Genomic DNA, 57,671 nt, shown 5'->3' on the forward strand with positions numbered 1-57,671 from the left:
GCAAGGGCTGTGTGCATCGACGCACACCATCGGCTGGCCGTCGTCACCGCTGCCGACAAAGAATGGCTGGCGGGCGATATTCAGCGGCGTATACAGTGAGTCCCAACGGCCGTCCTGCCAGTACAGATTTTCCCCGTCGGCGAACCCGAATAGCGCAACGCAGACAAACTGGCCGGTTTCGGCATTTTTGGTTAGCACGATCGGATAGTCGATCGCCAGTTTCAGAAATTCCCCCGGCATCACCGGGACCATGCGGAGATTTGCACCCTGCCGCTCTATTTTGCCGGTGTCGATACGGAGTTCTCGGTGGTGCTCACTGTTCAGCGCTACCAGTCTTGTCATATTCGATACCTCGAAATTCTTGTTGTTATCGCAATCAAGTCAGATGGCCTGCAGGCCGTACTGGTGAATTTTTTCCAGCAGTTCGCGGTGTTTCGGCAGCGCAGCCAGCGCGCGGGCGGTGGCTTTCTGGTTACTGACAAAATGTTCCGCCGCCGCACTCTCGTCGCGCAGTGTATGGGCCAGGCTGCCGATCTCCGTCTCGAAGCCCATGCCGTAGAGCACATACTGGTAACTGGCCGCGGGAAACACCTCGTTGTTGCTGGTGAAATCGAAGTCCGCCGGTGGGCGGTGGCGCCACAGGGCCAGCAGCTCGCTGAGACTGTCCGGCACCGTGGCGGGATCGCGGTTGTCGCGCCAGAACTCCTCCTCGCGACGGCTCAGGAGGTAGTGCAGCTTGAGGAAATCCACGATGCGATCCCATCGGTAGCGGAAGGTTTCGTTGAAGCGACGCGCGGTGATATCCATAACATCGCGTCGCGCCGGCAGCTGTTCGGCGATCATCTCCGCGGACAGCTCCACCAGCACCAGTGCCGACGCCTCAAGCGGCTCCAGGAAGCCCGCCGACAGGCCCACCGCTACGCAGTTGTTGATCCAGAACTTTTCCCGGTGGCCGCAGTGAATGGGTATCTCGCGCACCGACAGTTTCTCGATCGCCGGGCCCACGTTAGCTCCACCTAAATAGTCGCGCAACCGCTGCTGCGCGGCTTCGTCGGAAGTGTGATTACTGGAGTACACATAGCCGACGCCGCGGCGACAGGTCAGACCAATGTCCCAGATCCAGCCGGCATCCTGGGCGGTAGAAATGGTGTGGCAGGCGATGGGGTCGTCTTCATGTTCGTAGGGCACCTGCACCGCCAGTGCGCGGTCGATAAACAGCACATCGCTGCGGTCGATAAATGGCACCCGATAATGGCCACCTAACAAGCGCGAGGAAAAGCCGGTGCAGTCGACAAATAAATCGCCGGCCAGCACACCGGAGTTGCGCGTGTTCAGGGATTCGATATCGCCATTCGCCAAGGTGTTGACCGACAGCACCTCGTCGCGCAGGTGCCTGACGCCCAGTTTTTGCGTGCTATGACGCTCCAGCAGTTGTGCGAACTTACCCGCATCCAGGTGGTACGCGTAATTGGCGACCGAGGCGAACTCCGGCGTGGTCATCTGCTTTGGTGCCAGGCCGCGCTCGCACAACTGTTCCTGGTAGCAGACCGCATTGGAAAAGGACTGACCCTGCGCTTTCAGGTCGCGCTGCCAGTAGGGAGCCAGGTGCATTTTGGTAAAGCCCTGAGGCAGCACCAGCGGGTGATAGTAGAAATCGTCGTCATCACCGCTGACCCAGCGCGCGAACTTGGCGCCCTGTTTGAAGGTGGCGCCACACTCGCGCAGGAATTCACTCTCGGCGATGCCCAGCTTGCGCAGTGTGTTACGCATGGTCGGCCAGGTACCCTCGCCGACGCCAACAGCGGGAATATTCGGAGCCTCGACGAGCGTGACCTGCACACCCTCATCGCCTCCATGCAGGGCGGCAAGGCGCCCGGCGACGATCCAGCCGGCGGTACCGCCGCCGACCACCACCACGGATTTTATCGGTTTGTCTGTCGGTTCTGTCATGGCCGATCTCGTTATTGAACGAATCTGTGTCGTTAGCAAAAAGGGCCGCGACCCGTACCGGGCGGCGGCCAATGGGAGTGGCGTTAACGCCTGTATTCGGGACTCCCTATCCCGCAGATCCACAAAGATTATGCGCGCGTTACCCCACCCGCTAGGGGAAGGCCGCGACGGAAACAGCTCCGCCGCGGCACGGGGAAAGCGCGGATTTCCCCGTTAGAAGGTCGCTCTCAAACCAAGCGCAAAGCGCCGGCCGCTGTCTTCTGCCAGCAGGAAATGGTTGCTGTAACGACCGTGCTTGAGCAGCGTCTCTTCAGTCAGGTTCAACCCTTCAAAGAACACGGTGATGCTATCGCTGACGTCGTAGCTGGCACTCAGATCCCACTGCTGGTATTCATCAACGAAGGTCGGCTCGCCACTGACATTCTGCACCAGGGACTGCAGGAACTCGTCGCGCCAGTTCCACGCCAGACGCGCCTGGAAGGGGCCATTCTCGTAGTAGCCAACCAGGTTGACGGAGTCGCTGAGACCGGTCAGCGCGAAGGTCTGAGTCACATCGTCGACATCCAGCTCCGCATCGCTATTTACCAGGGTGGCGTTCGCGATAACCCCAAAACCGGTGTCGGCAAAGCTGTGCTGTATCGCCAGTTCCAGGCCATCCACCGCAGCACTTTCACCGTTGCTGGGTTTGGTCAGGGTAAACATCGCCACGCCATCGTTGGCATCCACCGCATTCTGCGGATCCTCGCCCGGGGCAATACCGGTGATATCACCGGTAGAGGGATCGGTCACCAGCTCACCCGCGCTGTTGGTGAAGGTCTGGCCTTCGGTGCTGCTGATGATGAAGTTCTCCACATCCTTGCGGAAGTAACCCACGGACACATAGCTGCTGTCGCCGTAATAGTACTCGAGGGAAAGATCCAGGTTGTCGGAGGCGAAGGGCTCCAGAGCCTGGTTACCGGAGCTGGAACGCAGGTTGCCGCCCTGGCGGGTGGTATTGATCACCGTGACCGGCGACAACTGGTCCAGAGTCGGACGTGTAAGGCTGCGCGAGGCCGCGAAGCGGACCACCAATTCATCGGTGATGTCCAGTTTCACATCCATATTCGGCAGCACCGCATTGTAGCTGGAATCGGCACTGAGGGATTCGGCCTCGCCCATCACCGCTTGCAACTCGGTCAGGTCGAGAATATCCAGGCGCTCCAACGGCGACTCGGTGCCCTCGACGGTGACATCAGTGCTCTCTACGCGCACACCGGTGTGCGCGGTCAGCGGCATGCTCGCCAGCTCGCCGGCAAATTCCAGTTCCAGGTAACCAGCGAGGATATTTTCCTCCACCTCGTAAGAATTATTGCGACGCACCGCGTCGTAGCTGATACCGGCAATATCCTCAAGATAGGCAAACAGTTGCTCGCCGTCGTGTCCCAACCACTGGGTGGTCAGGTTTTCGCTACCGCTGATATCACCGAGGAAATCGGAGCCGGCGTCGAACACGGTCATGTATTCGTCGGGAATATCAATACCTTCCGGGTAGCCGCAGAAGGTGCAGTGCACACCGTTGGCCTCGTCGGTAAGGCGCACATTTTCCTTGGTCTGTTGTGAGTAGAGCACACCGAATTTGGCCATGGTGAGGCCGCTGGAACTGCCCTCGTCCCAGGTGCCGTCAAAGCGGAACTGGTTTACCCGGTCTTCGGTGGCCCAACCGCGACGCAACATCACGTGCGCGCGGCCGTTGCTCGGATCCAGATAATCGGCCACCCCTGCCTGTACGCCGTCGGCGTTGTAAATCGTGCTGTCGGCAGACTGGAATTCGCTGGAGTACGGCAGTATTTGCCCATCGATCAGCTGCAGGCGCGAACGGTTCAGGTAGCCGATCAGCGACAGCTGGTTCTCGCCGCCGTTGTTGCCGGCGCGCTCGGCACGGGAACTGGAGGCATCGAAGCGGAGATTCAGGTTTTCGCTCGCTGCCCAGTCGACATTGACCCCGAATTGGGAGGTCTCGGTCAGGCGATCGAATTTTTTCGCGTGGAAGTCGGTTGCATGCCCCACCTCCTGGAACATATCGATGGCGGTGCCGTTCTCGTCGAGCACGATATTTTCCAGGTTGTCGGCGGTGAACCAGTGGCCGAAGGAGGTGGCGTCGGTCTCGATATCGAAGTCCGAGTAGATGCCATCAACGGTCACCTGCAGCTCGTCGGTGGGCGCAAACTGCAGCACCAGGTTGCCGTTGGTGCGGGTGCGCTCTTCGAAAGTCACCTTGGTATCAAAGTTCTGCGGGATAAAGGTGTTCTGCGAGCGGCTGGCGGAAGCGTCAATCTCGCTCGGGTCCACATTGCCCAGCACATTGGTGAGCCAGCCATCGGTCTGCGCCTGGTTCAGGCGGGTGCTGCGTTCCTGGTGGGACAGGGACAACAGCACACCAAACTTGCCATCGGCAAAGGTGTTGCTGACCAGGCCGGAAACCTGCGGTGACGACTCGCCACTGTTTTCGTCGTACAGGCTCTTGGCACTACCGGCGACCTTCAGTCCGTTGAAGTCGAACGGGCGCGCAGTAGTAACATTGACCGTGGCGCCGACGCCGCCGGACTGGTGGCTGGCAGTGGAGGTTTTGTGTACCGCGATGCCTTTCACCATCTCAGACGCGAGGGTATCAAAGCTGAATTCCCGGCCCTGGTTCTCGGTGGCTATCTGACGACCATTGATCAACACGGTGTTGAACTGCGGACCGAAGCCGCGCACGGTGATCAGCTGGCCCTCGCCGCCTGAGCGGTCGATGGAAACCCCGGTGATACGCTGCAGAGATTCCGCCACATTGGTATCGGGGAACTTGCCGATGTCTTCAGCGGAGATGGCATCTACTACGCCGCTGCCGTCACGCTTGACATCCACTGCTCGCTGCAGGCTGGCGCGGATGCCGGTAACCGCAACTTCCTCAATAGTATTGTTCGCTTGAGATGCATCATCGCTCTGTGCCTGGGCGCCGGCGCCGGTCATGGCTGCCAAAACCGAGAGAATGGCGCTGGACAACTGTTTCTTCTTATACACTGTGCTCGACCCTCCAATGGGATGTCCCGCTGTTATTGTCAGCTGGCCACCGTCGCCCACCGTCGCCCTGAGGCCGGTACCCTTAAGCAGTATCGCAACCGCCTCCTCAATCGGGTAAGTCCCCACCAGCCGCTGCGCCTCGATTTCCCGCACCTCATCAAAGGGGAAGATCAGAGTCACATCGGCCTGTTCGGCAAATTCGGTGAGCGCGATGTCCGCTCTCTGCCGGGGAATGTTGAAGGGAGATGTTTCGTGTCGGCGAGCGCTATCCGCCAGCAATGATGAGGAACTCATCATCAGCAGGCTGAACGTCAAACACTGAAATAAAGCCCTGTCGTCTTTCCCCGTCGCCGCCGCTGTTGTTGGTGTAGCGGCGGCGTGGTTAGAAGACGACTCGGCTGAAAATTTCCGCCATTGGGTCACAGGTTTTTATGCATCTAGTTATTATTTTTTTCTGTTTTTCTCTCGCGCAAAGCTGGAAAAGAGTTCGCTGACTCTCCTCCCCATTCGGGTCGAACAGCGGAACAGTTTCCACCGCGGACACACCCGGTAAATAGTACCAGTTCCGCGGCGGCGCCGATTCAATTGTCCGCACGGATATTGTGTAGCAGTGCCGGGCGAACCGCCTCCCCCTCTACAGGGGCTTGCTCAACGCGCCCGCAACACTACCGTCTGCGCATCGATGCGCTCACTGGCGATATCGAAGTTGCTGTCCAGGGTACCGAGCAGCCCCTTGACGTCACCGGTGCGGAACAGCCCGGCCACGCGCACGTCTTTCAACTGTTCGTCCTCGATTCTGAACTGCACCGAGGTATAGCGGCTGATTTCGGCCATCGCCTGTTCCAGCGGCTCACCGCGGAACACCAGGTTGCCGCTGCGCCATGACAGCTTCGCATCCATATCCGCCGGCTCAATCTTTTCCACCTGTGACCGCTGCGGCCGCCGCGCGCTCATCAGCAGCCGCTCGCCCCGGGATACCGCGGTAGCGGTTTCAGGCAGCGGCTGCGGCTCCCGCCGCACCCGCTTGGGATCTTCGTCCTCGCGATCGGCGACCCGCACTTTGCCCTCGGTAACGATCAGTTCCACGCGCTGGTCCCGCAGCAGCTGCACGTTGAAGGCAGTACCCACCGCCTGCACCACGCGACCGGCGGCCAGCACACTAAGCGGGCGCTGCTTGTCGTGGGCCACCTGCACGTTCAGCTCACCCCGCTCCAGCTCGATCAGGCGGCTGGCCGCACTGTAGCGCACACGCACCAGGCTGTCGGTGTTGAGCACCAGCACCGAGCCGTCCGGCAGGTTGACCGTGGAGTGCTCGCCGATCGCCGTCTCGTATAGCTTGTCGACATTGGAGGCAAGCCGGGTATCGGGCAGCGACAACGCACCCGGCAGGGCGCCGGACTGCCACAGAACCGCGCCCACCAGCAGCAATACCGAGGCAGCCGCCGCCAGCCAGCCGCTGACCAGTGACCCGGGAGCGGAGCGCGATTTTTTCTCTGCCGCCGGCGGAAACAGATCGGCGAGCCTGGACAACGCGTCCATCTTGTCCCAAAGCTCCGCCACCTGCATAAACGTGTCGTGGTTCTCGCGACTGGCCGCGAGCCAGCGCTGGAATTCAAGGGTTTCCGCTTCGCTCAGAGTGCGGTCGAATTTTGCCAGCCATTCACTGGCCTCATCCAGGCAGCGCTCAGGGTCGGGCAGTTGATAGACGTTGCTCATGGCTGCCCCCCAGCCTTGGAGGCACCGGCAGTCGAGTTATTGTTGCGCTGCTGCAGCATAAACAGGGTGCAGCGCTTGATCCCTGTGGCGATATGTTTTTCCACCGTACTCTCGCTGATATTCAGCTCGCGGGCGATTTCCCGCTGCGAATAGCCGTAGACCTTTTTCAACACAAAGGCGCGGCGGCACTGGATTGGCAGCTGCCGTACCGCCTCGCAGAAGTGCGCGAACTCCTCGTTACTGGCCACCGCCTCGAAGGTGCGATCACGTGCGTGACTCACGTCGATCCCGAGGTCGAGCTCTTCGTCCATACTCACCGTCAGCCGCGACTCGGCGCGCTTCACGTAATCGAGCGCCAGATTGCGCGCGGTGCGCAGCATAAACGAGCGCGGCTGCTCAATCTTGCCCCGCTTCGCCGCCTGGCAGACCCGCACATAGGTCTCCTGGACGATATCCTCGATCTCCTTCGGCGGCGCAATACTGGAAACCAGCCGCGCCAGGCTGCCGCGAACACCGAGGAAGATGTTCACCAGCGTGTCATCATTCGCCATAAAACCGCTCGATTTTATTGAAATTATTCTATCTCCACGCGAATAGACGACTCAGGAAAAATTTTCCCCCAGTACCCGCGAGAAATTTTTAAAAATAACCGCCACACCGCTGTTTGCCCTTTTTTCCGTCGCAGAAATCGGTTTAGATTCGGCCGGAACGCCGAGCGAACTCGCTCCGCGGCCCCCCTTCGGGTAAAACAATAATGAGATTATTCCCCCACAGGAGTCCCCCCATGTCTGCGGAAAACCTGCACCAGATACGCCTGCTTACCCTGGTCGCCTGTCTTGGCGGCCTGCTGTTCGGCTACGACACCGCGGTCATCTCCGGCGCCGTAGGCTCACTGAAAAGCCAGTTTATCCTGCCGCTGGCGCTGGGCGAGGCCCAGGCCAACTCGCTGCTGGGGTTTGTGGTGTCCAGCGCGCTGATCGGCTGCATTCTCGGTGGTGTGATCGGCGGTTACCTCAGTCACCGCTTCGGTCGTCGCAAGCTTCTGCTGCTGAGCGCGGCGCTGTTTAGCCTGTCGGCGCTGGGCTCGGCCTTTCCGGAGCTGGGCTTCGCCGCGATCGGCAGCAACTATATCGCGCTGGAACAGTTTGTCTTCTACCGCATCATCGGCGGCATTGGCGTCGGTATGGCCTCGATGCTGTCGCCGATGTATATCGCCGAGATAGCACCGGCCAATGCCCGCGGGCGCCTGGTGTCTTACAACCAGATGGCCATCGTCAGCGGCATCGTCGGTGTCTACTTCGTCAACTACAGTATCGCTTTACAGGGCGACACGGCCTGGAATCAGGCTTGGGGCTGGCGCTGGATGTTCGCTTCCGAGCTGCTGCCGGCACTGCTGTTTTTCACCCTGCTGCTACGGGTGCCGGAGAGCCCGCGCTGGCTGGCGCTGAATGGCCACAGCGAGCAGGCGCTGGCGACCCTGACCCGGCTGCAAGGCGCGGATGCCGCGGCCGCCTCCATGCGTGAGATCCTGAGCTCCAGCAAACAGGTCAGCGGCAAGTTGCTGTCGTTCGGTGCCGGCCTGCTGCTGATTGGCATCATGCTGTCCGCGTTCCAGCAGTTCGTGGGTATCAATGTGGTGCTCTACTATGCCCCGGAAATCTTCAAGAGCATGGGATCCGGCACCAACGCGGCGATGCTGCAAACGGTGGTGGTGGGCACCATCAACGTGCTGTTCACCCTGGTAGCGATCAAAACCGTCGACCGCTTCGGGCGCAAGCCGCTGATGATCTCCGGCGCCCTGGGCATGGCGGTGGCCATGCTGGCCTTGGGTACCAGCTTCGCCCTTCAGGCCACCGGCACCGCCGCGCTGTTGTTCATGCTGCTCTACGTGGCCTGCTTCGCCTACTCCTGGGGCCCGGTGTGCTGGGTGCTGCTGGCGGAGATCTTCCCTAACAGCATCCGTAGCAAGGCGCTCGCCGTAGCGGTGGCCGCGCAGTGGATCGCCAATTACCTGGTGTCCTGGACCTTCCCGATGATGGATGGCAACACCGCCCTGATCGAACGCTTCCACCACGGCTTTGCTTATTGGCTCTACGGCCTGATGGCACTGATAGCCGCAGGCCTGGTGTGGAAACTGCTACCGGAAACCAAGGGCAAGACGCTCGAGGAGATGGAGGAGTTGTGGCGCCCACAGCCGGCCAATCCCGGCAACCGTGAGCCGCAGCCGCAGCACTGAGCGTCACCGCAAAATTCGCTAACCGAAAGTCGTGGCCGCTTCAGGAAAAGGCACTGCATTGCAGTGCCTTTATTGATCATTGTATCGACAGGTTTGCGTACCTGATAGTGGCTAATTCACTCCCATCCACTGCTACAGGTGACATCGCGGGCCGGGTAGATTTTTCACCTGTCTCGCTATTTGTTCAATAACAAGACCCGTCCCCACTTCTCGCTCACCGACACCTTTAGCTCCCCCGATCTGGGCTCAAAGCGCTCACCAGTCAGCAAGTCGACCGCGACCTCGTTAAGCGTAGAATCCTTTAACTGAATATTTTGTGCTTGTTCCCCGCTGTTCAATAGGACCCACAAATGTTGCCCATTGTGCTCGCGCTCAAAAACAAAAATCTGTTTTGCATCGTCCGCCATGATAGTCCTGTAATTGCCAATCCGAAGCGCCGCATGCTGATTTCGGATATTGATCATTTTTTTATAATGCGCGCGTAACTCCTCGTTCACCTCTACGCTATCCGGACTCCTTTTACTACCGTCTGGATTGAATACTTCGTCTGCGTACTCTATATCAGACCAGACCATCGGCTTGCGGTCATCCGGGTCATTTGCGCCCCACATTCCCACTTCATCGCCGTAGTAGATCATCGGTGCGCCGACATAGGTCATCTGGAAAATCGCAAATAGTTTTTGCAATTGGCGCTCGGCACGATTGGGCTTTCGCACCTGATAGCCGGTATTACCCGCCGCCTGGGACAAATTGAAATATGTACCCCAATCCCGGAAACTGCCAATACCTCGGTTCACAATATGTGACCCGATGCGATTGGAGTCGTGACTGCCAAACAGGTTCTGCGTCACATAGGCTACGCCTTTCGGATATAGATTGCGCAGCCGTGCCAGCTCATGATCAAACTCCGAGGCGCTGATACGCGACGCCTCCGGGTGAAAGAAGAACTCCGCGCTGGTAAACGCAAAGTTGTAATTCATTTCACCATCAAATTCGTCGCCCTGCAGATACGGCTTGACCTTATCCGGGGTGTCGACAATTTCTGCAGTGAGATAGGCCTCAGGGTTGATGGACTTTACGTGCTGACGCCATTGCTTCCAGAAGCGGTGCCCAACGCAAAATGCTACGTCCAGGCGCCAGCCATCTATCCCGTGTTCACTGCCCTGCCCCTTTGGATTCATCCAGCGCTCGGTCGCGGCGAACACATAATCCCGGGGACCTTCGGCAAGGCCATTGATATCTTCGGCAAACTCCGGCAGCGACTTGACCCCGAACCAGCCCTCGTAATCAAACTTGGTACCGGCTTCCTCGTCATCCCAGGAGGTAACGGTGAACCAGTCTTTGTAGGGCGATGCTTGCTGGTTTTTTTTCAGGTCCTGGAACGCGAAGCTGTTGATACCCATGTGATTGAACACACCGTCAAAGATAATCCGCATACCCCTGGCGTGGGCCTGGCGGATCAACCGCAGTGCCAGCTCATCGGCCTTTGTCCATACCCAGGTGGCGGGATCGAGCGGGTTCTCCTTTGCCATCAGGCGACGGTCGCCTTCCGGGTCAGGCCCGAAGGTAGGGTCGATATGGTGGTAGCTGGCGCCGTCGTATTTGTGTAGCGATGGCGAATCGAATACCGGATTCAGGTAAATCGCATTGATACCCAGGTCTTGCAGGTAGTCCAGCTGGTCGATGATACCTTGCAAATCGCCACCGTAACGGCGGCGCAGAAGGTGCTTCCACAGCTCCTTATCACCGTTCTTTTTTTCATAGTCCTGCAACTCATACCAATCGCTGCCCCAGGGATGGACTTGCCAGTGCGCAACGGGCTCTTGCGGATCGGACCCCTTGATATCAGTCACACGGGGATCGTTTTCCGGGTCACCATTGCGAAAGCGCTCGGGAAAGATCTGGTACCAGATGGCAGACTTGCCCCATTCCGGGACAAATTCGCCCCGCGCATTCAGCTGGATCGGCTCGAGCGGCGTCGCATCAGACTGCGCTGGACAAAGCGCGTTGGCGGTGGCCGATAGGGCCAAGGCGATGATTAACCCAGACTGGGCAACGGCATTGACGGGCCCGGACTGGCGAAAAAATGGCAAAATTCGTGCTGGGGGCATGGCAGAAGGTCGCTCTGATTATCTTGGTTTACACAGGCTAGCGGGTGCGGGCCCGTCGCCATGGAGATAATTTTCCCCCCGCAACCCCCATATCTGCCTCCCCCTCACGGGGGGCATACCGGCTTAGGCGAAACCTTAAGGAGTACTTTGCCTATGGAACTGCCGCAGCGAAGGCATTCAATTACATCATGCGCCTGCGCGAACGAAAATTCGTGACCGATATGGGGGGCTGGTATTTCCAGTGCCTCACAGCCACTCAATACCTGGTCGAAAAGGCCTTGCTCCTGCCACAACCAGATAAGATTGAAGGCCAGTATTGATTTGTTGCTACTGATCATGTCCATCACATCGTAGCGCGGGCGTTTCAGATATAACCAAGCGGCCTTCAGCCAGTTGGGTTTGTCCCCCGGGGTAAACTCCGCCGCGCATTTCGGACATACGCAAGAAGAGCAGGAAAAGCCCTATGCGTCCGGTAATGGTACCGTTTTCTTGGATCGCATCTCTTGGGCACTGAGTTACCTCAACATGGCCAGTCTGGTGGAAAAGCCGAGCCGTGGCGTCTACAAGGCCGCACCGTCAGCAGTGTCTTATCTTGAAGATGATATGGCGTTGCGCGCTTTTGTGCGCCAGAAGGCTGCGGAACATACCGCGCGAAAACAGCGTGAGCGGTAGCAAAGTGAAGCGACCGACGTAAGCCCCATACTTACTGAGTCGACCGAACACCTGACGCCACTGGATACACTCAACGCCGCCTTCGACGCGATCCGCACCGAAACGCTGGAAAACATTCTCGACACCATCCTCTCCAAGTCGCCCTATGAACTGGAGAAGCTGGTGGTGAAGTTACTCGGGCGCATGGGCTACGGCGGGCAAATCAAGGATTCCGGCCAAGTCACCCAGGCGAGTAACGATGGCGGAATCGACGGCATCATCAAAGAGGATGTGCTCGGCTTTGGCCGCTTGCATATCCAAGTGAAACGCTATGCACGTGAAAACAGCGTAGGCCGGGAGGACATTCAGGGCTTTGTCGGCGCACTGGCCGTGGCGCAATCCAATAAGGGCGTATTTATTACCACCTCCAGATTTACCAGTGGCGCCAAAGAATATGCTCGCAGCCTTAACGGCAGTACCCATGTAGTGCTGATCGACGGCATGGAACTCGCCCGTTATATGTACGATTACGGGCTTGGCATGCAGGTCGAGCAGGTGATCGAGCTAAAAAAGCTTGACGCGGATTTCTGGGATGAAATGAAAGACGCCTAACCGGGCGTCTTTATCTCGCTGAGCCGTTGCGATTATTAGGTGCCAACTCGGCCATCCTGATAGCGCTTAAAGTTCTCCGCCTGCTCGAAAATTTCCTTGTAGACCTCATCGCGATCCACCGGCGGATAGCCGTGTTTCGCCAGCACCAAAATCAGGCCCACTTTCAACTCCGCCTTGATGTCATCGCGCTGGCTCCAGTCGGTGTATTTGGCCTTGTCATCCACCACGTCTTTCACCGCTTTGGACAACTCCAACAGCTGGTCTTCCGGGTAGCTGAAATCGTATTTAACGGCCAGTTTTTTCAGGATGTCATAGAAGGCTTTTTCTTCCAGATCAATGCCGAGATCGGTGAAGGATTCTTTCTCCCGCTTCAGCGCCTGGATCAGGTCAATAATTTCATCGGAGAAGTCTTCCAGCACCTCACTCACCAGCACATCGTCTTCCTTGCGCTCGTTGTAGTGATCCACCAGCTTGCGGAATTTCTCCGAGAAATCCATGCCCTTGGTTTTGTTAATCTTCTTGAAATCCTCAATCGCTTGCGCCAACAGCTTCTGCAGCAGCTTGATCTTGGTATTCGGCAGTTTGATTTTTTCAATCTTGGCCAGGTAGTCACCTGCAAAGATATCCGTCTCGCCGGATTCGTCTTCGCCCAGCTTGAAGATCTCTTCCACTCCATCGGCCTTCAGCGCCTCGGTAATCATCTCGCGCACCCGCGCGTTCATCTGCGCGACGTCCGGGGCATTACCTTTAGTAAGCTTGAACACGATGGAACGGACGGCAAGGTAAAAGTGAATCAGGTCGCGCTCGGCCTGGCTGATACGGTCTGAGCCGCAGCAGATGTCATAGGCGGCCTTGAGGCGCTTCACCAGCGCCATAAAGCGCTTTTCGATCTTGTCGGTGAGCTGCACATATTCGGCGGCCATATTCAGGCAGTTGAGCTGCTCCAGCGGGCTGCCGGTGAAGTAGGGTTGGCTGTCGAATTGGTGAAAGATCTTGTTCAACAGATCCAGGTGATCCTTGACCACAATCACCGACTGGGCGATCTCTTCGATATTCTGCTGATCGGCCTTGTTGTAGTGGGCCAGGGCCATATTCATCTGCTTCTTGATGCCGATGTAGTCCACCACCAGCCCCTTGTCCTTGCCCTCGTACTTGCGGTTGACGCGGGAAATGGTCTGGATCAGGTTGTGGCGCTGGATCGGCTTGTCGATATAGATGGTATCCAGGAAGGGCACATCGAAGCCGGTGAGCCACATATCCACCACAATGGCGATCTTGAAGTTGGACTTGGGGTTCTTGAACTGGCGGTCCAGCTCCTTGCGGTGTTCCTTGGTACCCAGCATTTCGTAGAGCGCTTTGTCGTCGTCCTTGCCCCGCGTCATGATCATCTTGATCCGCTCCATGGGCTTAATCTCTTTGCGCTCCCTGTCAGAGAGCGCCGCGCCCTCTTCCGCTTCCAGTACCTCATTCCACTGCGGCCTCAGCGCGACGACTTCCTGCCAGAAACGGTAGGCGATCTCGCGACTGCTGCACACGAACATCGCCTTGCCCTTGATAGTGGCGCCTTCTGCCAGACGCTGTTCGTAGTGGTGCACGAAGTCGATCGCCAGCGCGCGGATACGATCCGGATCGCCGAGGATCGCGTTCATATTGGCACTGGCTTTCTTGCTCTCCTCGATCTGGTAGTCGCTGGTGCCGGCCTCCGCGCACTCGGCGTAGTAGTCCTCGATCTCCTTGAGCTTGTCGTTGTCCAGCATCACCTTGGCAGCGCGGCCTTCGTAGACAATACGCACGGTGATCTCGTCCTTTACCGACTCGGTCATGGTGTAGCTGTCCACCACATCGCCAAACACGTCCAAGGTGGCGTCGATGGGGGTACCGGTAAAGCCCACATAGGTGGCATTGGGCAGGGAGTCGTGCAGGTATTTTGCGAAACCGAATGTGCGCTTGACGCCCTTGTCGGTGACGCGCACTTTCTGGTCCAGGTTGATCTGGCTGCGGTGGGCCTCGTCACTGATACAGATGACGTTGGCGCGCTCGGTCAGCAGCTCGGTGTCTTCGGTGAACTTGTGGATGGTGGTCAGGAATACCCCGCCGCTATTGCGGCCCTTCAGCAGTTGTCGCAGGTGTTCGCGGCTCTCCACGCTCACCACATGCTGGTCGCCGATATAGCCCTTGGCATTGGTGAACTGGCCGGAGAGCTGGTCGTCGAGATCGGTGCGGTCGGTAATCAGCACGATGGTGGGGCTGGCGAACTCCACGCTCTTCATCAGCAGGCGCGTCAGGAACAGCATGGTAAAGCTCTTGCCGCAGCCGGTGGCGCCGAAGTAGGTGCCGCCCTTGCCGTCCCCTTCCGGCTTTCGGTGCCGCAGGATGTTCTGGTACAGCCTGGTGGCGGCGTAGAACTGCGGGTAGCGACAGACGATCTTGTCTTCGCGCTTGGACACATCGGGGAAGTAGACAAAGTGGCGGATCACCTCGCGCAGGCGCGCCTTGTCGAACAGTCCCTCGATCATGGTGTGCAGCGCGTTGATGCCGTCCTGCTCGATGGTTTCATCCCCGGTCACCTTGCGCCAGGTGTAGAAAAAATCGTAGGGGGCAAACAGCGAGCCCATACGCGAGTTGACGCCGTCGCTGATCACGCACAGGGCGTTGTACTTCATCAGCTCGGGAATATCGCGCGCGTAGCGGGTGGTGAGCTGTTTCCAGGCGTCATAAATGGTGGCGTTTTCGCGGATGGCGCTTTTGAACTCGAACACCACCAGCGGCAGGCCGTTGATATACAGAATGGCATCGGGGATACGCTTTTCTTTGCCCTCGATTTCCAGCTGGTCGACCACCCGGTAGATATTGCGCTCCAGGTAATCCGGCAGCTTCTGCGCCACCAGGGTTTCTATCTCGTCTTCGGTGGGAATGCGCTGCTCCGGCAGACCGGCGTAGTCGATCAGCTGGATATACAGGTCTTTCTTGCTGCGGTCTTCGCGTTTAAGCAAGAACCCGTCCGCCACGCGCTTGTGGATGGTTTTGTTGCTGTCGTACAGATCGGCGGCGTGCAGCCGCTCCAGATCGATGATCACCTCCTCGATTTCCGCCGGGGTGATCTTGTCGTCCGCGTACCGCTCGGCGAGAAAGCGGCGCAGGTCTTCCTTGATCAACACCTCGGTGGGCGCGCGCTGCAGCTGGCCCCCAGGGGTATTGGGAAACCCCTGCTGTTCCAGCAAGGCGATGATCGCCTTCTCCAAATTGGCCTCGGTAAAACTCATTCACACTCGCCTTATAATTAATTTTTGCGGAATTAATATGGATTCAGCGCATCTTCAAACCATCGGTCACTTCTGCCAGATCCCGCTTGATCAACCCCCAGAACAAACAGCAGATAGCAGACAGCAGGTGGCGACATAGACCAACAAGGTAGTAACACTGCCGGAATATCCACAGGCCTAAAAATACCGCAGGTCACCCTTTTGTACCATGCCTGTGGAAATAGCTCTTATGGACTACGACGTACACACGGAAGCCGGCAAAAACTCGCCAAAATCATGCACTTCCGATACTCGGCAGGGTCTATCTCTAGTGAAAAATCGCAGTAGTCGATCTACCTCGGCAACAACATCAAAGCGCTCTATGATTTGCTTTACGCCATGCATTTGTCGGATCACATTGTTATTCAAATGGGTATCCCGAAGGGAATCAATGGCCGCTTCCGTCGCCTCAAGGTCCACCGCATGAATACCGGATCCCTGGCTCCGCCACCAGTGATCCCCGGCCAATAATTCACTGATCTGCTGGACCAGCTGATCCGCGCGCAGGTGATTAATGGCAATCCTGTCGAGATATTCATTCACCAGCCCTGCAAACCGCTTGCGGAGTCCGGACCCTGTGGAGAATCGTCCATCACAATACTCGGCAAACACTCGGTAAAAACATAAACCAACAATGTCCTCAGCCAATTTCTCCGGGCTAATTTCACAGGGACTGTTCTGAACTCTTCTATGGTGCCGCAAGGGAAGAGATACCTCTTCCATTTTTACAGACTTGTTTTTGACCATATGAATTGCGGCAATAAAATCGCTTCGTCTGGCGTGCGTCAAAAAACCGCCTCTCTCGATCAATGGCGACAAGTTGGGAACGTCAACCAGTAAAGAGAGATTAAGATACAGCGCTATCCCACCCCGCCTAACACTGTTACCGCCCTCTGTAGCATTCCACGCGTGCGGTGATGCCAGCAGCGGCCGGGTAATATTGGCCTGCTGGCTAAGATATTGGATGTCACGGAGAAACGCTCTGAAGCAGTCCGATACACATTGTCCCTTCGACGGTCCCACCAGCTGCCATGCAGCAGCGCGCTCCAAGTGATCGTAGCGAGCCGAGGAGAGATCGTAATAATAGTCACCCTTCCCACTGATCTCCTTGAGAGTACAAAGATCAAAAGAAAAGGTATTTTCGGGAGACTGGCGCGCAAAATGGTAGAGGGTATGGTAAATATCCAGTAACTGCGTGCGCAAAGAGCTGTAAAACGGCAACGCGGGCGCATCCGAATAAGGCGACACGATAATATCCGCAGCGGAATTTCGGCTTAACCGGCCAATTTTCCCCAGGAAATTTAGATTCTTTCTCTTCAGGGCACCACTTTCGATGGCGAGCGATTCGAACTGAAGGTCATCATCGAGAATTAAAACCCGACAATCTGCTCCCTGTTTCTTTGCCTCCTCCCAACAAAAAAAATGGAGCAGAGTTCTGGAAAACGCTATTGATTTTCGGCTTACGGAACCTAGCTCAAATACATCGCGGTACGGGAAACGGGAAAAACTCGCCCTCTGCTCAGCAAGGCCGACAACCCGGGCGGTAAATCCTTGCGGCGCGAACTCCTGCAAACAGGTTTTGACCTCTTCTTCGCAACGCCCATTAGTCAGCACCACATACCGACACATCCCCGCAAACTTCGGCTCCCGACGAATCTGCCGGGCCAGCGAGGCTATTTGGTTTTTGACATTGCGCGCACAGGACGAGGTCACACCAATCACCAACCTTATCGGCGGCTCATCCTCATAGCTTTGGTAGCACTCGACTTCCTGCCGTGCTGCGGGAAAACTCTGTCTGCGGTAGCCGAACAAGCGCTCGGCACGCTCCAGCGATGCTTGCCGGGTTTTTGCATTCATGCGCGGCGCGTACTTTTCATAGAAGAGATCCAGCCCCCTGCGTTTACCCTCGCGACAGAGAGTAACCCGCTCGTTTTGATGGGCGTGGTGGCGCAGCAGTGCTTCGTCGTTAACCAGGATGTCTTGACCACGCGATCTGCTCACTTCCAGCACACGAATCGCAAAGTCCCGATCCTGGGTACTGGGCATAGATTCATCGTACCCACCCGCGCGCCAAAAGGTCTCCGCATGGACGAAGGTGTTGCTACCCTGCCAGCCGGGGTTGCCGATAAAGAATTTTTCCAGAGTTAAATTTTTCGCAGAAATCCGCACCACGCTGTCCACACCGGATTCATGACGGTGGAAGGCGGACACTACCGCCGCCACGCCAGCATTGGTCGCGGCCACCCGCCGACAACAGCGGGCCAGGTATTGCGGGTACCACTCATCGTCATCGTCGAGAATCGCAAAATAGAGCGGGGCGTCCGCCGGACGATGTTTCCAGGCGGCGTGGGCACCACTATTCCAGGCCCCACTACCGGAACGGCCTTGCGTTCGCGTATTTCGGATCACCTCGGTTTTGAACCAGTGATCCGGCACGCCATCGGGAAACTTCTGCGCAAAAAACGTTTCACGGAGCTGCTTTACTCGCCGCCGGATCGCGAGATACTCCTCCTCACACGCATTGTCGTCTACCACGTAGATACGCCAGGGACTGGCATTTACCTGCGCGTACACGGAAGGAAGTGAGCGCTCGATCAACAGGTCAGTACGCCGCATGGAGGTGGCGATAATCACGGCAACACAAACGCTCACGATGCGGCCCCCACAGCACGGAACCGTTGCTCATGCCCATCGTCCGATAAACCGCATGCGGCCAGATCCAGGCCAAAATAGGCATGTAGGGCGGATAGCTGACTGGCTGGAGACGCCAGATGGATACTCTGCACGGCGGTACCTTGCGAAAAAATGCGTAGTTCATTCCCTTTAAGAAACAGGAACTCATCCCCAACAACCTGGGCGTATCTCAGCCCGGTGCTGAACGGGTAGGTAATTTCGCCATTGAAGCGCCGTGCAATTGCCGACTTCACGGTAGATTCCCGCTCCAGCTTCAGGGGTATGCTGAGCGAAAGGCGCTCGCACCCCTGCTTGATCTGATACACATCCAAATACCCTTCGCGCAGCCGTGTCTGAAACACGATGCCATAAGCCGCATAGCAAATTTCACGGTCTGCGGGGAATAGCCGGATACTCGGCCATCCATTGCCCACATCCGCAAAATAAACGCCGTCTTCCAGGGCAAGCGCCAGTACTCGGTGGCACAACTGGTTGTTGATGCGGGCAGTATGCAAGCGTGCGTTCACGCCGGCGGAGCGCAAGCGCGCCTGGACGGCCATTACTTTGTCGGAGCAGGTGCCGCCGCCCAGCGCGTAGGATGGGCGGCACAATCCCAGGTAAAACAGGTTGTGGAAAGGCGTGGCTCGAAACTCTTCCAGCACCCATTGTTCGATGGCCACGATCGATACAGCGCGCGTACTCATGAATGGGCAGCTCCGCGCCGATCGATAATGTCATCAAACACCGGATACGCGGAAAAATAGCCGTTCTGCTCCAGCCTCTCGCCGGCAAAACGGGCGGCAAAGTGCTTGCGCCAGATGTCTCGCAACGCGTCCCGTTCCTTTCGGCCGTGCGCGCGCAGATGCGCAACCACCAGCGCGCGCATGCCGCTCCCCACATCACAGGAGGTTTTGCGGCGCGAGGTAATTGGCTCTGGCAACAGCGCTTTGACGGCTTCGCGCAACACCACTTTGTTGCCGCGCTGGTGCTCGTCCCGCCGGTAAAGATCGTCGTACTCGAGCGCCAATGCCCAAGCGCAGATGGCACGATCCAGAAACGGGCAGCGGGTCTCGATGGCGTGCGCCATGCCGGTCAGGTCGACTCGGCGCAACTCGGTGGAACGCAGGTCGGCCAAAAGCTGATCGCGGGTCTCCCGCCAAGGATCGTTACGGCGGTAGTAATGGTAACCACCAAATAACTCGTCGGCGCCCTCGCCCGACAACACCACCTTCAGGCCATCTTCACGGGCCGCCTGCGCCAGCAGGTAGGTGCAGATACCATTGCTGATAATCGATGGATTGTAGCTTTCGGTGACGTAGACCAGCCGGTGGATCAGCCGTGTCAGCGCCTCACCGGTGGGCAGGGGCAAGTAGCACACATTGCGGAGTTGCAGGTGCTCAGCCAACACCCGCACATAGCCGTCATCTTCGGCACCGGGTGCACTCAGACAGTAATAGCGCGCATCGGGACGCTGGCGACTGACCAGGGCAGCAATCGTGGAACTATCCAGGCCGCCACTCAGAAATACACCGACCGGTTCATCGTCTGCCGGCAGGCGTTTCGCCACGGCCTGCTCCAGCAGCATACGCAGCGCGCGGGCCTTTTCCTCGCTGGCCGGTGCAGCCGAGACAGGAGTCGTGCTGACGCTCGAATCCGGCGCCGCCGCCAGCAATGGCGTACAGCGGCCGGTATCCAGGTCGATCTCACTGACACCGGAGGGCAGTGCCACAAATTCGTCGACCTGATCGAGCGCCTTGAGTTCGCTGGCGATAAACCGCTCGCTACCCGAGCGCCCCCAAAACAGCGGTTTCTTGCCCACGGCATCGCGCAGCACCAATACGCGCTGTTCCCGTTCGTCGACGACTACACCAGCAAAGAAACCGTCCAGCTCCGCCAGGGCGGCCACGCCGAGCTTGTCCAGCAGTGCCGGCACGATATGGCAATCGTTGCTGGACGCGAGCGCTAACTGGTGGCGCGCGCGCAGGTCGTCGGCGTTGTAGATCTCGCCATTGATCGCCGCCACGAACTCACCGTGGCGGTAAGGCTGCTGCCCGGCCGCAGTTTTGTCATTGATTGCGAGCCGGGCAAAGCCCAGGCTGAGCGTGCCGTTATGACCGGAGCGATGCCAGCTGTACTGCGCATCCGGGCCGCGGTGGGCGAGCCGTTGCAGGCAGGTTGGCAAGCGCTCACTGGCAGCGGGGCCATACAGCAGCACTAGGCCGCACATGGCGAATCTGCCCGCAATGCCAGATCACCAGACCAGGCCAGGAAGCGCTCGAACAGCGCAAAGTATTCCTCCAGCAGCGCCAGGCTGATGGATTCATTGTCGCGATGGATACGCGCCGCGTAATCGTTGGGCCCAAACCCGATATACAGGCTGCCTGCCGGGAGATTTTCGATCAGCGGGCAGGCGCCGAATTTGGACAGGGTGTGCGTCTCGACCCGCGCCCTGCCCTCGAACAAAGTCTGGTTAAGGGAAGCCACCAGCGGCGCGCCGTCATCGCGGCATAACGCGTCCCCCTGCTGGAATATCAGGGGCACGCCATCGCGGTAGTAACCGGTTTCCTCCAGGCACAGGGCGTTGTGCAACGGCGCCAGTAGCGCGGGAAACAGCTGGTGCGCCAGAGGGGCGCCGACCTCCTCCTCGCCCTGAATCAACCAGAGCATATCCGGCAGCGTATCACCCCGGGCGATACACGCCTCGATCACCGCCAGCCGGGCCAGCAGTACTGCCTTGTTATCGGCGATGCCGCGCCCCCACAGGCGGCCGTCCCGCTGGGTGAGCTGAAACGGTGGCGACTGCCATTCCTCTTGTGGCCTTACCCGCTCCACGTCGTAGTGGTTGTACAGCACCAGCGGCGCCGCGCCGGTATCGCCGCGCCGGGCCACCAGCAGTGGCTGATCGGTCTGCGCCGCGCCTTGCACCTGCACATCAAATCCCAGCGCCAGCAGGCGCTCGCGCAGATAGATCACCGCCGTGCGGTTGGCCTGTGCGTTCCCGGCCACGGTTTCCAGAGCGATAAAATTGCTCAGCTCATCCAGGTACTGCGTCAGCACGGGTTACCTCTTGAAAAAACAGATCAAAGCGGCGCGTCAGTTCTGCCGCGCTGTGGGCAACGCCGTCGCAGACGGCAATACCTTCAAAGTCATCGTGGTCATTGGTGTAGCGGCACATCCGCTTGAAATCCGGATGCCCGCTGTAATGCACGGTCAGGAAGGCGCGCTTGCACATACTCAGGAACAGCGCGGGGTTAAACGGCATCAGATCGCGGCCGATATCGATACACACCAGCCGGCCGTCGCCGGTGCGGCGGAAGTTCTCCGCCTTCACGTTGCTCAGGCAACAGCCGACGGCGCGCATCGCCCGCAGGAAATCCACCATCTGCGACTCAAGTCCGCCGCTATAGGGTGCCGAGGCAAAGGCCGGGTAGTGGATCACCAGATACTCTCCCCGGTGCACCTGGAACGGCGGCACCGGAGCGGCGTGTTGCGGCGCCTGTGCCAGGCTGCGGGCGATAGCGCTCAAGTGGGTAAACAGCAGCATGGTGAAATCGCTGCGGTGGAACAGCTTGTAAATACGCTCGCCACTGCGGAACACCGTACCCTCTGAGCCGCGCCCGAGGCATTCCGGCGCGCCGCTGGCCAGACTGTCGGCAAAGGTGGCGCGCAGGTAGTCGCACAGTTCGGACGGGCGCCCGGTGCTGGTCTCTATGCCGCCATACGCAGGCAAATCCCGGTGACCCAGCTCCTGTAAAAAATCGCTTAGCGTCTGTGGATTTGGACACACGGCGATGGTGTCGTCGCGGCGCCGATCCAGCGTCAGGGATTGCAGGCGGGTATGCCAGCCCTCATCGCCCGCGCAGGCGATGGGCTTGCGTATCTGCCAGGCCAGCGCAATCTCCGACAGGGTGCCGGAACCGCCGTCCAGGGCAACGACCCCGTCACAGGCCGCCATCAGCACCGCGTTGCGCGCCACCCCCAAGCCTGTGGGCAGCGCGATATCGATATACGGGTTAGCTTCGGTTTTGCTGTAAGAGGGCAAAATGCCGATCACATCGCCGGGCTGGTAGCGGGCCGAACTGCGCGCCCCGCGCGCCGCCTGCTCCATCACCCCGCCCATGCCGCCGTTGATCAGGCGGCAGCCGCTGTCGATCACCAGTTTGCCCACCTGAAAGGCAAGCGCGCACTGTGCCTCACTCAGCTGATTGCTGGCCGATCCCACCACTGCGATCTGCAGACGATGGGTACTGCTTGAAGTACTCATCCGCCTAGATCACATCGGCCAGTTGTTGTTCCGCCTCGGGGATTTGGATTTGGCCGGACAGAAGCTTGGGCAATAGCGAATTTCTAAGCTGCTCCAACTGATCTATCTGGGCTTTGTTCAAACATTCTTTATTGCGTAGACTACTAACTCTACTTTCGAAAGCTGCCACAATTTCTTTCGAGCCAAAGTAAACTTTCAACGCTCTAAAATCAGTCTTATTGAACTTTGGCTGTGCGCTTCCACCTACAATTCCAGATATTTGGTGCTGACCAAAATCGCTTTCAAAATAGAGATGTAAAAAATTACCCATATTCTCTGAGCGTAAAGCAATAGCATTACTACCTAGAGTCATCGGCCGATTCATCCATACTGGCGGTCGAAAAACGGTGCCTGTATCTCCGACATTAGAAATTATTACTTCATCACCTGTAAGGACCGTTTTCTTTAAGAAAGAATATGAATCTCTATCTACATATTTCGCCTTTTCTTGTGAAAAATTGTTTTTAAAATCTGTAGTTCTTACATAAAGCGCATACTCAGAGTCATCATATAGCGTCACATTCTGCTTTAATGCCGCAAAGCTTCCATTGGCCACATAGTCTGTCACTTCTACAAACTCTTTAATAAGCTTTCCGTCCCAGCCCTCAGGTATCCAGCCCATTTCTTCGCTAAAGACAAAACTGCTGGGGAACAGCTGCTGAATCTTGGCCGGCAGTGGCTGCTGGGGGTTTTCGCGCAGTGCGCGGCGGCGTTCGGCTCTGGCTTGCAGGGCTTCGGGTATGGGGTGACCGGCGGCGAGGGCGTTGTCGATAACCGGATCAAAATCCACAAACCAGCTTTTAAACAGCGCCTGGGCCATGGATTCCAGGGTGGTGTTGATTTGGCGGTTGAGCTCGATTTTGTCGTCGAGATTTCTACCGTAGTCTACGATTTGATCTTGTACATCTCGGGGTGGCACGGGTACTTCTAGCTTCGCTAGATCCGAACCAGTAATACCCGAAACAGCCACCTGCCTCAAAATTGTACCTAGTAGCCATTTGCCAAATGGAGAATTAAAGAGGTAAAAATAAAATTCAGGGCTTGCGACCTCCTGGTTCAGGCGCGCCCTGATGATTGATGACTCGAATGTAGTTGGCTCGTCTAAGGAAAGTATTACGCAACACTTACCAGCGCCCTCCGCTGTGAGTGAACGGCGTGCAAAAATCAGGTCACCTTCTTTCAAGACTGATTTTTCGAGTTCTTTACTAGTAAGCTCCACTCGCTTCATTTGCAAACCACTCTTGATACGCGGATTTGCAAACAGTTCACCCATGTTTATAACCTTGCAGCCACGCCCATGAAACTCTTTCTTTTTGTATATTCCGTTTCTTAGTGGCTGCTTTAGAATTTCTTCAAACTTCATCCAGCGCCAGTTTTGAGGCAGGTCAGCCAGCATAACCCAATCCCTCCAGATTGCGTTTAATCACCGCGTCCAGCTTTTCCGCTTCCGCCATCTGCCGGAACAGAGTCTGGGTCAGATCGCGCATCTTCTCTTCAAACAGCTCGCCGTCGTCCTCCACCTCGGCGGCGCCCACATAGCGGCCGGGCGTCAGCACATAGTCGTTGCCCTTGATATCGTCGAGAGTGGCGACCTTGCAGAAACCGGGAATATCCGTGTATTCGCCGTCTTTGGCCTCGCCGCGCCAGGCGTGGTAGGTGCGGGCGATCTCGGCGATATCGTCGGCGGTCAGCTCCTTGTGGATGCGGCTGATCATGCTGCCCATATTGCGCGCGTCGATAAACAGCGTCTCGCCCTCGCGGTTGCGGTGGTTGCTGTCCTCGCGGCCGGGGATCACTTCGGCCTTTTTGTTCTTGGTGATAAACCACAGGCACACCGGAATCTGGGTGGTATAGAACAGCTGGCCGGGCAGCGCAATCATGCAGTCCACCAGATCGTTTTCGATGATCTTCTTGCGAATTTCCCCCTCGCCCTTGGTGTTGGTGCTCATGGAGCCGTTGGCCAGCACAAAGCCGGCGACGCCGTTCTCGCTGAGCTTGCTGATCATGTGCAGGATCCAGCCGTAGTTGGCGTTGCCGGTGGGTGGCACCTCGTAACCGGCCCAGCGCGGGTCGTCGGTGAGTTCATCGGGGCCGCGCCACTCCTTCAGGTTGAACGGCGGGTTGGCCATGATGAAGTCGGCCTTGAGGTCCGGGTGCTGGTCCTTGAAGAAAGTGTCGGCGGGCACCTCGCCCAGATTGGCGCTGATACCGCGAATGGCCAGGTTCATCTTCGCCAGCTTGTAGGTGGTGCTGGTCTGCTCCTGGCCGTAGATGGAGATGTCTTTCTTGTTGCCCTGATGGTTCTCGACGAACTTCACCGACTGCACAAACATACCGCCGGAGCCGCAGCAGGGGTCGTAGATCTTGCCGTGGTAGGGCTCGATCATTTCCGCCAGCAGGTTGACCACACACTTGGGGGTATAGAACTCGCCGCCGCCCTTGCCCTCGGTGGCGGCGAAGTTGCCGAGGAAGTATTCGTACACGCGGCCGACGATGTCCACCTCACTGGCAGCACGATCTCCCTCGCCGCTGTCGCTTTCCTGCTCCACCACCGTGTCGATATTGTTGATGGAGTCGATCAGCGCCGCCAGCTTGCTGCCATCCAGCCCCAGGCGGGAGAAGTAGTTATCCGGCAGCGCGCCCTTGAGCGCCTTGTTGTTCTTCTCCACCGTGTAGAGGGCGGTGTCGATCTTGATGGCGATATCGTCCTGCTTGGCGTTCTGGGCGATATAGTCCCAGCGCGCTTCGGCCGGCAGGTAGAAGACGTTCTTCATGGTGTAGAACTCCACCATGTCCACATAGTCGCCCTGCCCCTCGGCGATCAGCTCGCGCTTGCGCTGCTCGAACTTGTCGCTGATGAACTTGAGGAAGATCAGCGACAGCACCACGTGCTTGTATTCGGAGGACTCCACGCTACCGCGCAGCTTGTCGGCGGTGTCCCAGAGGGTTTGTTCAAACGATTTCTGCGGCTTGGCGGCGGCTTTTCTGCCCGCTTTCTTACCTGTGACTGCTTTGGCCATGGGGGTTCTCTGGGTAGTCTTTTGTATTTGTTGGGTGTGGCTGGCGCACAGTGTGAGGCGAGACCGACTGGTCGAGCAGGGTTGTGCGCTGCATCAAACTGAATTCGTTAAATAGTCCGCCAGATTACCAAAATGGGGCACTGGCGGCGACCGGCTATGACCGTACTTTGCGGGATTGGAAGGAGCCCAGTGGGGAAGTGACGGCAAGATTATCTGTTGTATTTTTGTACAGCCCAACCCTAACTAGCCAGCATCGAGGGTGAGTACGACTTTGCCGATAGACGCGCCGCTGCGCAGCTTCTCTATCGCCTCGTGCGCCTCCGCGAAGTCAAATTCATGCCCCACATGGGGAGCGGGTAAATCTAGCTCAGCACAACCATCCAGCAACTCCGCAAACAGCGCCTGCTCCTGCCACAACCAGATCAGATTGAAGGCCAGAACCGATTTGTTGCTACTGATCATGTCCATCACATCGTAACGGGGGCGCTTGAGATACAGCCATGCTGCTTTCAGCCAGTTGGGTCTGTCGCCCGGGGTAAACTCCGCCGCACCGAACACCACCAGGCGGCCGGTGGGCGCCAGTGCGGCGAAAGAATCCTTTTGAATTTTGCCGCCGATACCATCGAGTACGGCGTGCAGGGGTCTGCCGTTGAGCTGCTCGTGCAACTGTTTGGCAAAATCATCGCCCCGCACAATGACCTCATCAAAGCCGTGCTCGGCGAGGAACCGTCGTTTGCTTTCCGAGCTCACGGTGCCAACGGGAGTTGCGCCCATGGCTTTTGTCATTCGCATCGCCTGAAGCCCAACGCCGCCGGCGGCACTCTGGATCAACACGAGCTGATCGGGCTTTACCGCGGCGAGATTGGTGAGGGCATAGTAGGCGGTCAGGCTCTGGGCGGGAAAGGCTGCACCCTCGGCGAAGCTCCAGGCGTCGGGAATCTTTCGACAGTGTTGCGGAGGAACATCGACCACCGAGGCATAACCGCCGAAACGGGTACATCCGTAGACCCGATCTCCCACTTTCAAATCGGTTTGTGCAGTTTTTCCCAGCCCGGAAACCACCCCCGAAAACTCCAGCCCGGGAATAAAGCTGCCCTCGGGTGTTGCCGAATAAAGTCCGGTGAGTGCAAAAATATCGGCAAAGTTCAGACCGACGGCGCGCACCTGAATCCGGATATTATCGTCTGCCAGACGCGCAAGCGGCTCCTCCAGCAGCTTGAGACTGCTGATGGCTCCCGCCTTTTCGGTGCGCCAGACTTTCCGGGTCTCGATCATTCGTAGGTCACCTTTGCCGCTTCACACTGCAAAGTCGCGTATTCGCGGTATGCCGCTAACACCATGTAACTTAGTCCGCCTGAACACTGTTGACAGCGGGTTGCGCACTGGCAAGCGCGCTCGCCGTCTTTACCAGACGGACAAATTCGGCGCGATCACCGCTGAAATCCTCGCCGCGGGCAAGCTGCGCCAAAGCGGCGACGTCGTCATAGTCGAACTCGCTCAAGGGTTCCGCGCGCAGCAGCAAACCAAAACCGGCTACGGCGGTGGCGAATTGAAGGTCAACCTGGGCTTCAGATAATGGTTTTACCTGCGGTGCGAGGTTCCAAACCTTGAGCGTGCTTTCTTCCTGGCCGGGCTTTTTATAACGCACTTTTACCGTGGCCAACTCATCACGGATCGCAGTCTGCGGCTCGGTTGAGTTACCTCCGTAACGCAGCGGGTCCACCCGCGGCGTATCGCCAGCCAGTGTCAGCTCGTAAAGCGCCACGACCGAGTGGCCGGCACCGATATCGCCGGAGTCTTTGGCATCGTTGTTGAAATCTTCGCGGTTGAGGCGACGGTTCTCATAACCGAGCAGACGATATTCTTGCACACGAGCGGGATTGAACTCCACCTGCACCTTGGCATCTTTGGCGACGGTAAACAGCGTGCCCGAGAGCTGCTCCACCAGCACGCGATTGGCTTCGTAAATTGTATCGATATAGGCGTAGCTGCCGTCGCCGACGTTGGTGAGCTGCTCGACAATTTCCTCACGGTAGTTACCCATACCAAAGCCGAGGGCACTGAACTGCACACCACTTTTGCGACCACGCGCTATGCGCTGCTTGAGCGTTTCCACATCGCTGATACCGACATTGAAATCGCCATCGGTAGCCAGCAGGATGCGGTTGACCCCGTCTTGCTTGAATGCCTGTTTTGCAACCGAGTAGGCAAGCTCGATTCCTCCGGCCCCATTGGTGGAGCCACCCGCCTGCAGGCGATCGATGGCCTGCAGGATCCTGGTTTTCTGGTCACCGGGCGTCGGTTCCAACACCAGGCCCGCACTACCCGCATAGGTCACAATGCTTACCGAGTCTTCTGCACGCAGCTGTTTGGCCAGCAGGCGGTAGGCCTGCTGCAGTAATGGCAACTTGTTCGGCTGAGCCATGGAACCGGAAGAGTCGATCAGGAACACCAGATTGACTGGCGGCACCTTGTCCATAGGTATCTCGCGTGCTTTCACGCCGATGGAAAACAGCGCGCGCTCCGCGTCCCACGGTGCGCGTGAGAGGTCAAAGTGCACGGAAAAGTCGCCACCCTCAGGGGGCCTGCTCGCATTTCCGGAGTCAGCGAAGTCGTAGTTGAAATAATTGACCAGCTCTTCAAGACGCACCGCATCCCTGGGTGGCAGCTGTCCGGCGCTCAGGAATCGGCGCACATTGCTGTAGCCACCGGTGTCCACGTCCAGGGCAAAGGTGGACACCGGTTCTTCACGCACCAGTTTTACCTGGCGGGTCTCCAGCTTCTGATATTTTTCTTGCTCAGGTTCCGGATGGAGTATGGGTACCGGGCTTTGCTCGACGACATATGCTGCAGTATCGTCCGTGTCGATTGAAGTGCAGGCGGCAATTGCCAGCGTCAGGGCGGTGGTCAGTATCAGTGGGGTGGCCAATCGAATGTTCATAAAGTCCCTCTTGATGTGTATTCCCGGGCTGTGGACCGAGTTTCGCAAGGCCCATCAACAATTGCCAGCTTGAGTGGCCAAACGGTCGCAAACGGGTTTGTTCGCACGCGGCCATTCCTGTATAACCATACAGTTCAGGGTGATCGCAAAGCCCGTTCGAAACGTTCAATTTCAAGCGCTGATTCCACCCCCATGGCCGATCCCATCGAACTGGCACCGGATTATTACCTCGGCAACTTCCACGCACTGGTGGACTTTGTGGTGGCGCGCTATGAAAACCTGCTGTCAGATTCAGAGCGCCATTTTTACAACGAGTTTCGCGCGCTGAACACCGACAGCCAGCGGCTGTATGTGCGGCTGCTCTCCCGCAAAGGTGTCGCCTCCAGCGCCGGTGCCCTGTTCCGCCTGCACAAGCTCGCCTACGACGAGATCGGTGACCTGCCCACGGCCGCGGAAGCCCTGGTCAATGCCGATCTGCTACAGCGCGACCCGCCCCTCCCGCTGGCGGAACTGCTGCCGCTGTTTACCAAGAGCGAGCTGTCCGACAGCAGCATCGAAGTATTGCCAAAGGCGCTGAAGCGCGCGGCACTGGAGCAGGCGCTGCTACAGCAGGACGCCGATGCGGTGCGGTCGCAACTAACCGACAGCGAAACGGTGCTGGCGGTACAGGGGGCGGAACATTTCCAGACCTTCAAACTGCTGTTTTTCGGCAACCTGAACCAGGATCTCACGGACTATGTGCTGCGGGACCTGGGGCTGTTCCGCTATGAGCAGTATCCGCTGGAGCGCGAACAGCTGCCGTTCCAGACCCGCGCGCAGCTGGAGCAACACCTGCGCTATTACGACTGCGTAAAGGAGGCAGAGTTCGCCCTGGTCGGCGGAATCGACGAGATCACCGCACTCGCAGCACAATTGCCAGAGGGCATCGACGGTGATAGCACCCTGCACCGCCGCCTGGATCGCCTGCGCCTGACGCTGGCCCGGCAACTGGAACGACTCGACGCGCTGAGCGAGGCCGACCACCTGTATCGCCAGTGCAGCCGCCCGCCGGCCCGCGAGCGTCGGGCGCGCATCGCGATTGCGCGCGGTGACACTCCGCAGGGGCTCGCGCTTTGCCGCGAGATTCTTGCCGCCCCCCACCACGAGGAAGAGCGCGAATTCGCCGAGCGCTTCGGCTTCCGCACCGCAAAAAAAGCCGGAGAGACCGAAGGCTGGGTCGCGCCGCAGCGACATGTTCCGCCCACGGAAACCGTGGCCCTGCCAGCCGCTCGGCAGCGGGTGGAGACTCTCGCCGCCGACCATCTCGTGCAGCGCGCGCCGGGCAACCAGTGCTTTTATGTGGAAAACACCCTGATAAACGGGGTGCTCGGGCTGTATGTGTGGGACATCCTGTTTGCCCCGGTGCCCGGTGCCTTTTTCAATCCGTTCCAGATTGCCCCGAGTGATTTTCGCAGCGCAGATTTTTATCCACAGCGTCGCGCCGCGTTTGAACAGCGCCTGGCAGCGCTCAACGAGAAATCTCTGAAGCAGCGGGTGTGGCGGCACTACCACGACAAGTGGGGTATCGCCAATCCGCTGACCGCCTGGGACGCCCTGCCGGAATCCCTGCTGACGCTGGCACTGGAGCGGATTCCGGTACCGCACTGGCAGGTCTTGTTCCGCCGGCTGTTGGGCGATATCGCCCACCACCGCAGTGGGCTGCCCGACCTGATCCTGTTTCCGGAGCAGGGCAACTACGAGCTGGTGGAGGTCAAAGGCCCCGGCGATCGCCTGCAACAAAACCAGCAGCGCTGGCTGGCCTTTTTCGCCAGACACCAGATACCGCATCGTGTACTGCATGTAGAGTGGACAGCGCAGTGAGCGAGACCGGAACCGAGACACAAGTGCAAACCGGACGCGACGATACGCTGTCGCTGTCCGTCGGTGATCTGGTGGCTTTTGCCTGCCGCACCGGAGATCTGGTGCTTGAGAGCGCCGGTGGCCCCACCGCAATTGAGGGCATCCGCGCCCATCAGCGACTGCAGAAAAAACGCCCCGCGGGCAGTGAGGCCGAATACCCGTTGCAGGTAACGCTGAAGCAGGATGGATACAAGGTGGCTCTGCGGGGCCGCGTCGACATACTGCACCCCCAGCCCGACCTGCATCACCCGGTGCAACTGGATGAAATCAAAACTACCTACGTGCCGCCGCAAAAGCTGGCGGTATCCGCGCGCTCGCTGCACTGGGCCCAGCTGAAGATCTACGGCTTCTGTTACGGACTGCAGCAAGCGTTCGGCGACGACGACCCGGTCGCGCTGCAAATGCTCTGGCACAATCTCAAGGAAAAAAAGACTTATCCGGAATTGCAGGTGTTCCGCTGGGGCGAGCTGGAGATGTTTGCCAGAAGCGCGCTGTCTGAATACCTGCAGTGGCACCGTCGCTGGCAAGCGCACCGGCAACAGGTGCGCGCTTCCGCTCGCGCACTGCAATTCCCCTTTGCGGAATACCGTGACGGCCAGCGCACGCTGGCGGTGGCCGCCTACCGCTGCCTGCGCGACGGTGGTGAGCTGGTGGTAGAAGCCCCCACCGGCATCGGCAAGACCATCAGTACCCTGTTCCCGGCAATCAAGGCCATGGGCGAAACGCGGCTCGACCAGCTGGTTTACCTCACCGCAAAAAATTCCGGTCGCCAGGTAGTCCGGGAAACCGCCAGCCGCCTGCACGCCGACGGCCTTTGCCTGTCTGTGCTGGAACTGCAGGCGCGCGACAAAACCTGTGCCTGCAGCCTGGGGCTCTGCAGCCGCGACGACGAGGGTATCTGCCCGCGTACCCGCGGTTTTTTCGATCGACTGCCGGAGGCCCGGCGCCACCTGCTGGGCCAACCTTTATTGACCCCTGAGGTGATCGCCCGGGAGGCGGATCGACTGCAACTGTGCCCATTCGAGCTGTCCCTGCAGATGCTGCCGTGGGCGGACCTGGTGGTGTGCGATTTCAACTATGTGTTCGATCCGCTGGTGCAGATGCAAAGCCTGCGGGACCAGAGTCGACAACGCGCGCTGCTGGTCGACGAGGCGCACAATCTGAGCGACCGCGCCCGCAGTATGTACAGCGCCAGTATCACCCGCAGTGACAGCCGTCGTGCCGCCGCAGACTGTAAAGCATCGCACCCGGGCCTTCGCCGCGCGATTCAGTCACTGGTGCGCGCGCTGGATAAGTGGGTAACTGAAAAGCGGGAACCCCCGCAACCAATACTACCGCCGAGCAGAGCCGGCGAATCGGCAAAATCCGAGCTGTGGATAACACCGTTTGAGGAGGGCTTCCCTGTGGGCGTCAGTGGCGCCGTGCAAAAAGTGCTGATGGTGGTGAGCCAACTGTGGGAGCAAAACCAGTCGCCGCCCGAGGCCATTACCGACTGGCTCCGGTCACTGTTCCGCTTCCAGACCATCGAGCAACTGGCCGCAGAACAGCACCACTGCATTACCCGCGCCGAGAGCCCGGCTAACCCCGACAGCCGCTGGCGGGAACAGGAAGTTGAACTGCTGTGTGTGAATGCCGCCGAGTACCTGCAGCAGGCGTATCAGCAGTTTCACGGGGTAATCGTCTTCTCCGCCACTCTGCGGCCGGCCGGATATATCTATCAGCAGCTGGGTCTGCAACCGGCGTCCCCCTACCTGTCACTGCCCTCGCCGTTTCAGCCCGAGCAGCTGGGCCTGCTGCTCTGCCCCTACGTGGATACCCGCTACCGTGCCCGCCATCAGGCAACGGATGCGCTGGTGGACATGGTTGCGCGCACCTTTCACAGCCGGCCGGGTAATTACCTGGTGTTCTTCCCGTCTTACCGGTTCCTGCAGCAGGTGGTTGAGCGCTTTGCCGCGCTGTTCCCGGAGATTCCGCTGGTACAGCAGTCATCCGGCAGCAGTGATCAGCAGCGCGCCGAATTTCTCGCGCATTTTGGCGAGGGCCGTCGCAGCCTCGGCTTTGCGATCATGGGCGGCGTATTTGGCGAAGGGGTGGATTACGTGGGCGAGCAACTTGTCGGCACCATCGTGGTCGGAGTGGGCCTGCCGCAGGTGAATGAGGAACAGGAATTGCTGCGCGGCGCCGCTGAAGAGCGCGGGGAAAACGGTTTCGATATCGCCTACCGCTACCCGGGCCTGACCCGCGTGCTGCAGACCGCCGGCCGGGTGATCCGCACCGAGTCCGACCGCGGCGTGGTGATTCTGGCGGACTACCGCTTTGCCGATCCTTTTTACCGCAGCCTGTATCCACAGCACTGGCAACCGCAGATCTGCAATAATGGCACCGCACTGACCGACGCACTCGATCAATTCTGGAACCCTTAGTTCGCGAGCACCATGGTGTTAAACCGCAAATTCTATCGCCGCAGCCCACAACAGCGGCCCCAGCATGAAGTCAGTTTCAGTGACGTGCGCAAGCGCTTTGACTTCCGCTCCATCCGCATCGGCCGTTGGGTCACCGAAGCGGAAAAGCAGCGCGCGGCCGGCCTGTTTTACGACGCCCTGGTCGACCTGATGACCATACTGCAGGGCCCGGAGCTGCTGGTATCCCTGCGCGGCACGCTCGCTTTCCAGTACGGCACTGGCGGGCGACCCGGCATTTCCGCCCACTACGAACTGGGCTCGCGCACTTTCGCCCTGGCAAAAAATGCCGGCCCCGGGGCCATTGCCCACGAGTGGTTTCACGCACTGGACCACTACCTGGCCGGCAAGGCTTTCAGCGATACGCCCGCCAATATGTTCGCCTCCGAAGCCTGGCTGCGCGAGGCGACACCAATTCCACACCCGATCAACGATCGCCTGTTTGCCTGCTTCCGGGCGATCATGCTGGATGAGAGCGGGGAAAACCCCAGTGCAATGTTTCGGGCCTCCAAAGCCGCGGACAAGGCCAACGGCTGCATCTACTACGCCGATCCGGCGGAGATGTGCGCGCGCGCATTTGAGGCATTTGTTCAGGACGCGAGTATTTCCAACAATTTCCTGGTGGCGGGCACCAAGGCCAGTGAAGAGGCGAAGGCAGGGCTCTATCCCGACGGCGCACACAGGGCGCGTATCAATCGCGCCTTCTCTGAGTATTTTTCACTATTGGGCTACGCGCTCGGCAGCAAAGCGCAGCCGTGAACGCCTGTCACCCAAACGCCCCGGCGCAAATACCGGGGCGCCGAGGAATCACGATTTATTTTCGGCGATAAATCGATCCATCTGCACTTCCAGCATTTCCATCGGCAGGGCGCCGTTGGCCAGCACCGCATCGTGAAAGGCACGCAGGTCGAACTGGTCTCCCAGGGCTTTTTCCGCTTTCGCACGCAGTTCGCGGATCTTGATCTCGCCCATCTTGTAGGACAGCGCCTGCCCCGGCCAGGAAATATAGCGGTCCACTTCCGCGCGCACATTTGCCCTGGACAGGGAGGTATTGTCGGCGAGGAAGTCCAGCGCCTGCTGGCGGGTCCAGCCCTGGGAGTGGATGCCGGTGTCGATGACCAGGCGGGCGGCGCGCCACATCTCATAGCTGAGGCGACCGAACTGCTGGTAGGCGTTTTCATACACACCCATTTCCACGCCAAGGCGCTCGGTATACAGCGCCCAGCCTTCCCCGTAGGCACTCAGATACAGATTGCGGCGGAAGTTCGGGACATTTTCCAGCTCTTGGGACAACGCACCCTGCAAGTGATGGCCGGGTACCGCCTCGTGCAGGGTCAGCGCCACCAGTTCATACAGCGGGCGCTGATCCAGTGCGTGGGTATTCACCCAGTAAGCGCCTCCGCGTGTGCCGCCGATCGCGGCCGGGTTGTAGGAGGCAGTAGTATAATTGGGCGCGATCTCATCCGGCACCGGCACCACACCGTAGGGCAGGCGCGGCAGCTTGCCGAAAAATTCCGGCAGGCGGTAGTCGATGCGCTTGGCGATGTAGGAGGCTTCCTTCAACAGTTCACGCGGGGTCTCGGCATAGAACTGGGGGTCGGTGCGCAAGAACTCGGTGAACTCCTCGAAACTGCCGCTGAATTTCCCTTCTTTTTTCAACTGCGCGATCAATGCGTTCATTTCGCCACGGATACGCTTCACTTCCGCCAGCCCAATCTGGTGAATTTCCGCAGGGTCCATATCCAGTGTCACGTAGGTTTTGATCGCGTGACGATAGTAGTCCTTGCCCCCGGGCAGATCTTCGACGGCGATGGATTCAGTCGCAGCCGCCATGTAATCTCCCTCGAGGAAGGTCGCCACGCGATCAAAGGCAGGGATGGCAAATTGCTTGATCGCTGCGGCGCCCTGTTTCTGCAGGCGCTTTTTATCTGCATCAGAAAATTTTTCCGGCAGGCTCCTGAATGGCTCATACAAGCTGCTTTTTTCAGGATCGTCGTATACCTGGGCACGCACGGTCGGTGCAATACCTTCGACGACGATTTTGGGCAGTACAAACCTGTCCTTGATGCCCGCACGCATGTTGGCAATGTTCTCATCGAAATAGCGGCCGAAGTCCTGAATGCGCTTGATGTAGTCCTCGTAGTCAGACACCTTGCGCATATTGAGGCCACTGCTGGCATCCAGTGCGGCGCTCCAGAAGCTGTAGAAAGTATTCACAGGTATCCGATCGAGATACTGCTCATTGGATTCCATGGAATTTTTCAGCACCCAGGTCAGCAGGTCGCGATTTACACGCTCCGACGCGGTTAGTTGCGACGAATCTATTTTTTCGAGCCGGGCAACAAACGTCTTTTCTTCTTTCAGGCGACGGCTGCGGTCTTTCTCCGCGACTCCCGGCAAGCGGTCATTGAAGCCCTTCTCGCCCATGCGGCCTGCAGTGATCGGGTCTTCCCGCAAACTGTATTGCCAGTGATCTTCGATAACGTCCCGCAGCTGCTCGCTGGCAGATTCCGCCCTGACTGCGGGACTGACCAGAAATCCAACCACCGCTAGCAAGGAAATCAGGAATGTGGTCGCCCGCAGGAAGGGCGTCAGGATATTGCCAGGCATGGTAGGGACTCCGTCATCTGTTCGCAGTGTGAATATTCCGCGGTTTAAGCGCTCAGCAATACGCGGTGCAGACGCGGAGATAATCACAATGTCAGCCTGCTGACAAATGAAAGTCAGGCAAGGCCGTGGTTGACTTCCATGTTCGCCCGAGACCCTGTGACACAAGGCGCTCCGAGGCAGCATGTCCATATGCGGTGCAAATCCGAACGCTCGCCCAGCCTCGGTGCATGTCAACCATTCAGCCTCACCAGCACTCATTTCAACGACTTATCGCTTTACAAAAGTGTGCGAACGCGATTATCTGTGGGGCGGAACCGCTGTGATCCGGCGGATATAACAATAAGCAGACACCCGGCCGAGCGCCACATAATGGCTGCCACACAGGCGGGTGCGCGGGGAGGACAATGGATAGAAGACGTTTTATCAAACTCGCCGGTGTCGGTGCCGGCGGCATTGCGCTGCCAATATATGGCGCGCAGGTCTCCGCCGAGCAGCTCATCCATGGTGGGATGGACGTGGCCCGGAAAAAGGCCCTCTCCGATACCGTGCTCAACGCCGCGCGCAAGGCCGGCGCCAGCTACACCGATGTCCGCATCGGCCGCTACCTCAACCAGTTCCTGCTGACCCGTGAAACCAATGTCGAGAATATCGTCAATACCGAGTCCTTCGGTGCCGGTATCCGCGTGATCGCCAATGGCACCTGGGGCTTCGCCGCAACCAATGACCTCACCGAGGACGGTATTGCCAGGGCAGCTCGCCAGGCGGTGGCCGTGGCCAAGGCGAACGCCAAATACCAGACCGAGCCTGTGCAGTTGGCCGCCGTCAAAGGGGTTGGCGAGGTTTCCTGGCAGACCCCTATCAAGAAAAATGCCATCGAAGTGCCCATCAGCGAGAAGGTCGACTTCCTGATGAACGTGAACCAGAGTGCGCTAAAGGCCGGTGCCAGCTTTGTCAATTCCGCCCTATACCTGGTGAACGAACAGAAATACTTCGCGTCCAGCGATGGTTCCTACATCGACCAGGATGTCCATCGCCTGTGGGCACCGATGGAGGTGACCGTGGTGGACAAGGAGAGCGGCCAGTTCAAGACCCGCGATGGCCTGAGTACCCCAGTGGGTATGGGATACGAGTATCTCGCAGGGCGCGAGGAAGACAAGATCGCCGGCCCCACCACCCTGTATAAAGACTCCTATGACATGGCGGAAGACGCGGTTCTCGCCGCGGAACAGGCCAAGGTCAAGTTGTCGGCCAAGTCGATCGACCCGGGTAAGTACGATCTGGTACTGGAACCATTACACCTGCGCCTGACCATTCACGAATCCGTCGGGCACCCGCTGGAACTGGACCGTGTTCTCGGTTACGAAGCCAACTACGCTGGCACGTCTTTCGCAACCCTGGACAAGTGGCGCAGCGGCAAATTCCAGTACGGCAGCGACAAGGTCAATATCTTTGCCGACCGCACCCAACCGGGCTCACTCGGCGCCGTTGGCTACGACGATGAGGGGGTGAAGGCCAAGCGCTGGGACCTGATCAAGGATGGCGTGCTGGTGAACTACCAGGCCACCCGCGACCAGGTGCACATGATCGACCAGAAAGAGTCCCACGGCTGTTCCTACGCCGACAGCTGGTCCAGCGTACAGTTCCAGCGCATGCCGAATGTGTCCCTCGCACCGGGCAAGGACAAGTACTCGGTCAAGGACATGATTCGCGATGTGGAAAAAGGTATCTACATCGTGGGGCGCGGCTCCTACTCCATCGACCAGCAGCGTTACAACTTCCAGTTCGGTGGCCAGCTGTTTTATGAAATCAAGAATGGCGAAATTGTCGGCCAGGTAGAGGATGTTGCCTACCAGTCGAATACCCAGGAATTCTGGAATTCCTGTTCTGCCATCTGCGATAGCAGTGATTACCGACTCGGCGGCACCTTCTTCGATGGCAAAGGTCAGCCCAGCCAGGTAAGTGCTGTTTCACACGGGTGCGCGACCAGCCGCTTTGACGACATCAACGTGATCAATACCAAGCGCAAGATCGGCTAAGCGAACAACAATAAATTTTTGGAGCAAAACAAGATGGCAATTTTATCCAGAAGTGAAGCCAAAAACATTCTCGAAAAAGTTCTGAAATACAGCAAGGCCGAGGGTGCCAGTGCGCAGCTGTCCGGCGCCGAGACCGGCAACATCCGCTACGCGCGCAACAGCGTTTCCACCAGCGGTGTCGTCAACGATATCGAACTTGCGGTGGAAGCACGCTTCGGAAAAAAATCCGGTATCGCCACCATCAATGAGTTCAGTGATGCATCACTGGAGAAAGTGATGCGCCGCGCAGAGGAACTGGCCAAGCTGTCACCGGACAACCCGGAATCCATGCCACTGCTGGGCAAGCAGAAATACATGGCCGTCGACGGATTCGCAAAGTCCACCGCTAACATAACCCCGGATCAACGCGCCAAGGCAGCGGCGGACTCCATCAAAGCGGCGATGAAAAAGGACGTTGTTGCCGCAGGTTACCTTGAGGACGCACGCTCGTTCGCTGCGGTGGCCAACACCAACGGCCTGTTTGGCTACCACGCCTCCACCTCTGCCAATTTCACCGTCACCATGCGCACCGAAAACGGTCTCGGCTCCGGCTGGGCACAAAGTGATGTGACCGATTTCCGCGACATGAATACCGCATCCAGCTCCGGTGTCGCAATTGACAAGGCCGTTCTGTCCCAGGAAGCCCGCGCACTGGAACCGGGCAAGTACACCGTGATTCTGGAGCCGAGCGCGGTATCCGGCCTGGTGGCATATATGATGGGTAACTTCGACACCCGCAGTGCCGACGAGGGCCGCAGTTTCCTGAGCAAGAAAGGCGGCGGCAATCGTATTGGCGAGAAGATGTTCGACAAACGCGTACACCTCTACTCCGACCCTTCCGACCGGAATGTACCGGCGCAGCCCTGGTCCGACGATGACCATATGGCGATGCAGCGCGTGGACTGGATCAAGGGTGGCGTGGTGCAAAGCCTTCCCTGCAGCCGCTACTGGGCCGAGCAATCCGAAAGTGCTCCGGTACCCGCGCCGAACAACCTGATCATGGTCGGTGGCGACAAGTCCACCGAGGAGCTGATCAAAAACACCCGCCGCGGTGTGCTGGTAACCCGCACCTGGTATATCCGTATGGTCGACCCGCAGTCGCTGCTGCTGACCGGCCTGACCCGCGACGGAACCTTCTACATCGAGAATGGCAAGATCAAATACCCGATCAAGAATTTCCGCTTTAATGAAAGTCCGGTGATCATGCTGAACAATATTGAAGATATGGGACGTGCGGAGCGCGTCAGCATGTGGGGTGGCCCGGCCATGATTCCCGCACTGAAAGTGCGCGATTTTACCTTCAGCAGCCTTTCCGACGCGGTTTAATTACCTCTGCAGAAAACTAGGAGCGAACAATGGATCGAAGAAAATTTCTGCAGTTGGGTGGTGCCGGTGTCGGCGTCTCCATGCTGCCACTGTCCGGCAATATTATCGCCGAAAGCAAACTCACCCAGAGCGGACTGGATATCGCAGCAAAGAAAGAACTTTCTGATGCGGCACTGAATACCGCGACCAAGATGGGCGCGTCTTACGCAGACGTCCGTATCGGCCGCTATCTCAACCAGTACGTCATTACCCGTGAAATGAATGTGCAGAACGTGGTCAACACCGAGTCCATCGGCGTGGGCATACGCGTGATTGCCAACGGCACCTGGGGCTTTGCCGCTACCAACGACATGACCAATGATGGTATCGCGCGCGCTACCGCACAGGCCGTTGCCACCGCCAAGGCCAATTCGAAATACCAGAAAGAGCCGGTGCAACTGGCGCCAGTAAAAGGCCACGGTGAAGTCAGCTGGAAAACACCGATCCAGAAAAACGCCATGACCATTCCGCTGGCAGAAAAAGTTGACCTGCTGATGGAAGTGAACAAGGCGGCAATGGATGCCGGTGCCAGCTTTATCAATTCCATGCTGTTCCTGGTAAACGAGCAGAAGTACTTTGCCTCCACCGACGGTTCCTATATCGACCAGGATGTACACCGCCTGTGGTCACCGTTCAGCGTCACTGCTGTAGACAAGAAAGACGGCGGCTTCCGCACCCGTGACGGCCTCGGCATGCCGGTAGGTCGCGGTTTCGAATACCTCGACGGTCGCGCCGAAGATAAAGTGCAGTCACAGACGGTACTCTACGGCGACTCCTACGATATGGTCGAGGACGCGAAACTGGCGGCCGAACAGGCGCAGGAAAAGCTTACCGCCAAGTCGGTCAAGCCGGGCAAATACGATCTGGTGCTCGACCCGTCGCACCTGTGGCTCACCATCCATGAATCCGTGGGTCACCCGCTGGAGCTCGACCGCGTACTCGGCTACGAAGCCAACTTCGCGGGCACCTCGTTTGCCACCATCGACAAGTGGGAGAGCGGCAAATTCCAGTACGGCAGCGACAAGGTCAACCTGTTTGCAGACAAGGTGCAGCCGGGCTCACTGGGTGCAGTCGGTTACGACGACGAAGGCGTGCAAACCGGTAGCTGGGACCTGGTCAAAGAGGGTGTACTCACCAACTACCAGGCCATTCGCGACCAGGTACATATGCTGGGCCAGAAGGAGTCCCATGGCTGCTGCTACGCGGACAGTTGGTCCAGTGTGCAGTTCCAGCGCATGGCCAACGTTTCCCTGCTCCCGGGTGAAGATAAGCTGGGCGTCGAGGACATGATCAAGGACGTCGAGAAAGGCATCTATATCGTCGGTGACGGATCCTTCTCCATCGATCAGCAGCGCTACAACTTCCAGTTTGGCGGCCAGCTGTTCTACGAAATTGAGGACGGCAAGATCACCGGCATGCTGGAGGACGTGGCTTATCAGTCCAACACGCAGGAATTCTGGAACTCCTGTTCGCAGATCTGTGACAAGAGCGATTACCGTCTCGGTGGCTCCTTCTTCGACGGCAAGGGGCAGCCCAGCCAGGTAAGTGCCGTGTCCCACGGTAGTTCCACCACCCGGTTCGACGGTGTCAACGTGATCAACACCAAGCGTAAACTCGGTTAATCAGAGAGAAAGGCCGTCGCCATGTCGTTGACGACATGGCGACTGCAAACCAGCCCCACAAGAAGTTTCAGAGCCGTATCTGTGTCACTCACCCGCAAACAATTTCTGCAGCGCCTGTTACTGGCCGGTTGCGGTTTCGCACTACCGGGAACGTTGCGCGCACAAAGTGACCCTGCTCCCGAGTATGACTTCTATTTCACACGCCTGATGTATGAATCCGGCGACTGGGATGTGGATCAGCGCATGCCCTCCAATGTGCTGAACTCCCTGATCGAATACACCAGCCTCAACGTCGATCCCGACGAGCGCATAGTGCCGCTGGCGGACCCGGAAATGCTGCTGGCGCCCTTCTGCTATCTGGCGGGGCACAAACTGGTGGAATTCACCGCTGCGGAAACCCGGAATTTTCGTGACTACGTCAATCGCGGTGGCTTTGTGTTTGTCGACGACTGCAACCACGACATTGACGGGCTGTTTGCCAGGTCGTTCGAGACGCAGATGGTGAAACTGTTTGGTGAGGACTGCCTGCAAAAACTACCGGATGACCACGACCTCTACCGCTGCTTTTTCCAGTTCGACGAACTCCCGGTAACCAGCTTCGAGCTGAACGGCTGGGGCGACGACCTGGTCCACGATTACCTGAAAGCGATCGTGGTGGATGGCCGCATCGCCGTACTCTACAGCAACAAGGATTTCGGGTGCGAGTGGGACTACGACTATCGCAACAAGCGCTGGCTCGCCATCGACAACACAAAATTCGCCGTCAACATCGTCATTTATGCACTCACAAGCTGATATACCATGCACACCACTTCACCGGACAAAATTGAACAGATGCTCGAAGAACAACAACGTGCGCTCGACGTACTGCGCGGCGAGATCGGCAAGGTTATCGTCGGCCAGCACGATGTAGTTGAGCAGATGCTGGTATGCCTGCTGGCTCGTGGGCATGTGTTACTTGAAGGGGTACCCGGCCTCGGTAAAACCCTGCTGGTAAAGACGCTCGCCGATGCCTCCAGCCTGGCATTCAAGCGCGTGCAGTTCACGCCTGATCTTATGCCCGGCGATATTCTCGGTAGTGAGATCCTCGAAGAGGATCACACGACCGGCAAACGATTTTTCAAGTTTCAGCCGGGGCCGATTTTTACCAACATACTGCTCGCGGATGAAATCAACCGCACACCGCCAAAGACCCAGGCAGCACTGCTGGAGTCCATGCAGGAGTATTGCGTCACCGTCGCCGGGGAAACCATGGCGCTGCCACAGCCTTATTTTGTGCTCGCGACCCAGAACCCGATCGAGCAGGCAGGCACATATCCCCTGCCGGAGGCCCAGCTGGACCGCTTCCTGCTGAATATCCATATCGACTACCCGGATGCGCAGGACGAAGTAGCAATCCTGCGCGCAACCACCGGTGCCGCTGGCGCGAAGCCACAGGCTTGCCTGGAGGCCTCCCAATTGCTGGCAATGCAGGATCTGGTGCGGGAGGTATCGGTCTCCGATGATCTGTACCAATACGTGGCACAACTGGTACGCGCCACTCGCAACCAGAACCCCGATGAGAACCTGGGAAAGTGGATCAAGTGGGGCGCCGGGCCCCGCGCCGGACAGGCGCTGATTCTCGCAGCCAAGGCGCGCGCCTTTCTGCATCGTCGACTGGCGGTCACCCGTGCCGATATACAGGCGTTATTGCTACCGGTGCTGCGTCATCGCGTGCTGCTGAGTTTCCAGGCCCAGGCGGATGGCATCGGTATTGAGCAGGTACTGGGTGAATTACGCCAAGCCGTGCCGGAACCCGGTCGGGACTGACGGAGTATGTTGCCGTGCAACTGACCGATCCGCTGACGCTGGCGAGCACCCGAGACCTGGTGTGGCTGTCACGCCATATCGCCGAGGGCATGCTGCTGGGTATGCAGCATAGCCAGCGGCGCGGCGCCGGCATCGAATTCCAGCAATACCGCAGTTACGAACCGGGTGATTCCATCCGGCATATCGACTGGAAACTGTTTGCGCGCTCGGACCGCTATTATGTGCGCGAGGCTGAGCAGGAAAGTCAGATGCACGTATGCATCGTGCTCGACACAAGCACCTCGATGGCGCAGCCGAGTTTTGTGCAACCAGGTCTCAGCAAACTCCTGTACGCAAAATGCTGGATTGCCACACTCTGCTGGCTGCTGCATAGCCAGGGCGATCGCTTTTCCCTGCTGGCACTGAACGATCGCGGTAACCGCCTTGTACCCGAGGGCCAGGGCGAAGCCCATCATCGCCGTGTTGCGCTTGAACTGGACTCGATCAGCGCTGCCGGGCACTGGCCGGACAGGGCGCAACTGGCCGCGGTATGGCCCCGCTTTGAGCAGCCCTGTCAGGTCGTGCTGGTCAGCGACTTCTTCGAGCGCCATGACGATGGTGAGCTCAGCAGTTTTGCCGCGCGCCTGTCCGCCGCCGGCAGGCCTTGCCTGCCTCTGCAAATATTGGTTGAAGCCGAGCAGACGTTTCCCTTTGATGGTGACCTGAAAATCCGCAATCCCGAAGCGCCGGGTATCACTGAGCTAGGCGCCCGGCAGCAACGTGCGGACTACCTGGCTGCCTTTGCCGCCGCACAGACAAACCTCAGCGCGCGTTTTGCCGCACAGGCAACACCCCTGACTACCACTACGGTGGAAACACCCATCGAGTATTCTCTGCGGGCATTTATTGATGCACACGGGAGGATCGGCTGATATGCCCGGAGCCCTCACCTGGCTGATTGAATCACCCGCGTGGTTCTGGCTACTGCCCATCCTTGCGCTACCGGTACTGATCCACTTGCTGCGTCGCAGTGATCCCCGGGAGATCACCTTTGCCGCTGTGCACTGGCTGCAACACAGGCGCCAGCATCGCTGGAAAAAGCTGTTTGTGCGCGACCGCCTGTTATTGGCTCTGCGGCTTCTGATATTACTTCTACTGATCCTGCTACTGGCACAACCGTGGCTGGAACGCGATGTGCGACCATCGGATACGATATTGCTGGTAGACCCCGGTGTTACCGAGGAGGCACTCGCGCAGTTTCAGGCAGAGCATCCGCAGATCAACCAGACCTTCTGGCTACACCACGATCCACAGCCCGCCGACACCCCCAGACCGGAGGCCGGTAATCTCTGGCAGGCCCTGTCTCAGCTCGCCAGCGCCGGCGAATTTCGCCGCGCACATATTCTGTTACAGCAGGGCGCAAATCCGACCGGACACAGTGCCCTTCAGGTCAGCCCCCACTGGCAGTGGCACGTGGTGGAGACCGAAAGTGCGGATCTTTCCCGCGCACTTCCACGGATCAGCACACTCCCGCGGATCACTCTGGTGGGCGAAGGGCCACGCTGGCTGCCCCCGCTGATACAACAACTGGCGGAAGGTCCGCTACCCGGGCTGGCGCTGCAGCAGCGCTCCGCGACAGACCTGCTCGACCCCCGCGAAATCGACTGGGTAATTTACGACACGCCCGGAGCGCTGCCGGAGCGTCTGGTGCATTTTGTGCGCGACGGTGGGCTGCTGATTTCGGATGCGCGCGTGACTGGCGAAACGGCACTGAATTTTAATGAACTCGACAAACACAGTGGTCTTGAGGTGGCTGTAATCGGTCGCGGCAGCTGGCTGCGTTACCGCGGTGACTGGCATAGCCCGGCGTTTTTCCATAACCCGGAACTACCGCAAACACTCTGGAGGCAGTGGTCTACACAGGACTGGCGGTGGTTACACGAGTCCCGCAGCCAGTGGTCCCTCGACAGGCTCCCGGATATCTCGGTGAGTGACCCCGCGGCGACAACGAGGCACGCACACTCGCTGCGCGATGTATTGCTACTGGCCCTGGCGCTGCTGATATTGCTCGAACGATCGATTGGCCTGTCGCGCCCGGCAGCGGCCACCGGAGGCGCCAACCGTGAGTAATGCTCGCCACACTCGTAGCCAGCGTATCCTGCAGCGGGCAGGACGCCGCTGGTACATCCACGGCCTGATGCCCTATGTTCTTGTCGCACTCCTGCTTGGCATTAGCGCCTGGCTCAGTCGTCACTTTCTGCTGCTGCCACAGTGGATATTGGCAGTAGCCTTTGTCCCTGTGGTCCTGGCCACTGCGTTGGACCGCTACTGGCGGCCATCTCAAAGGGAACTCTGCACGAAGCTCGACGCACGCTATCCGGCCCTGCAGGACAGTTGTCATCTTCTGATCGCCGGACACAGCAATCCGGGACCAGTAATGCGTGTGCAACAGCAACGGGTGGCGAAGGCGCTGCAGCAACTGCAGGAAAACGGCAGTCTGCAAACGTTCCGCCCCGATTGGCGGCGCCGCCCACTCCTGTACGCCACCGGTGCGGCCATCATCCTGCTACTAGTCCCCGTAGCCATACAGTTAAGCGGAAAAACCGCGACAACGGCCATCGACAGGCACGCGCAACCAACGCGCCCGGTGCAGGCGCAGCCATCGGTGTTCCGCGATATTGCAACGTATATCCAGCCACCGGACTATACCGGCATAGCACCCTACCCCGGTGCGCTGGCAATCGAGGCCACAGAAAACTCCCGCGTCACCTGGAATATTACTCTCGAGGCACCCGCAGACGGATTGCACATGCTTGCGGCTGAAGAGTCCTTTGCGTTCACACCCCGGGATCCCGCCCCCAGTCGGCGCTGGCAACTCACGCGCACACTGAGCGCATCCGACTTTTATCAACTCGCCATATCGCCAGATGCTGCAATCGGCAAAGGTGGCACGCAGATGCTGCTGCCGGAACTACACAATATCGAGATCACCCCGGACCGCCCCCCGGCGTTCGTGTTCGAATATCCACAGGACAACGTCACCATCGTCACCCGGCAGCCAGATGCAGAGTCGCCTTTGTTAACCGTCAGCGTTACGGTTGAAGATGATTTTCAGGTGGTGGAAACGGATCTGTTAGTGACCCTGGCGAGCGGCAGTGGAGAAAACGTACGCTTTCGCGATGAGCGCATCAGGCTTGAGGCAGAGAGCACAGAAGGAAAAAAGCGGCGCTACCGTTTTTCGATACCAGTGCATCGTTACCAGATCGAACCCGGTGACGAACTCTACTGGCACCTTGAGGCCCGCGACAATCGTGCACCGAAGGTGAATATCCAGAAGAGCCAGCATTTCATCCTGCGCTGGCCACAGGAAGAAATTTTCGGACTCAGCGACAGCGAGGGGATGGCGATCAAAATTCTGCCGGAATACTTCCGCAGTCAGCGACAGCTGATCATCGATACCGAGGCACTGCTCGCGGACCGGGAAAATATCAGCCAACAGGAATTTCGCAAGCGCTCCGAATCGCTCGCCTACGAGCAGAACCTGCTGCGCATGCGCTACGGACGATTTCTCGGCGAGGAAGACTCCGCGATGGAACACGGCGGCGAGACGCACGCAACCGATCACCATGGCGAAAGCGAGGAGCACCACGACAAAGACACGCATGAACAAGCCAGCGAGCACAGTGGTCACGGTAATCATCACGGTGATGACGGTAATGAAGGTGAAAAAGTCCAGCAATTCGGCGATGCCAGTGGCGTGATCGCGGCCGCCGGTCACGCCCACGACAGCTCAGAACATGCCACCCTGTTCGACCCCGAGACCAAAGAGCTACTGCGCAGTGCGCTCAATGCAATGTGGAGTGCGTGGCGCGACCTGTCGGTAGTTGAACCGCGCGCGTCCCTGCCCCACCAGCACACCGCCCTGCGCCATATCAAGCAAGTGCAGCAGGCCTCGCGCATCTACCTGCAACGCGTTGGTTTCGAAACACCGGCCCTGGACGAGTCGCGGCGGCTCTCCGGCGAACACGACCAGACCGCGCCACCGCAAGTCGACAGCGCACGGGAAGACGCCGAACGCGAACAATTACTGGCGCTGTTCAAACGCGTACAACAGGGCGAGGCGCTCGACCCGCAGGCCACAAGCGGACTCCGGCAGTTGCAGGTACTGCGCGGGGACGACACCCTGCAGATGTCACTGGCAAAGCATCTGCGCCGCTACCGGCAACAACCCGGCTGCCGCGAGTGCCGGCAGCAACTGTCGGCATTCCTGTACGCGCTGTTACCGGCCCCGGCCGCGCACCCGACGCTCCCGCTTGACCGCCGTGCGTCCGGCACCTATAGCAACTGGCTGCAGGAATCCGCAGCAGAGGCACGGCAATGAACGCATTCAGCACAATTTGTTTACTGGGTCTGGCGGCCTCCCTGTGGCTAGGCTTGCGCCAACGCACATCGGTTTCACGCCGTGCCACCGGCATACTGTTGCAGTGCGTTATCTGGCTGCTGGTGTGGTCACTGTTCCACCCCCCGGCTTTACTTCCCCCGGAAAAGACCACCGCTCTGGCAACCGCAGTTGCGTCCGATCCGAAGGGTCTTCCGTCACCACAAGAGATTAACCGGGCGGGGTTGTTGCAAATCACCGGTGATGGTGTGTCGCGCGATGCGCTGCGCGATCTGCCACCGGTTCGCTTACAGCACGGGGAAATCACCGCGCAACCCGGCTGGCAGGTACAGTGGACGCGGCAGCTGACTCTCGGTGAACCGCTGCAACTGCGTGTCTCGCTTCTATCGCCACAAGACGCTTATCAGCCTCCGGTAAAGCTTACCCTGCAAGATCCCTTCGGCAGCGATGTGGACAGCGCACTGCTCGGCGCTGACAGCAAGTCGATATCTCTCCAGGCGTGGCCGAAAATTGCCGGCGACTGGCAGTACCGGGTACACATTCAACCACAGACGGACAAACAACAAGCGGGCAAACAACAGGCAGCCGATGATGTCTCCGGCGCGCAAGACACTGACCGCAGTGAAGTACTGCCGGTGATCGTGCGCGAACCACAATCCCCCCGGGTACTGTTGTGGCTCGCGCGCCCCGGGTTTGAGAGTGCGGCACTGGCGCGCTGGTTGCGCCAGTCCGGCACGCCCACGCAGGTTGTCACGCAACTGGCCCCAAAAATGCAGCGGCGGGAAACCTTCAACGGTCAGGAGCTGCGCCAAAACGCGCTCCTCGCCGCCGACAGTCCTTTTGACCTGCTGGTGCTCGACAGCCGTCTGTGGTCACAGCTGGACAAGTCACAACGACGGCAGATCGACACTCTTGCACAAACAAAATCGCTGCTCTGGCTGGTGGATAGCAACAGCACACAGGCGTTTATTGACTATGCACAGACCCGTGGAATGCCGCTGCAAAAAGCGCCCGTCGTTTCGGCCAGCTACCCGGGCGATGTCGCTGACAGGCAGCCCCCCGAGCTGCAGCTAGCGGGTTACCAGCCCGCCAATATTCGGGCCGGCGATGCCCAGTTGGGCACCGATGGGCAAGTCATATACTGGGGCCGCGTACAGCCACAGCAGGCTCTGGGGTTTGCGTTTTTCCGCAACAGCTACCGCTGGCAAACGGCAGGGTATGCCCGGGAGTTCGCCCTGCTCTGGAATCAGCTGTTCGAGCGTCAACTGGCACTACACGGCACACACGACGAACTGTCGGTAAGCACCCAGCTCCCGCGCGTGCGGCAGCGACTCACGGTGTGCAGCAGTGTATTCAATGATTCCCCACCCGAACTACATCCGACGGACGCCGAAGAAAATGTAGCGCCCGTGCGTGGCATCGCTGCCGGCCACAGCGAGGTCGGCCGCTGCCACAGCTATTGGCCGCGGCATTCAGGCTGGCATCAGGTGGGCGAAACCGGATCCTCACTATACGTTTTCGCACAGGACGCGTGGGCCGAGTGGCAGACAGCACTTTTGCGGGAAGAAACCGCGCAGATGGCCAGTGCGCGCCTGGGCCCGCAAGCCCAGAGCCTATCCTCCATGCAAACGCTGCCGCTGCCGTGGATAGCCCTCGCACTGATGACATTACTGCTACTGACCTGGTGGCGAGAGCGCCGCAGCCTGCGCTGAAAACACCCTTTGTTTGCGCCATTCAGACAATGCTTTTTATCAGTCCGCCCTCCGCCTTGATGCTGGCGCCATTGATTGCCGCACTCAGCGGTGAAGCGATGAACGCGACCGCAGAGGCTATCTCCTCTGGCTGGATAAAACGCTGAAGCAGTGAATCCGGCTCTGTTTCAGCGAAAAACTCGCTGACGAACTGTTGCTCGGAAATGCCCTGCCCATCGGCACTCTCTTTTAGCCAGCGGCTTACACCCTCGGTAAGGGTCGGGCCCGGCAGTATTGAATTGACCGTCACATTGTTACCGCACCCTTTGGTGAGATTGGCGAGCCCCCGGCCGATAACAATCTGGGCGCCTTTCGTCATGGAGTAATGCACCATGCTTTCCAGACCGCGCATGCCGGCCTCACTCGCAATATTAATGACTCGCCCGAAATCCTGATTCAGCATTCCCGGGAAAAAATGCCGTGACAAACGCACTGTACTGAGCACATTTACCTTAAAGAAACGCAACCACTCTTCATCATCTATGTCAGGAAATGGGGTGGGATTGAAAATCCCCATGTTATTCACCAAGACCTCCAGCTTCCCATGAGATTCGACCTCCTGACACACGCGCTGGCAGTCATCTGGCTTGGCGAGATCGCCTTCAATCGCGATCACATTTCCGATGGCACTTAATTCCTTTGCGACCGCGTCCGTCCCGGAACGCCCGTTTATGATGACGCGCGCGCCTTCGTGCAACAACGCTTCCGCAATCGATCGCCCTATACCCTTGGTCGAGCCACTTATAAATACGAGTTTTTCCTTTAACTGAAGGTCCATCGCTCTCTTCCAGGATCCTGTATGGGAAGCCGACAGAATAGTCTTTGCTTTCCCGGGACGCCTGGGATCCTCTTCATAGATTCACCACCTTGCACCTCTGCCCACACCACAGCCTCCAGCGACAGCTACACTCAAAAGCACATCGAGAAACGAAATTGAATTCTATTTGGGAGCTTCTGCGCGATGCTTACGTTTTCTGCACACAAGCGATTCAAAAACTGGCGTCAAACATTGTGTATCACCGCACTTTTGTCGCTTCTGCCTTTTTCTGCGCATTCAACGGAAGGGGGGATCGGGTATTACGTTCCAGGTACGGCCGCCACCCTGATTGATCGCGCGCCGGTTCAGACTGGCTGGGTCTTTGAGGCGATTTATTTGAATTACAGCGGCGATCTGAATGCCAATGTTGACCTTCCGATCGCAGGCCTGGTGACGGCCGGGATTGACGTGCAGCTCAACAGCGTAGTTCCCGGCGCCTTCTATACCTTTGAAAATACCGTGCTTGGCGCAAAATATTCTGTGGGCGCCTTTGCCTCCTGGGTGGACGTTGACGTTACCGGTAAAATTGAAAGCTCACTGGGCTCTCTTCGCCGGAGTGAGTCGGAATCCGGGCTCGGGGACACCACGGTTATCCCGCTGCTGATGGGATGGGTGGACGGCAACTGGCAATACAACGCCATGCTGCCGGTACATGCACCGACCGGCGACTACGATGTTGGGCGCCTTGCCAATCCCGGACTCAACTACTGGGCCGTGGACCCGACATTTGGGGTTGCCTACAGCAATATGGAATCCGGTTTTAATGCCACCCTGTTTACCGGGCTCACTATCAACCAAGAAAACTCAGATACAGACTATCGCAGCGGACGTCTGCTGCACTTCGACGGCAGCCTGCAGCAAATGGTCAAGGCTGGAGATGGGTTCGTCACCATGGGGGTCGAGGCCTTCTGGAACAACCAGATCAGTGACGATAAAAATCAGGGAGGCCTCGTCGGGCCATTCAGGCAAAAAACGGCGGGCATCGGCCCAGTCATCGGTTACATGCTGCCGAAAGGGAAAGACAATATTGTGTTCGAATTCCGCTGGCTGCCACAACTGGATTCGACCAATACCACTGAGGGCGATTACTTCTGGTTGAAATTTGTTTACCAGTTGGGTACCGGGAAAAAGTAGTCCGCCCCTACTCTTCGCTTGCACGCAAAGGCTACCTGAAGGTAGCCTTTTTATTTGTGTCTTGATTATAAGAATATCGGAGTATCAGAACAGTGAAGGATGTTTGTGTTGCGGCTGTACAGATGGTCAGTGGCGACAGCGTTTCCGAGAACCTTGCTCGGGCACACACGCTGTTAGAGCAGGCAGCCGATGGCGGTGCACAAATCGCACTATTACCGGAATACTTCGCGCATATTTCCGACCGCGGCAGTTTTTCGGTGGCTGAGCCTTTTCCTTTGCACGAAGATGTAAACTCCGGCTTACATCCTATTCAGTCCGCGCTGCAAAGCTGGGCGACCGAACTTGGCTTATGGATAATTGCCGGTGCCGCGCCGCTATTGCAACGACCGGATGGCACCACCACCGCCGACAAACGCAGCCGCTCAGCCTGCCTTGTGTATGACGATAAGGGCGCACTGCGCGCGCGCTACGACAAGATGCACCTCTTCGATGTGGAGGTAGAGGATGCTGCGGGAAGTTATCGCGAGTCTTCTACTATCGAGCCCGGTGACCAAACACAGGTGGCAACTACGCCCTGGGCAAAGATCGGACTCAGCATCTGCTTCGACCTGCGCTTTCCCGAGCTCTTCCGTCAACTCGCGTTGAGTGGTGCGGAAGTGCTCGTGGTGCCCGCGGCATTCACCTACACCACTGGCCGGGCGCACTGGGAAACGCTATTGCGCGCCCGGGCCATAGAAAATGGTTGCTATGTAATTGCCGCCGCTCAGGGCGGCCAGCACACACCCAAACGACGCACCTGGGGGCATTCAATGATTGTCGATCCCTGGGGGGAAATTCTTGCCGAGGCCGGCGAGGGTGAAGCGGTGATTACGGCGACGCTCAGCGCGGATAAACTGGAAAAAATCAGGAAAAGCATGCCACTGCTGTCGATGCGGCGACTAAGATAGACACAAAAGAAAAGGCCACCAATTGGTGGCCTTTTTCTTGTTCAGGCAGGCATCAAGCCTGCTCCACTGTCTGCTCGATGCGCCCGAATATCGACTGGCCTTTCTCATCCAGCATCTCGATCGCAATCTTGTCGCCAAACTGCATAAAAGAAGTGCTCGGCTTGCCTTCCTGAATCGTTTCGATCATACGGATCTCGGCAATACAGCTGTAGCCCACCCCGCCTTCTTTCACAGGCTTTCCTGGGCCGCCATCAAGCTTGTTCGACACGGTGCCGGAACCAATGATGGTCCCGGCGCCTAATGGGCGGGTTTTGGCAGCGTGCGCAATCAGTTGGCCAAAATGAAAGGTCATGTCGATTCCCGCATTTGGCTCGCCGAACTTGTCCCCGTTCAGTGTGGACACCAGCGGCAGATGCAACTTGCCTTCTTTCCAGTTGTCGCCCAGCTGTTGTGGGGTAACACATACCGGAGAAAAGGCACTGGAGGGTTTGGACTGGTAAAAACCGAAACCCTTGCCCAGTTCATTGGGGATCAGGCCGCGCAGGGAAACGTCATTCACCAGCATCACCAGTTTGATGTGCTTGAGCGCCGCTTCCGCAGATACACCCATGGGCACGTCGTCAGTGATCACCGCAATCTCGGCTTCAAAGTCGATGCCGAAGCCCTCGCTCTGCGGCATTTTTACCGGTTCGCGCGGGGCCAGGAAAGTATCGGAGCCGCCCTGGTACATTAGCGGGTCGGTCCAGAAGCTTTCCGGCATTTCTGCGTTGCGCGCCTTGCGCACCAGCTCCACGTGGTTCACGTAGGCGCTGCCATCGGCCCAGTGGTAAGCGCGCGGCAGTGGTGAGTGGCACTTGGCCTGATCGAAGGCTTCGCCCTCGATCTCGCCACTGTTGAGTTTTGCCTGCAACGCTTCGAGCTGTGCGGATTTTTCCGCCCAGTCATCCAGTGCGTTTTGCAGGGTTGGTGCAATTTCAGCGGCGGGAGCCATGCGGGTCAGATCGTCGCTGACCACCACAAGCTGGCCATCGCGGCCGGATTTCAGGCTGGCTAACTTCACTGTGCCTTCCTCTTAAAAAAGTTATCTGGTTTTACGGATCGAGTGCCTTGAACTCTTCCTCACCGTGCATCCACGCTGCGTGGCGTGGCGCCTTCTTGGTGCGGGACCACTCTTCCAGCATATCTTCAGCCACTCGTTTGAGCTCTTTGTGCATTCCCGGTTTGGCGGTATTGGCGGCGAGTTCGATGCGGTGACCGTTCGGATCAAAGAAGTAGATGGATTTGAAGATCGTGTGGTCGGTGGGCCCGAGCACATCGATGCCAGCATCCTCGAGCTTCTGCTTCATTTGCAGCAGCTCGTCCATGCTCTCCACTTCCAGCGCGATGTGCTGAACCCACTGCGGGGTGTTTTCATCACGGCCCATATCCGGGGAATTGGGCAGCTCGAAAAACGCCAGCACATTGCCCTGCCCCGCATCCATGAAGATATGCATGTAGGGATCCGGTGCCCCCGTAGAGGGCACCCTGTCTTCGGCAATGGCGAGCTGAAAGTCCATGCCCAGCAGATCGCGGTAAAATTCCACGGTCTCTTTGGCGTCGCGGCAGCGGTAGGCCACGTGGTGGATTCTCTGTATAGCCATCTTGGGCCTCCGTTATGCCAAAAGTCAGGCGGCGTCTTCGCCCTTGGACTTGTCGCCGATCACACCACGCTTCAGCTGGTCGCGCTCGATGGATTCAAACAGCGCCTTGAAGTTACCTTCACCAAAGCCTTCGTCTTCCTTGCGCTGGATGAACTCGAAGAACACCGGGCCCAGCATATTCGCCGAGAAAATCTGCAGCAGCAGGCGCGGCTGGCCGCCCTCGGTGGTGCCGTCCAGCAGCAGGCCGCGCTTCTTCAGCTCGGCGGTCGGCTCACCATGGCCCGGCAGACGCTCTTCCAGCATCTCATAGTAAGTTTCCGGAGGCGGAGTCATGAACTCCATCCCCTGCGCCTTCAGACGATCCCAGCAGGCAATTAGGTCGTCACAGGCAAAGGCGATGTGCTGAATGCCTTCGCCGTTGTACTTCATCAGGAATTCTTCGATCTGGCCGCCGCCACCGGCTGCTTCCTCGTTCAGCGGGATGCGGATCTTGCCATCGGGCGCGGTCATCGCCTTGGATAGCAGGCCGGTGTATTCACCCTTGATGTCGAAGTAGCGAATCTCGCGGAAGTTGAACAGGTCTTCGTAGTAGCTGGCCCAGTAGTCCATGCGGCCGCGGTATACGTTGTGGGTCAGGTGATCCAGGGTGTGGAAACCGCAGCCTTCCGGATGCTTGTCGACACCTTCCAGCCAGTGGAAGTCGATATCGTAAATGCTCTCACCTTCCTTGTACCGGTCGATCAGGTACAGGGTGGCACCACCGATGCCCTTAATCGCAGGCAGACGCAATTCCATCGGGCCGGTTTCGACTTCTACCGGCTGCGCACCCTTCTTGAGCGCTTCGTTGTACGCAAAGGTGGCGTCTTTCACACGGAATGCCAGGCCACAGGCAGAGGGGCCGTGCTCGCGCGCATAGTAGTCGGCGTGACTACCTTTTTCGTAGTTGGTGATGAAATTGATGTCACCCTGACGCCACAGTTCCACGTCTTTGGTACGGTGACGCGCGACCTTGGTGAAGCCCATGGCCTCGAAAACGGTCTCCAGGATGCCCTTCTCCGGGGCAGTGAATTCAACGAACTCAAAGCCGTCCAGGCCCATGGGGTTCTCAAACAAATCGGCCATGTCATCCTCCTTAAACGGGATTTTTGTGGTGGCCTGCAACGCCGCTTGTGGCAGCGGAGGCCCCTTGGTTTCAGGTGCAACGAATTTAGTTACGCGTGTAACCAATGTCAAGGTCTGTGTATGACGGCCTCCCAGTAATAGAGCGGATACCGCTCGGAAACCGGGAAATAGGTGACTGGAATGCAGAGTTTAGTGCCCGGTTTTCGGGTCCGGGGCAGGATTCGGGCAGAGCGTTCGGCAGGTCCGGGCCCTCATCGGGCCCGGCAGACTTGCAGTTAAAGGACTAGCGGGGCTGTCAGGACAGATCAGGCTTCGGGCTCGGCAATTTTGCCGAGGTCCCCTACGCCGGCTTCCTTAAGAAGGGAATCCACCAGCGGCGCCATCGCACGATGTTTTAGCGCACTTCCGACGAGGGCTTCCGGCAAGCTCTGGCTCTTGGATTCACCTTCGGCATCCAGAATCCCACCGCTGGCGCGGCCGTCAAAGCCGGTGAGCCCATTCACCGAGATGATCTTCATACCCTCGATTTTTTCGAGCGGACGTACACTCTCGCGCACAATGCTGGGCAGGTTTTCATGCAAGCTCAGCACACGCTTGAGTGCGATCTGCGCTTCACTCAGGCTGTTCATGGCCTCGTTCATCAGGCGCTGGCCCTCCGCGTCCACCGCATACTTCTCACGGTCGGCTTCGACCTTGATGCGTACCGCTTCAGCTTCCGCTGTGGCCTGCAGGCGTAGCGCCTCAGCTTTGTCTTCGGCGGCCGCTTTTTCCGCTTCCGCGGCGACCTTGATCGAAGTAGCCTGACGCTCGGCTTCTTTTTCCGCCTCGATGATCTCGATGCGCTTGTCACGCTCCGCAACTTCCACATCCTGAGCGGTTCGCACCTGCTCTTCCGCTTTCACCGCCTCTGCGCGGGCGATATTTGCGTGCTGATCGGCGACCGACTGCTCCTTGGATTTTTCCGCAACCGCAATGGCGCGTTCCTGCTCGGCAATCTCGACAGACTTCTGCTTGGAAATACGCTGCTCCTCCAGCACGCGCTCACGCTCGATTTCCTGCTCCTGCAGACGCTTTTCCTTCTCAATTTCCAGCAGGCGCGTTGCCTGCTCGGCAGCGATCCGCGACTGGTCTACTTCACGCTGAGCCTCGATTTCTGCCTGGCGAGCCGCTCGCTCCTGAGCAGCGGTCTCTTTGGCCATATCCGCTTTCTGTGCCGCTTCACGGTTTTCCAGTTCGCGTTGCTGCTCAAGGTGGGCATAGCGCTTTTCTTTCTCAATTTCCAGACGTTGACGCTCGGCTTCCAGGTTCTTGGTTTCGATCTGGACACGAGTCTCCTGCTCGACGTCGTTCACCTCTTTACGGCGTGCCTCGATCGAGCGTGTCATACTCGCAAGACCTTCCGCATCGAACACGTTGTCCTGGTTGAAAAATTCTTTGCCGGTCTGGTCGAGGCCTGTCAGGGATACAGATTCCAGCTCCAGACCGTTTTTCAGCAGATCTTCAGAAACCACCTGCTGTACCTTCTGTACAAATTGGCTGCGCTGCTCGTGCAGTTCCGCCATCTCCATTTCTGCCGCCACCGAGCGCAATGCGTCGACAAACTTGCCCTCGATCATTTCCTTCAACGCTTCCGGGTCCAGGGTGCGCACGCCGAGGGTCTGTGCGGCATTGGCAATAGCGTCGGTGTCAGGCTTTACCCGCAGATAGAATTCCGCGAGCACGTCCACGCGCATACGATCTTTCGTAATAAGTGCCTGATGCTCCTTACGCGAAACCGCAAGGCGCAGGGTATTCATGTTGACCGGGATAATTTCATGCAGGACCGGAAGCACCAGCGCGCCGCCATTCATGATCACCTTCTGCCCACCCATCCCGGTACGCACGAAAGAGCGCTCTTTGGAAGCTCGGGTGTAGAGTCTGGCAAAAATGGTGCCGATCACTATCAGGCCGATCAGTACGGCACCGGCCATAATCGCTATGTTGGAAAGATTTTGAATCACTAAATTTTTCTCCAATTAATTGTTATTTAGCAGGTGCTGACTGGTAGGCTTTATGACACGAAAGTTAGAACCGCGCTCCTCTACCAACAAAACCTGTTGTCCCTGCGAAAATTCTTCATCATCATCCGGCTCAACCATTACATAGTGTGTCGTGCCGAATTCGTCGCGGAGCCGGGCTTCTGCCGGCGAACCCGCTGCCGCCTTACCAATGGTGATGACCGCTATGCGTCCCACAAATGTTTGTCGTCCGACCGCTTCGGTCTCGTCACCCACAGCAAATTTGCGTAGAAGGTTACCCACAAAGCGTACCTGGGGTAGCGCCAGGAACAGTACCGGAACCGCAAGTAGCCAACCGGGAAGTAAAAAGCCAGCCAGTGACTCTGCGGCCATCTGGATCAACAGGCCGGTGATGCCAAATGCGACCAGAAAAGCGACCAGTAGTATCAACGCAGGCACTTCACCGAATCGCAACCAGCCCAATAGCTTGGTAAGCACTCCGCCAGCTTCGGTGTCTGGTGCGTCCAGGTCGATATCCATATCCGGAAGCAGGTTATCCAGCATGTCCGAGATACCCACACCAATCAGCATCATTACACCTTCGAGTACTGCAATCATCAGCATCAACACCAGCGCACCGGTGAATAGCTGGTTGCCGTCTTGCAGGAAAAAAGCCATCAGGCCTCCGTCTGGGATTTAATTTTTGCCAGCCGCTCCTTGATACGATTCCCACGCGCAAGCTCTTCCAGCTCCGCCAGCTTGCTGGCGTCTGCCCCGGACTCGGAAGTAGGCACTCCCACCTGCTCCAGAATACGGTTAAATGCACCCGCGGCCTGATCCACTTTGGTGGCGGTATCGCGATTCGCACCCTGCTGTTCACCGGCGGGGCCATTACTCACGTGCTCACTGGCCTTGATGAAGTCACGCAGCTGCTCACGCATTTCACGCTTCTTGCCCTGAAGTGCGCTGATATAGGTATTCAGCTCAGTAATTTCCTGGTCGGTTTCCGCAATGGCTTTTTCGAGCACCGGGATCTGTGCTTCGATATCCATTTGCTTTGCAATCGCCGCTTCAGCGAGATCGTCACGGCCTTCCTGTACCGCAACTTCGATCTGCTCGGCAAGAGTAGCGTGACGGCTGTTTTCATCATTAAGCGTTTTACTATTCAGGTATTTTGCCGCCTCGGCTTTGCCGAGCTGATCGCGCACGTCAGCAATAGCATCATCAATTTCGCGAATAGCCTGCTCCATCACCAGCTGGGGCGTGGCATTCTCCACGGAGTCCACCACCGCATTTGCAGAAGCAGAGATAATGCGGGAAATACGTTTTATCAGTCCTTCTTTCATTGTTATTCTTTCCTCTTTTGAATGATCCTGGTTATCAGGTTTTAACGGTGTACAAGTTTCCGGACACGATGCTGCAGTTTTTCCGCCGCCTCAGGATCTAGTACACGAGGTTCATCCTGCAATGCCAGCAGCAGGATTTTCTC

The 57,671-nt window shown here is 58.2% G+C and carries 43 protein-coding genes (2 of these 43 cut by a window edge); 18 read left to right on the forward strand and 25 right to left on the reverse strand.

Annotated elements, in window-relative coordinates:
- The 5 genes from GTQ55_RS17045 to GTQ55_RS17065 form a co-directional block, all read right to left on the reverse strand.
- Positions 1-342, reverse strand: partial view of a SapC family protein gene (locus GTQ55_RS17045; protein WP_161859806.1) — the 5' portion only. 378 nt of this gene lie to the left of the window's left edge; the window shows 342 of its 720 coding nt (coding positions 1-342); it begins with the start codon at positions 340-342; its stop codon lies off the left edge, out of view.
- Between the two features lie 39 nt (positions 343-381).
- A complete protein-coding gene (locus GTQ55_RS17050) occupies positions 382-1,950 on the reverse strand; it encodes a tryptophan halogenase family protein (RefSeq protein ID WP_161859807.1) in 1,569 nt (522 codons plus the stop codon).
- Positions 1,951-2,163: 213 nt separating this feature from the next.
- Positions 2,164-5,289 carry a TonB-dependent receptor gene (locus GTQ55_RS17055; RefSeq protein WP_202620643.1) on the reverse strand — a complete coding sequence of 1,042 codons (3,126 nt, stop codon included), beginning with the start codon at positions 5,287-5,289 and terminating at the stop codon, positions 2,164-2,166.
- Between the two features lie 351 nt (positions 5,290-5,640).
- Positions 5,641-6,708 carry a FecR family protein gene (locus GTQ55_RS17060; protein WP_161859808.1) on the reverse strand — a complete coding sequence of 356 codons (1,068 nt, stop codon included), beginning with the start codon at positions 6,706-6,708 and terminating at the stop codon, positions 5,641-5,643.
- Complete coding sequence (locus GTQ55_RS17065; protein WP_161859809.1) at positions 6,705-7,259, reverse strand: RNA polymerase sigma factor; 555 nt, start codon at positions 7,257-7,259, stop codon at positions 6,705-6,707. Before GTQ55_RS17065 ends, GTQ55_RS17060 begins: the two co-directional genes overlap by 4 nt.
- A 233-nt stretch (positions 7,260-7,492) precedes the next feature.
- Here GTQ55_RS17065 and xylE point away from each other — a divergent pair, with 233 nt between their 5' ends.
- Positions 7,493-8,944, forward strand: a complete 1,452-nt coding sequence (gene xylE, locus GTQ55_RS17070; protein WP_161859810.1) for a D-xylose transporter XylE — start codon at positions 7,493-7,495, stop codon at positions 8,942-8,944.
- A gap of 176 nt (positions 8,945-9,120) precedes the next feature.
- Here the strand turns inward: xylE and GTQ55_RS17075 are convergent, their stop codons facing one another.
- Positions 9,121-11,055: a glycoside hydrolase family 13 protein gene (locus tag GTQ55_RS17075; protein ID WP_161859811.1), complete on the reverse strand. Its 1,935-nt coding sequence runs from the start codon at positions 11,053-11,055 to the stop codon at positions 9,121-9,123.
- Positions 11,056-11,243: 188 nt separating this feature from the next.
- On the opposite strand from GTQ55_RS17075, the gene GTQ55_RS18070 reads away from it, so the two are divergent.
- The 3 genes from GTQ55_RS18070 to GTQ55_RS17085 all read left to right on the forward strand — a co-directional run bounded on the left by GTQ55_RS18070 (position 11,244) and on the right by GTQ55_RS17085 (position 12,318).
- The gene (locus tag GTQ55_RS18070) at positions 11,244-11,375 is read left to right on the forward strand and encodes a hypothetical protein (RefSeq protein ID WP_272927887.1); all 132 of its coding nucleotides are present in this window, start codon (positions 11,244-11,246) and stop codon (positions 11,373-11,375) included.
- Positions 11,376-11,454: 79 nt separating this feature from the next.
- Positions 11,455-11,727, forward strand: a complete 273-nt coding sequence (locus GTQ55_RS17080; RefSeq protein WP_161859812.1) for a winged helix-turn-helix domain-containing protein — start codon at positions 11,455-11,457, stop codon at positions 11,725-11,727.
- A gap of 162 nt (positions 11,728-11,889) precedes the next feature.
- Positions 11,890-12,318 carry a restriction endonuclease gene (locus tag GTQ55_RS17085; RefSeq protein ID WP_202620644.1) on the forward strand — a complete coding sequence of 143 codons (429 nt, stop codon included), beginning with the start codon at positions 11,890-11,892 and terminating at the stop codon, positions 12,316-12,318.
- A 35-nt stretch (positions 12,319-12,353) separates the two neighbouring features.
- On the opposite strand, the gene GTQ55_RS17090 is transcribed toward GTQ55_RS17085, so the two are convergent.
- The 10 genes from GTQ55_RS17090 to GTQ55_RS17135 form a co-directional block, all read right to left on the reverse strand.
- The gene (locus GTQ55_RS17090; RefSeq protein ID WP_161859813.1) at positions 12,354-15,581 is read right to left on the reverse strand and encodes a type I restriction endonuclease subunit R; all 3,228 of its coding nucleotides are present in this window, start codon (positions 15,579-15,581) and stop codon (positions 12,354-12,356) included.
- A gap of 234 nt (positions 15,582-15,815) precedes the next feature.
- A complete protein-coding gene (locus GTQ55_RS17095; protein WP_161859814.1) occupies positions 15,816-18,272 on the reverse strand; it encodes a glycosyltransferase family 2 protein in 2,457 nt (818 codons plus the stop codon).
- Positions 18,269-18,997, reverse strand: coding sequence for a hypothetical protein (locus GTQ55_RS17100; protein ID WP_161859815.1), 729 nt, complete (start codon positions 18,995-18,997; stop codon positions 18,269-18,271). Before GTQ55_RS17100 ends, GTQ55_RS17095 begins: the two co-directional genes overlap by 4 nt.
- On the reverse strand, positions 18,994-20,520 hold the full coding sequence (locus GTQ55_RS17105; RefSeq protein WP_161859816.1) for an asparagine synthetase B family protein: 1,527 nt from the start codon (positions 20,518-20,520) through the stop codon (positions 18,994-18,996). The genes GTQ55_RS17100 and GTQ55_RS17105 overlap by 4 nt, the downstream gene beginning before the upstream one ends.
- Positions 20,508-21,350 carry a M20/M25/M40 family metallo-hydrolase gene (locus GTQ55_RS17110; RefSeq protein WP_161859817.1) on the reverse strand — a complete coding sequence of 281 codons (843 nt, stop codon included), beginning with the start codon at positions 21,348-21,350 and terminating at the stop codon, positions 20,508-20,510. The genes GTQ55_RS17105 and GTQ55_RS17110 overlap by 13 nt, the downstream gene beginning before the upstream one ends.
- Entirely contained in the window at positions 21,328-22,557 is a 1,230-nt protein-coding gene (locus GTQ55_RS17115) for a TIGR00725 family protein (protein ID WP_161859818.1), read from the reverse strand. The genes GTQ55_RS17110 and GTQ55_RS17115 overlap by 23 nt, the downstream gene beginning before the upstream one ends.
- A gap of 4 nt (positions 22,558-22,561) precedes the next feature.
- Positions 22,562-23,992 carry a restriction endonuclease subunit S gene (locus GTQ55_RS17120; RefSeq protein WP_161859819.1) on the reverse strand — a complete coding sequence of 477 codons (1,431 nt, stop codon included), beginning with the start codon at positions 23,990-23,992 and terminating at the stop codon, positions 22,562-22,564.
- Positions 23,982-25,616, reverse strand: coding sequence for a type I restriction-modification system subunit M (locus tag GTQ55_RS17125; protein WP_161859820.1), 1,635 nt, complete (start codon positions 25,614-25,616; stop codon positions 23,982-23,984). Before GTQ55_RS17125 ends, GTQ55_RS17120 begins: the two co-directional genes overlap by 11 nt.
- A gap of 243 nt (positions 25,617-25,859) precedes the next feature.
- Positions 25,860-26,891 carry a zinc-binding dehydrogenase gene (locus tag GTQ55_RS17130; RefSeq protein WP_161859821.1) on the reverse strand — a complete coding sequence of 344 codons (1,032 nt, stop codon included), beginning with the start codon at positions 26,889-26,891 and terminating at the stop codon, positions 25,860-25,862.
- A 70-nt stretch (positions 26,892-26,961) separates the two neighbouring features.
- A complete protein-coding gene (locus GTQ55_RS17135) occupies positions 26,962-28,557 on the reverse strand; it encodes a vWA domain-containing protein (RefSeq protein ID WP_161859822.1) in 1,596 nt (531 codons plus the stop codon).
- Positions 28,558-28,749: 192 nt separating this feature from the next.
- On the opposite strand from GTQ55_RS17135, the gene GTQ55_RS17140 reads away from it, so the two are divergent.
- Genes GTQ55_RS17140 through GTQ55_RS17150 form a run of 3 tightly spaced genes read left to right on the forward strand, consistent with a single transcriptional unit; the run spans position 28,750 to position 33,674 of the window.
- On the forward strand, positions 28,750-30,417 hold the full coding sequence (locus tag GTQ55_RS17140) for a VRR-NUC domain-containing protein (protein ID WP_161859823.1): 1,668 nt from the start codon (positions 28,750-28,752) through the stop codon (positions 30,415-30,417).
- Positions 30,414-32,879, forward strand: a complete 2,466-nt coding sequence (locus GTQ55_RS17145) for an ATP-dependent DNA helicase (RefSeq protein WP_237567741.1) — start codon at positions 30,414-30,416, stop codon at positions 32,877-32,879. Before GTQ55_RS17140 ends, GTQ55_RS17145 begins: the two co-directional genes overlap by 4 nt.
- Positions 32,880-32,891: 12 nt before the next feature.
- Complete coding sequence (locus GTQ55_RS17150) at positions 32,892-33,674, forward strand: CLCA_X family protein (protein WP_161859825.1); 783 nt, start codon at positions 32,892-32,894, stop codon at positions 33,672-33,674.
- A gap of 48 nt (positions 33,675-33,722) precedes the next feature.
- Here GTQ55_RS17150 and GTQ55_RS17155 read toward each other — a convergent pair whose 3' ends face one another.
- Positions 33,723-35,525: a DUF885 domain-containing protein gene (locus GTQ55_RS17155; protein WP_161859826.1), complete on the reverse strand. Its 1,803-nt coding sequence runs from the start codon at positions 35,523-35,525 to the stop codon at positions 33,723-33,725.
- Between the two features lie 404 nt (positions 35,526-35,929).
- Here GTQ55_RS17155 and GTQ55_RS17160 point away from each other — a divergent pair, with 404 nt between their 5' ends.
- The 9 genes from GTQ55_RS17160 (at position 35,930) to GTQ55_RS17200 (ending at position 48,486) form a co-directional block, all read left to right on the forward strand.
- Entirely contained in the window at positions 35,930-37,561 is a 1,632-nt protein-coding gene (locus GTQ55_RS17160; protein WP_161859827.1) for a TldD/PmbA family protein, read from the forward strand.
- Between the two features lie 33 nt (positions 37,562-37,594).
- Positions 37,595-38,926, forward strand: a complete 1,332-nt coding sequence (locus GTQ55_RS17165) for a TldD/PmbA family protein (RefSeq protein WP_161859828.1) — start codon at positions 37,595-37,597, stop codon at positions 38,924-38,926.
- A 29-nt stretch (positions 38,927-38,955) separates the two neighbouring features.
- Positions 38,956-40,587, forward strand: coding sequence for a TldD/PmbA family protein (locus GTQ55_RS17170; RefSeq protein ID WP_161859829.1), 1,632 nt, complete (start codon positions 38,956-38,958; stop codon positions 40,585-40,587).
- An 81-nt stretch (positions 40,588-40,668) separates the two neighbouring features.
- The gene (locus tag GTQ55_RS17175) at positions 40,669-41,382 is read left to right on the forward strand and encodes a DUF4159 domain-containing protein (protein ID WP_202620645.1); all 714 of its coding nucleotides are present in this window, start codon (positions 40,669-40,671) and stop codon (positions 41,380-41,382) included.
- Between the two features lie 6 nt (positions 41,383-41,388).
- A complete protein-coding gene (locus GTQ55_RS17180; RefSeq protein WP_161859831.1) occupies positions 41,389-42,396 on the forward strand; it encodes an AAA family ATPase in 1,008 nt (335 codons plus the stop codon).
- A gap of 14 nt (positions 42,397-42,410) precedes the next feature.
- On the forward strand, positions 42,411-43,307 hold the full coding sequence (locus tag GTQ55_RS17185; RefSeq protein ID WP_161859832.1) for a DUF58 domain-containing protein: 897 nt from the start codon (positions 42,411-42,413) through the stop codon (positions 43,305-43,307).
- 1 nt (position 43,308) lies between these two features.
- Positions 43,309-44,505 (forward strand): BatA domain-containing protein, encoded by a 1,197-nt coding sequence (locus tag GTQ55_RS17190; protein WP_161859833.1) that lies wholly within the window; start codon positions 43,309-43,311, stop codon positions 44,503-44,505.
- Entirely contained in the window at positions 44,498-46,756 is a 2,259-nt protein-coding gene (locus GTQ55_RS17195) for a hypothetical protein (protein WP_161859834.1), read from the forward strand. The genes GTQ55_RS17190 and GTQ55_RS17195 overlap by 8 nt, the downstream gene beginning before the upstream one ends.
- Complete coding sequence (locus tag GTQ55_RS17200; RefSeq protein ID WP_161859835.1) at positions 46,753-48,486, forward strand: hypothetical protein; 1,734 nt, start codon at positions 46,753-46,755, stop codon at positions 48,484-48,486. Before GTQ55_RS17195 ends, GTQ55_RS17200 begins: the two co-directional genes overlap by 4 nt.
- Before the next feature lie 22 nt (positions 48,487-48,508).
- Here GTQ55_RS17200 and GTQ55_RS17205 read toward each other — a convergent pair whose 3' ends face one another.
- Positions 48,509-49,303: an SDR family NAD(P)-dependent oxidoreductase gene (locus GTQ55_RS17205; RefSeq protein ID WP_161859836.1), complete on the reverse strand. Its 795-nt coding sequence runs from the start codon at positions 49,301-49,303 to the stop codon at positions 48,509-48,511.
- A 375-nt stretch (positions 49,304-49,678) separates the two neighbouring features.
- Between GTQ55_RS17205 and GTQ55_RS17210 the strand changes: the two genes are divergently transcribed.
- Both GTQ55_RS17210 and GTQ55_RS17215 read left to right on the forward strand, forming a co-directional pair.
- A complete protein-coding gene (locus GTQ55_RS17210) occupies positions 49,679-50,476 on the forward strand; it encodes a SphA family protein (RefSeq protein WP_202620646.1) in 798 nt (265 codons plus the stop codon).
- A gap of 92 nt (positions 50,477-50,568) precedes the next feature.
- The gene (locus tag GTQ55_RS17215) at positions 50,569-51,423 is read left to right on the forward strand and encodes a carbon-nitrogen hydrolase family protein (protein ID WP_202620647.1); all 855 of its coding nucleotides are present in this window, start codon (positions 50,569-50,571) and stop codon (positions 51,421-51,423) included.
- Positions 51,424-51,475: 52 nt separating this feature from the next.
- Here the strand turns inward: GTQ55_RS17215 and GTQ55_RS17220 are convergent, their stop codons facing one another.
- From GTQ55_RS17220 to GTQ55_RS17250, 7 genes are all read right to left on the reverse strand, one after another.
- Complete coding sequence (locus GTQ55_RS17220) at positions 51,476-52,483, reverse strand: fumarylacetoacetate hydrolase family protein (protein WP_161859838.1); 1,008 nt, start codon at positions 52,481-52,483, stop codon at positions 51,476-51,478.
- A gap of 31 nt (positions 52,484-52,514) precedes the next feature.
- Positions 52,515-53,063, reverse strand: a complete 549-nt coding sequence (locus GTQ55_RS17225) for a VOC family protein (protein WP_161859839.1) — start codon at positions 53,061-53,063, stop codon at positions 52,515-52,517.
- A 24-nt stretch (positions 53,064-53,087) separates the two neighbouring features.
- Positions 53,088-54,185: a 4-hydroxyphenylpyruvate dioxygenase gene (gene hppD / locus GTQ55_RS17230; protein ID WP_161859840.1), complete on the reverse strand. Its 1,098-nt coding sequence runs from the start codon at positions 54,183-54,185 to the stop codon at positions 53,088-53,090.
- A 305-nt stretch (positions 54,186-54,490) separates the two neighbouring features.
- Positions 54,491-56,185 carry a flotillin family protein gene (locus GTQ55_RS17235; RefSeq protein WP_202620648.1) on the reverse strand — a complete coding sequence of 565 codons (1,695 nt, stop codon included), beginning with the start codon at positions 56,183-56,185 and terminating at the stop codon, positions 54,491-54,493.
- A gap of 15 nt (positions 56,186-56,200) precedes the next feature.
- On the reverse strand, positions 56,201-56,860 hold the full coding sequence (locus tag GTQ55_RS17240) for a YqiJ family protein (RefSeq protein ID WP_161859841.1): 660 nt from the start codon (positions 56,858-56,860) through the stop codon (positions 56,201-56,203).
- Positions 56,860-57,528, reverse strand: a complete 669-nt coding sequence (locus tag GTQ55_RS17245) for a PspA/IM30 family protein (RefSeq protein WP_161859842.1) — start codon at positions 57,526-57,528, stop codon at positions 56,860-56,862. The genes GTQ55_RS17240 and GTQ55_RS17245 overlap by 1 nt, the downstream gene beginning before the upstream one ends.
- A 41-nt stretch (positions 57,529-57,569) precedes the next feature.
- Positions 57,570-57,671, reverse strand: the final stretch of a protein-coding gene (locus tag GTQ55_RS17250) for a hypothetical protein (protein ID WP_161859843.1). Its footprint extends 354 nt past the window's final position; the window shows 102 of its 456 coding nt (coding positions 355-456); its start codon lies off the right edge, out of view; the stop codon is at positions 57,570-57,572.

The sequence above is a fragment of the Microbulbifer hydrolyticus genome, assembly GCF_009931115.1.
In the GTDB taxonomy this organism is placed as follows: Bacteria; Pseudomonadota; Gammaproteobacteria; order Pseudomonadales; family Cellvibrionaceae; genus Microbulbifer; species Microbulbifer hydrolyticus.

Bases quoted from the DNA above. Each gene is read 5' to 3' on its own strand.
- GTQ55_RS17150 (WP_161859825.1), top strand. From the start codon at position 32,892: ATGGTGTTAAACCGCAAATTCTATCGCCGCAGCCCACAACAGCGGCCC.
- GTQ55_RS17245 (WP_161859842.1), bottom strand. From the start codon at position 57,528: ATGAAAGAAGGACTGATAAAACGTATTTCCCGCATTATCTCTGCTTCT.
- GTQ55_RS17100 (WP_161859815.1), bottom strand. From the start codon at position 18,997: ATGAGTACGCGCGCTGTATCGATCGTGGCCATCGAACAATGGGTGCTG.
- GTQ55_RS17065 (WP_161859809.1), bottom strand. From the start codon at position 7,259: ATGGCGAATGATGACACGCTGGTGAACATCTTCCTCGGTGTTCGCGGC.
- GTQ55_RS17135 (WP_161859822.1), bottom strand. From the start codon at position 28,557: ATGAACATTCGATTGGCCACCCCACTGATACTGACCACCGCCCTGACG.
- GTQ55_RS17205 (WP_161859836.1), bottom strand. From the start codon at position 49,303: ATGGACCTTCAGTTAAAGGAAAAACTCGTATTTATAAGTGGCTCGACC.
- GTQ55_RS17165 (WP_161859828.1), top strand. From the start codon at position 37,595: ATGGCAATTTTATCCAGAAGTGAAGCCAAAAACATTCTCGAAAAAGTT.
- GTQ55_RS17180 (WP_161859831.1), top strand. From the start codon at position 41,389: ATGCACACCACTTCACCGGACAAAATTGAACAGATGCTCGAAGAACAA.
- GTQ55_RS17170 (WP_161859829.1), top strand. From the start codon at position 38,956: ATGGATCGAAGAAAATTTCTGCAGTTGGGTGGTGCCGGTGTCGGCGTC.
- GTQ55_RS17200 (WP_161859835.1), top strand. From the start codon at position 46,753: ATGAACGCATTCAGCACAATTTGTTTACTGGGTCTGGCGGCCTCCCTG.
- GTQ55_RS17225 (WP_161859839.1), bottom strand. From the start codon at position 53,063: ATGGCTATACAGAGAATCCACCACGTGGCCTACCGCTGCCGCGACGCC.
- hppD (WP_161859840.1), bottom strand. From the start codon at position 54,185: ATGGCCGATTTGTTTGAGAACCCCATGGGCCTGGACGGCTTTGAGTTC.
- GTQ55_RS17105 (WP_161859816.1), bottom strand. From the start codon at position 20,520: ATGTGCGGCCTAGTGCTGCTGTATGGCCCCGCTGCCAGTGAGCGCTTG.
- GTQ55_RS17140 (WP_161859823.1), top strand. From the start codon at position 28,750: ATGGCCGATCCCATCGAACTGGCACCGGATTATTACCTCGGCAACTTC.
- GTQ55_RS17050 (WP_161859807.1), bottom strand. From the start codon at position 1,950: ATGACAGAACCGACAGACAAACCGATAAAATCCGTGGTGGTGGTCGGC.
- GTQ55_RS17115 (WP_161859818.1), bottom strand. From the start codon at position 22,557: ATGAGTACTTCAAGCAGTACCCATCGTCTGCAGATCGCAGTGGTGGGA.
- GTQ55_RS18070 (WP_272927887.1), top strand. From the start codon at position 11,244: ATGCGCCTGCGCGAACGAAAATTCGTGACCGATATGGGGGGCTGGTAT.
- GTQ55_RS17130 (WP_161859821.1), bottom strand. From the start codon at position 26,891: ATGATCGAGACCCGGAAAGTCTGGCGCACCGAAAAGGCGGGAGCCATC.
- GTQ55_RS17160 (WP_161859827.1), top strand. From the start codon at position 35,930: ATGGATAGAAGACGTTTTATCAAACTCGCCGGTGTCGGTGCCGGCGGC.
- GTQ55_RS17060 (WP_161859808.1), bottom strand. From the start codon at position 6,708: ATGAGCAACGTCTATCAACTGCCCGACCCTGAGCGCTGCCTGGATGAG.
- GTQ55_RS17120 (WP_161859819.1), bottom strand. From the start codon at position 23,992: ATGCTGGCTGACCTGCCTCAAAACTGGCGCTGGATGAAGTTTGAAGAA.
- GTQ55_RS17075 (WP_161859811.1), bottom strand. From the start codon at position 11,055: ATGCCCCCAGCACGAATTTTGCCATTTTTTCGCCAGTCCGGGCCCGTC.
- GTQ55_RS17125 (WP_161859820.1), bottom strand. From the start codon at position 25,616: ATGGCCAAAGCAGTCACAGGTAAGAAAGCGGGCAGAAAAGCCGCCGCC.
- GTQ55_RS17055 (WP_202620643.1), bottom strand. From the start codon at position 5,289: ATGATGAGTTCCTCATCATTGCTGGCGGATAGCGCTCGCCGACACGAA.
- GTQ55_RS17190 (WP_161859833.1), top strand. From the start codon at position 43,309: ATGCCCGGAGCCCTCACCTGGCTGATTGAATCACCCGCGTGGTTCTGG.
- xylE (WP_161859810.1), top strand. From the start codon at position 7,493: ATGTCTGCGGAAAACCTGCACCAGATACGCCTGCTTACCCTGGTCGCC.
- GTQ55_RS17155 (WP_161859826.1), bottom strand. From the start codon at position 35,525: ATGCCTGGCAATATCCTGACGCCCTTCCTGCGGGCGACCACATTCCTG.
- GTQ55_RS17240 (WP_161859841.1), bottom strand. From the start codon at position 56,860: ATGGCTTTTTTCCTGCAAGACGGCAACCAGCTATTCACCGGTGCGCTG.
- GTQ55_RS17090 (WP_161859813.1), bottom strand. From the start codon at position 15,581: ATGAGTTTTACCGAGGCCAATTTGGAGAAGGCGATCATCGCCTTGCTG.